At 65.0% G+C, this 57,671-nt stretch carries 45 protein-coding genes, 1 tRNA gene and 1 pseudogene (1 of these 47 running past the window's edge); 25 read left to right on the top strand and 22 right to left on the bottom strand.

Going from position 1 to position 57,671, the window contains the following annotated elements:
* A protein-coding gene (locus tag R4P47_RS14385; RefSeq protein WP_269594993.1) for a YibE/F family protein crosses the window boundary here: on the bottom strand, nt 1–619 show its start. Its footprint begins 743 nt before the window's first position; 619 of the gene's 1,362 nt are visible here — the first part of the coding sequence; the start codon lies at nt 617–619; its stop codon lies off the left edge, out of view.
* Nucleotides 620–844: 225 nt separating this feature from the next.
* Nucleotides 845–2,095, bottom strand: coding sequence for a pyridoxal phosphate-dependent aminotransferase (locus R4P47_RS14380; protein WP_094686906.1), 1,251 nt, complete (start codon nt 2,093–2,095; stop codon nt 845–847).
* An 87-nt stretch (nt 2,096–2,182) separates the two neighbouring features.
* Here R4P47_RS14380 and R4P47_RS14375 point away from each other — a divergent pair, with 87 nt between their 5' ends.
* On the top strand, nt 2,183–2,887 hold the full coding sequence (locus tag R4P47_RS14375) for an SOS response-associated peptidase (protein ID WP_269594992.1): 705 nt from the start codon (nt 2,183–2,185) through the stop codon (nt 2,885–2,887).
* 4 nt (nt 2,888–2,891) lie between these two features.
* Here the strand turns inward: R4P47_RS14375 and R4P47_RS14370 are convergent, their stop codons facing one another.
* Entirely contained in the window at nt 2,892–3,119 is a 228-nt protein-coding gene (locus tag R4P47_RS14370; RefSeq protein ID WP_149407371.1) for a DUF3263 domain-containing protein, read from the bottom strand.
* A gap of 100 nt (nt 3,120–3,219) precedes the next feature.
* Between R4P47_RS14370 and R4P47_RS14365 the strand changes: the two genes are divergently transcribed.
* On the top strand, nt 3,220–5,133 hold the full coding sequence (locus R4P47_RS14365; RefSeq protein WP_283347419.1) for a prolyl oligopeptidase family serine peptidase: 1,914 nt from the start codon (nt 3,220–3,222) through the stop codon (nt 5,131–5,133).
* Here the strand turns inward: R4P47_RS14365 and R4P47_RS14360 are convergent.
* From R4P47_RS14360 to R4P47_RS14350, 3 genes are all read right to left on the bottom strand, one after another.
* On the bottom strand, nt 5,126–5,395 hold the full coding sequence (locus tag R4P47_RS14360; protein ID WP_068055411.1) for a hypothetical protein: 270 nt from the start codon (nt 5,393–5,395) through the stop codon (nt 5,126–5,128). The genes R4P47_RS14365 and R4P47_RS14360 overlap by 8 nt on opposite strands.
* Nucleotides 5,396–5,484: 89 nt before the next feature.
* On the bottom strand, nt 5,485–6,477 hold the full coding sequence (locus tag R4P47_RS14355; protein WP_269594990.1) for a hypothetical protein: 993 nt from the start codon (nt 6,475–6,477) through the stop codon (nt 5,485–5,487).
* Nucleotides 6,478–6,883: 406 nt separating this feature from the next.
* Nucleotides 6,884–10,180, bottom strand: a complete 3,297-nt coding sequence (locus R4P47_RS14350) for a heterodisulfide reductase-related iron-sulfur binding cluster (RefSeq protein ID WP_317785077.1) — start codon at nt 10,178–10,180, stop codon at nt 6,884–6,886.
* Nucleotides 10,181–10,767: 587 nt separating this feature from the next.
* Between R4P47_RS14350 and R4P47_RS14345 the strand changes: the two genes are divergently transcribed.
* Entirely contained in the window at nt 10,768–11,430 is a 663-nt protein-coding gene (locus tag R4P47_RS14345) for an ammonium transporter (protein ID WP_269594988.1), read from the top strand.
* Between the two features lie 170 nt (nt 11,431–11,600).
* Entirely contained in the window at nt 11,601–12,719 is a 1,119-nt protein-coding gene (locus R4P47_RS14340; RefSeq protein ID WP_317785076.1) for a GNAT family N-acetyltransferase, read from the top strand.
* Here the strand turns inward: R4P47_RS14340 and R4P47_RS14335 are convergent.
* From R4P47_RS14335 to R4P47_RS14310, 6 genes are all read right to left on the bottom strand, one after another.
* The gene (locus R4P47_RS14335; protein ID WP_317785075.1) at nt 12,716–13,837 is read right to left on the bottom strand and encodes a S1 family peptidase; all 1,122 of its coding nucleotides are present in this window, start codon (nt 13,835–13,837) and stop codon (nt 12,716–12,718) included. The genes R4P47_RS14340 and R4P47_RS14335 overlap by 4 nt on opposite strands.
* A gap of 87 nt (nt 13,838–13,924) precedes the next feature.
* The gene (locus R4P47_RS14330) at nt 13,925–15,223 is read right to left on the bottom strand and encodes a S1 family peptidase (RefSeq protein ID WP_317785074.1); all 1,299 of its coding nucleotides are present in this window, start codon (nt 15,221–15,223) and stop codon (nt 13,925–13,927) included.
* A 75-nt stretch (nt 15,224–15,298) separates the two neighbouring features.
* Nucleotides 15,299–16,939: an Hsp70 family protein gene (locus tag R4P47_RS14325; RefSeq protein ID WP_317785073.1), complete on the bottom strand. Its 1,641-nt coding sequence runs from the start codon at nt 16,937–16,939 to the stop codon at nt 15,299–15,301.
* Nucleotides 16,936–18,075: a hypothetical protein gene (locus R4P47_RS14320; RefSeq protein WP_269594984.1), complete on the bottom strand. Its 1,140-nt coding sequence runs from the start codon at nt 18,073–18,075 to the stop codon at nt 16,936–16,938. Before R4P47_RS14320 ends, R4P47_RS14325 begins: the two co-directional genes overlap by 4 nt.
* 42 nt (nt 18,076–18,117) lie before the next feature.
* Nucleotides 18,118–20,628: a helix-turn-helix domain-containing protein gene (locus R4P47_RS14315; protein ID WP_269594983.1), complete on the bottom strand. Its 2,511-nt coding sequence runs from the start codon at nt 20,626–20,628 to the stop codon at nt 18,118–18,120.
* A gap of 7 nt (nt 20,629–20,635) precedes the next feature.
* On the bottom strand, nt 20,636–22,483 hold the full coding sequence (locus R4P47_RS14310; RefSeq protein ID WP_317785072.1) for an Hsp70 family protein: 1,848 nt from the start codon (nt 22,481–22,483) through the stop codon (nt 20,636–20,638).
* A 210-nt stretch (nt 22,484–22,693) separates the two neighbouring features.
* Here R4P47_RS14310 and R4P47_RS14305 point away from each other — a divergent pair, with 210 nt between their 5' ends.
* The 3 genes from R4P47_RS14305 to R4P47_RS14295 all read left to right on the top strand — a co-directional run bounded on the left by R4P47_RS14305 (nt 22,694) and on the right by R4P47_RS14295 (nt 28,542).
* Nucleotides 22,694–25,111, top strand: coding sequence for an IniB N-terminal domain-containing protein (locus R4P47_RS14305; protein WP_149407362.1), 2,418 nt, complete (start codon nt 22,694–22,696; stop codon nt 25,109–25,111).
* A gap of 165 nt (nt 25,112–25,276) precedes the next feature.
* Nucleotides 25,277–27,085, top strand: a complete 1,809-nt coding sequence (locus R4P47_RS14300; protein WP_149407361.1) for a dynamin family protein — start codon at nt 25,277–25,279, stop codon at nt 27,083–27,085.
* Nucleotides 27,082–28,542, top strand: a complete 1,461-nt coding sequence (locus R4P47_RS14295) for a dynamin family protein (protein ID WP_149407360.1) — start codon at nt 27,082–27,084, stop codon at nt 28,540–28,542. The genes R4P47_RS14300 and R4P47_RS14295 overlap by 4 nt, the downstream gene beginning before the upstream one ends.
* On the opposite strand, the gene R4P47_RS14290 is transcribed toward R4P47_RS14295, so the two are convergent.
* Together R4P47_RS14290 and treS are read right to left on the bottom strand one after the other, a co-directional pair.
* Nucleotides 28,531–29,091, bottom strand: coding sequence for a hypothetical protein (locus R4P47_RS14290; protein WP_149407359.1), 561 nt, complete (start codon nt 29,089–29,091; stop codon nt 28,531–28,533). The genes R4P47_RS14295 and R4P47_RS14290 overlap by 12 nt on opposite strands.
* 39 nt (nt 29,092–29,130) lie before the next feature.
* Nucleotides 29,131–31,311, bottom strand: coding sequence for a maltose alpha-D-glucosyltransferase (gene treS, locus R4P47_RS14285; protein WP_149407358.1), 2,181 nt, complete (start codon nt 31,309–31,311; stop codon nt 29,131–29,133).
* A gap of 297 nt (nt 31,312–31,608) precedes the next feature.
* Here treS and R4P47_RS14280 point away from each other — a divergent pair, with 297 nt between their 5' ends.
* The 8 genes from R4P47_RS14280 (at nt 31,609) to R4P47_RS14245 (ending at nt 39,194) form a co-directional block, all read left to right on the top strand.
* Entirely contained in the window at nt 31,609–32,112 is a 504-nt protein-coding gene (locus tag R4P47_RS14280; protein WP_149407357.1) for a Pro-kumamolisin, activation domain family protein, read from the top strand.
* A gap of 298 nt (nt 32,113–32,410) precedes the next feature.
* Nucleotides 32,411–34,255, top strand: coding sequence for a molecular chaperone DnaK (gene dnaK / locus R4P47_RS14275; RefSeq protein ID WP_149407356.1), 1,845 nt, complete (start codon nt 32,411–32,413; stop codon nt 34,253–34,255).
* Nucleotides 34,252–34,884 (top strand): nucleotide exchange factor GrpE, encoded by a 633-nt coding sequence (grpE, locus tag R4P47_RS14270; RefSeq protein ID WP_149407355.1) that lies wholly within the window; start codon nt 34,252–34,254, stop codon nt 34,882–34,884. Before dnaK ends, grpE begins: the two co-directional genes overlap by 4 nt.
* Nucleotides 34,885–34,913: 29 nt before the next feature.
* Complete coding sequence (gene dnaJ / locus R4P47_RS14265; RefSeq protein ID WP_068055903.1) at nt 34,914–36,086, top strand: molecular chaperone DnaJ; 1,173 nt, start codon at nt 34,914–34,916, stop codon at nt 36,084–36,086.
* Nucleotides 36,086–36,502, top strand: a complete 417-nt coding sequence (locus tag R4P47_RS14260; RefSeq protein ID WP_045196872.1) for a heat shock protein transcriptional repressor HspR — start codon at nt 36,086–36,088, stop codon at nt 36,500–36,502. Before dnaJ ends, R4P47_RS14260 begins: the two co-directional genes overlap by 1 nt.
* 104 nt (nt 36,503–36,606) lie before the next feature.
* On the top strand, nt 36,607–37,011 hold the full coding sequence (locus R4P47_RS14255; protein ID WP_317785071.1) for a hypothetical protein: 405 nt from the start codon (nt 36,607–36,609) through the stop codon (nt 37,009–37,011).
* A gap of 47 nt (nt 37,012–37,058) precedes the next feature.
* Nucleotides 37,059–38,024, top strand: coding sequence for a DDE-type integrase/transposase/recombinase (locus R4P47_RS14250; protein WP_317785070.1), 966 nt, complete (start codon nt 37,059–37,061; stop codon nt 38,022–38,024).
* A gap of 423 nt (nt 38,025–38,447) precedes the next feature.
* A complete protein-coding gene (locus R4P47_RS14245) occupies nt 38,448–39,194 on the top strand; it encodes an FAD-binding oxidoreductase (protein WP_317785069.1) in 747 nt (248 codons plus the stop codon).
* 17 nt (nt 39,195–39,211) lie between these two features.
* On the opposite strand, the gene R4P47_RS14240 is transcribed toward R4P47_RS14245, so the two are convergent.
* The gene (locus R4P47_RS14240) at nt 39,212–39,616 is read right to left on the bottom strand and encodes a MarR family winged helix-turn-helix transcriptional regulator (RefSeq protein ID WP_068055912.1); all 405 of its coding nucleotides are present in this window, start codon (nt 39,614–39,616) and stop codon (nt 39,212–39,214) included.
* Nucleotides 39,613–41,028 carry an MFS transporter gene (locus R4P47_RS14235; protein ID WP_269596699.1) on the bottom strand — a complete coding sequence of 472 codons (1,416 nt, stop codon included), beginning with the start codon at nt 41,026–41,028 and terminating at the stop codon, nt 39,613–39,615. The genes R4P47_RS14240 and R4P47_RS14235 overlap by 4 nt, the downstream gene beginning before the upstream one ends.
* Before the next feature lie 159 nt (nt 41,029–41,187).
* Here R4P47_RS14235 and R4P47_RS14230 point away from each other — a divergent pair, with 159 nt between their 5' ends.
* Entirely contained in the window at nt 41,188–41,418 is a 231-nt protein-coding gene (locus R4P47_RS14230) for a hypothetical protein (RefSeq protein ID WP_094686891.1), read from the top strand.
* A 1-nt stretch (nt 41,419) separates the two neighbouring features.
* Here R4P47_RS14230 and rsgA read toward each other — a convergent pair whose 3' ends face one another.
* The 3 genes from rsgA to R4P47_RS14215 all read right to left on the bottom strand — a co-directional run bounded on the left by rsgA (nt 41,420) and on the right by R4P47_RS14215 (nt 44,251).
* Nucleotides 41,420–42,430 (bottom strand): ribosome small subunit-dependent GTPase A, encoded by a 1,011-nt coding sequence (gene rsgA / locus R4P47_RS14225; protein ID WP_269596698.1) that lies wholly within the window; start codon nt 42,428–42,430, stop codon nt 41,420–41,422.
* Between the two features lie 141 nt (nt 42,431–42,571).
* On the bottom strand, nt 42,572–44,020 hold the full coding sequence (locus R4P47_RS14220; RefSeq protein WP_094686889.1) for a trehalose-6-phosphate synthase: 1,449 nt from the start codon (nt 44,018–44,020) through the stop codon (nt 42,572–42,574).
* 51 nt (nt 44,021–44,071) lie between these two features.
* On the bottom strand, nt 44,072–44,251 hold the full coding sequence (locus R4P47_RS14215) for a hypothetical protein (protein WP_068055931.1): 180 nt from the start codon (nt 44,249–44,251) through the stop codon (nt 44,072–44,074).
* 105 nt (nt 44,252–44,356) lie between these two features.
* Here R4P47_RS14215 and R4P47_RS14210 point away from each other — a divergent pair, with 105 nt between their 5' ends.
* The 4 genes from R4P47_RS14210 to R4P47_RS14195 all read left to right on the top strand — a co-directional run bounded on the left by R4P47_RS14210 (nt 44,357) and on the right by R4P47_RS14195 (nt 48,976).
* On the top strand, nt 44,357–46,105 hold the full coding sequence (locus tag R4P47_RS14210) for an ABC transporter ATP-binding protein (protein WP_269596697.1): 1,749 nt from the start codon (nt 44,357–44,359) through the stop codon (nt 46,103–46,105).
* Nucleotides 46,102–47,850, top strand: coding sequence for an ABC transporter ATP-binding protein (locus R4P47_RS14205; protein ID WP_317785068.1), 1,749 nt, complete (start codon nt 46,102–46,104; stop codon nt 47,848–47,850). Before R4P47_RS14210 ends, R4P47_RS14205 begins: the two co-directional genes overlap by 4 nt.
* A 69-nt stretch (nt 47,851–47,919) precedes the next feature.
* A complete protein-coding gene (locus tag R4P47_RS14200; RefSeq protein ID WP_068055939.1) occupies nt 47,920–48,486 on the top strand; it encodes a TetR/AcrR family transcriptional regulator in 567 nt (188 codons plus the stop codon).
* Between the two features lies 1 nt (nt 48,487).
* Entirely contained in the window at nt 48,488–48,976 is a 489-nt protein-coding gene (locus R4P47_RS14195; protein WP_269596695.1) for an FBP domain-containing protein, read from the top strand.
* Nucleotides 48,977–49,110: 134 nt separating this feature from the next.
* On the opposite strand, the gene R4P47_RS14190 is transcribed toward R4P47_RS14195, so the two are convergent.
* Together R4P47_RS14190 and R4P47_RS14185 are read right to left on the bottom strand one after the other, a co-directional pair.
* Nucleotides 49,111–49,764, bottom strand: coding sequence for a hypothetical protein (locus tag R4P47_RS14190; protein WP_317785067.1), 654 nt, complete (start codon nt 49,762–49,764; stop codon nt 49,111–49,113).
* A gap of 30 nt (nt 49,765–49,794) precedes the next feature.
* On the bottom strand, nt 49,795–50,322 hold the full coding sequence (locus R4P47_RS14185) for a general stress protein CsbD (RefSeq protein ID WP_269596694.1): 528 nt from the start codon (nt 50,320–50,322) through the stop codon (nt 49,795–49,797).
* Between the two features lie 92 nt (nt 50,323–50,414).
* Here R4P47_RS14185 and R4P47_RS14180 point away from each other — a divergent pair, with 92 nt between their 5' ends.
* On the top strand, nt 50,415–51,224 hold the full coding sequence (locus R4P47_RS14180; protein WP_317785066.1) for an alpha/beta hydrolase: 810 nt from the start codon (nt 50,415–50,417) through the stop codon (nt 51,222–51,224).
* Nucleotides 51,225–51,314: 90 nt separating this feature from the next.
* Nucleotides 51,315–51,575 carry an MbtH family protein gene (locus R4P47_RS14175; protein ID WP_008710007.1) on the top strand — a complete coding sequence of 87 codons (261 nt, stop codon included), beginning with the start codon at nt 51,315–51,317 and terminating at the stop codon, nt 51,573–51,575.
* A gap of 10 nt (nt 51,576–51,585) precedes the next feature.
* On the opposite strand, the gene R4P47_RS14170 is transcribed toward R4P47_RS14175, so the two are convergent.
* Nucleotides 51,586–53,049, bottom strand: a complete 1,464-nt coding sequence (locus R4P47_RS14170) for a threonine/serine exporter ThrE family protein (protein WP_094640838.1) — start codon at nt 53,047–53,049, stop codon at nt 51,586–51,588.
* Between the two features lie 92 nt (nt 53,050–53,141).
* Between R4P47_RS14170 and R4P47_RS14165 the strand changes: the two genes are divergently transcribed.
* The 3 genes and pseudogenes from R4P47_RS14165 to R4P47_RS25120 all read left to right on the top strand — a co-directional run bounded on the left by R4P47_RS14165 (nt 53,142) and on the right by R4P47_RS25120 (nt 57,586).
* A tRNA-Thr gene (locus tag R4P47_RS14165) sits at nt 53,142–53,216 on the top strand.
* 324 nt (nt 53,217–53,540) lie between these two features.
* Nucleotides 53,541–54,224: a type IV toxin-antitoxin system AbiEi family antitoxin gene (locus R4P47_RS14160; RefSeq protein ID WP_317785065.1), complete on the top strand. Its 684-nt coding sequence runs from the start codon at nt 53,541–53,543 to the stop codon at nt 54,222–54,224.
* Nucleotides 54,225–54,555: 331 nt separating this feature from the next.
* Nucleotides 54,556–57,586: pseudogene (locus tag R4P47_RS25120) on the top strand (TrlF family AAA-like ATPase).
* Nucleotides 57,587–57,671 lie beyond the last annotated feature (85 nt).

Below are 57,671 nucleotides of genomic sequence, written 5' to 3'. Positions count from 1 at the left end.
GGCCGACCAGTGCGCGGAATCCCCGCCAGCGGGCGACGACGCAGATGACCACGGCGAACACGCCTACGATCAGCGCCAACGGTAGCCCGCGGGAATAGTCGTTGAAGGAGTAGCGGACTCCACCGGCAGGGTCGGTCTGCACGACCAACCGGATGTCCTCGCCGGCACTCAGAGTCGGTTGCCCGGGCCCCGGAGCGATCTCGAGTACCGTGCGCTTGCCCGCGTCCTCGCCCGTGGTGATGTCGACGATGCTGCGCTGGCATTCGTAGGAGTCGTTCACCGCGGGGGTCGGGTCACCGGTGAACGGTCTTCCGGCGTCGGGACTTCCGCAGGGCCCGATGCTCTGCGAGGTGATGGTGCCCGCCTCGGTGGACACTGCGCCACCGCCGGAGGTCTGGAACGGCAACGGGATGTCGACGCTCTGCTGGCTCGGCCACAGAGCGATCGCACCACCGATCACGGCGATGGCAATGGCGACCAACAGTCCGACGACCACCTTGGCCGCCACCGGTCCCAACGGAACCGGAGTATCGCTGTGGCCGTGCCCGTGCCCGTGGCCAGCGTAGGAGTCGAGGCTCGGCTTGGTGCCGTCGGGAGGATTGCCGTGTGGTTCCACCATGCAAGGCTAGTACGGGGCCAGGTTGGTGACAGATGCGAGGAGCTCGGTGGCGGGGAGCAGGGGGGCGTCCCCCGCCACCACCTGACCGACCCGGGGGGGAGGGGACGACCAGGGCTCGCGGGCACCGAAGTGCCGTCCGCCAATGTACAGATCATTCGTCGCCGAGGCGGGATCACGCCGATGTTTTGTGCATCACTTTCAACTACTTTCGAGTAACTTCCGGCGTCACTGCTTGTACGACGCGAGGAAGTTACCGAACCTCTCGATCGCCACCGCCAGGTCTCGCGCCCACGGCAGAGTCACGATGCGGATGTGATCGTGGCCGGGCCAGTTGAATCCGGTGCCTTGAACCACGAGGATTTTCTCCTGCAGCAACAGGTCCTGGACCAGCTTTTCGTCGTCGTAGATTTCGTGTACTTCGGGGTCGAGTCGCGGAAACGCGTACAGCGCACCCCGCGGTTTGACGCACGAGACGCCGTGAATCGCGTTGAGTTTCTCCCATGCGACGTCGCGCTGCTCGAGCAGACGGCCGCCGGGCAGGATCAGATCCTCGATGCTCTGATAGCCACCGAGTGCGACCTGAATGGCATGTTGCGCAGGCACATTGGGGCACAGTCGCGTCGACGCGAGAAGGTCGATACCTTCGATGAATCCTGCGGCGTGCTTCTTCGGTCCGGTGATCGCGAGCCAGCCGGCGCGGTAACCGGCCACTCGATACGCCTTGGACAGTCCGTTGTACGTCAGGCAGAGCAGGTCGGGAGCCAGACTCGCCAGCGAGGTGTGCTGGGCGTCGTCGTAGAGGATCCGGTCGTAGATCTCGTCCGCCAGCAACAGCAGCTGATGCTTGCGCGCCAGATCGACGATGCCCTGCAGCACCTCCTTCGAGTACACCGCGCCCGTCGGGTTGTTGGGGTTGATCACCAGCAGGGCGACGGTCTTCGGGGTGATCTTGGACTCGATGTCGGCCAGATCGGGGTTCCACCCGTTCTCCTCGTCGCACATGTAGTGCACGGCCTTGCCGCCGGACAGTGTCGTCATCGCCGTCCACAGCGGATAGTCCGGGGCCGGGATCAGTACCTCGTCACCGTCGTCGAGCAAGGCCTGCATCGTCATCGTGATGAGCTCGGAGACTCCGTTGCCGAGATAGATGTCGTCGACGTCGAGCTCGGGGAAACCCGGTTCGAGCTCGTATCGGGTGACGATGGCGCGCCGAGCGGACAGAATGCCCTTCGATTCCGAGTATCCCTGTGCCACCGGCAGCGCCGCGATCATGTCCCGCACGATCACATCGGGGGCCTCGAACCCGAACGGGGCAGGGTTACCGATGTTGAGCTTGAGGATGCGGTGCCCCTCCGCCTCGAGCCGGGCGGCATGGGCGTGTACCGGTCCGCGGATCTCGTACAGCACGTTCTGCAGCTTGGTCGACTGCTGCAACGTGCGGTAACGCGGCTGGGAGTGGATCTGCGGAGTGGTCACCCGTCACATCGTGCCAGGTGGGTGCCACGTAATTCCACGAGGTTGTTTCGTCCGACATGTCGGTGGCGGGTGGAACAATCTCGTTCCATGTGCGGACGGTATGCCAGTACCCGGAGTGACAGTGACCTGCAGGCGGTTTTCGACATCGCCGAGACCGTCGGTGCGGAGGTGCCGCCGTCGTACAACGTGGCCCCCACCCAGACGGTCCGGACGGTGATCGAGCGCGCGCCGAAGGACGAACCCGAGGCCGACGCCGTGCGACAACTGCGGTCGGTGCGCTGGGGCCTGATCCCCTCGTGGGCGAAAGACGCCAAAATCGGTTCTCGACTGATCAACGCCAGGTCGGAGACCATCACCGAGAAGCCGTCGTTCAAGAAGGCGGCGAGCCGTCGACGATGCATCGTGCCCGCCGACGGCTACTACGAATGGGAGAAGCGCGACGGCGGCAAAGTGCCGTACTTCCTGCATACGGAAGGCGTGCTCGCGATGGCCGGCCTGTACGAGCTGTGGCGAGACCCCACCAAGGCCGAGGACGACGAGGATCGGTGGGTCTGGTCGGTCACCGTGCTCACCTCGCCTGCAGCCGATGCGCTCGGGCACATTCACGATCGCTCGCCGGTGGTGCTTCCGCCGGAGCTGCGCTCGAGCTGGCTCGACCCCACTGTGACCGATCTCGGCGACGTGCAGGATCTGTTGGCGGCCATCCCCGAGCCGCGGCTCGAGCCCTACGAGGTGAGCACCGCCGTCAACAGCGTGAAGAACAACAGTCCCGAACTGTTGGTGCCGGTGTAGCTGCTCAGCCGAGGCGCAATCGGCAGATGTCGGCGATCGCGGACCGCTCGTCCGGGGACAGGTCCTCGGCGACCGGCGAATCCAGGATGCGACGCAATCGCTGGAAGTAGGTACGCGCGTCGATGCCGAATGCCACGTAGATGTCCTCGTCGCTGCCACCGCCGTATCCCCGCCAGGTTCGGCCGAAGGTCAGAATTTCGTGGTCCACCGAATGGGTAGTGGTCCGGCGCATGGTGTCCCCCTAGTGCTACTCGACTCCCATCATCCGGGTCATGATTGAAGGGCCGGTGAACAACGCGTTACGTGCACGTCAGTTCACTAGGGTGGACGGCGTGACTGCTCTCGCCTTCGGATCCTGGCCCTCGCCCATCACCGCAGCAGATCTGTCGTCGGCGGGCCACCCCGTCGAGGGCGGGCGCTTCGTCGGCAGTGAGATCTGGTGGTCGGAACTGCGGCCCGCCGAACAAGGCCGAACGGCCATCTGCCGGTATGTCGACGGAGAAGTGAAGCCGGTTCTGCCCGCACCGTTCAACGCCCGCACCCGCGTCCACGAATACGGCGGGGGAGCCTGGACTGCGACGGCAGACGGCGACCTGGTGTTCGCCGAGTTCTCCGATCAACGCGTCTACCGACTCACCCCCGGCGGCGCACCCGTGCCGCTGACTCCGAAACCGGCTGTGGCGTCGAGCATTCGGTACGCGGACCTCTCGGTGGTCGGCACCGACGTGATCGCAGTTCGCGAGATGCACGACGCAGGCGCGGTGTCCCGAGACATCGTGGCCATCGATCTCGGCGGCGGCGGGGTGCGCTCGCTGGTGGCGGGTTCGGACTTCCTTGCGTTCCCGAGACTGTCACCCGACGGCACCCGCATCGCCTGGATCGCGTGGAACCACCCGCAGATGCCATGGGACGGAACCGAACTGCGCGTTGCCTCGCTGGCCGATCCGTCGTCCTGGACGGTTCTACTCGGCTCGACAGAGGAATCTGTGCTGCAGCCCGAATGGATCGACGACGAGTCGCTGTACGCCATCGGTGACCGAAGCGGTTGGTGGAACCTGTATTCGGTCACGCTCGACGGGTCGGTCACGCCGCTGCTGACGCTGGACGCGGACTTCGGTGCTCCGCTGTGGCGGTTGGGATCGAGTTGGTACGAGGTACTGGACGACGGGACACTGCTCACCGTGCGGACCGTCGGCACCGACACCCTTGCGGTGCTCGACCCTGCGTCCGGAGTGCTGGACGACATCGCGCTCGACGGTATGACCTCGGTGGGGCTCGGTGGGCGCTCCGGCTCGACCGTGCTGATCAAGGGTGGCGGAGCACACGTGGCAAGCGCGCTGTTCGCACTCAACCTCGAATCTCGTGAACTGACTTCTGTGCGTTCGGGTTTCGAGTCCGTACCCGACAGTGCATACCTGCCCGAGGGGCGTCAGGTGACGTTCCAGGGGCCGAACCGTGAGGTGCACGCCATCGCTTATGCGCCGCGCAACCCCGACTACGAAGGGCTGGACGGTGAACTGCCGCCGTACGTAGCCTTCGTCCACGGCGGCCCCACGGCGCACGTGGCACCCGCTCTGAATCCGTTGTTCGCCTACTTCACCAGCCGCGGCATCGGCGTCGTCGATGTGAACTACGGCGGTTCCAGTGGGTACGGCCGCGAATACCGCAACCGGCTGCGCGGGCAGTGGGGAGTGGTCGACGTCGAAGACACCATCGCCGCGGTGCAGGGGCTGGCCGACAGTGGACTCGCCGACCCGAATCGCTTGGCGATCGAAGGTGGCTCCGCGGGCGGGTGGACGGTCTTGGCTGCGCTGACGTCGTCCGATGTGTTCGCTTGCGGCGCATCGTACTTCGGAGTGGCGGAGCTCGAGCTGTTCGTCGCCGAGACCCACGACTTCGAGTCGCGCTACATCGACGGGCTCATCGGACCGTTGCCGGAGGCCATCGATCTGTACCGAACCCGGGCACCGGTGAACAACGTCGACGGACTCTCTTGCCCAGTGCTGTTGTTGCAGGGGCTCGACGATCCGATCGTGCCGCCGTCGCAGGCCGAACGATTCCGAGATGCCATGGTGAGCAAGGGGATACCGCACGCCTACCTGGCTTATGCGGGCGAGTCACACGGGTTCCGCAAACTGGAAACGCAGGTGAACGCACGCGAATCCGAACTGTCCTTCTACGGCCAGGTCATGGGGTTCACGCCGCCCGGAATCCCCGAGCTGCAGCTGTGGCGTCCCTCTAGCTGAGTGGTGGGTGCGCGCGCTTCGCTTCCAGAAACTCGAGGAGTGCACTGGGGATCGCGCAGTACTTGCTGTTGCCCTCGGACAACTTGCTGCCCACCTCGAACGCTGCCTTCGACGGACCGTCGTTCTCGAGGATGAGTGCACATAGGCGCTCGTCGGTGCGGCCGGATTCGCAACACTGCTCGACGTGCGCTCGGTCGTCCGGCGACAGAGCCGTCCACCACTCGTCGTAGCGGCGAAAGAGCTTGTCCGCGTCGTCGGTCATGCCTGCTCCCTACTTGTCGGTACGCCTTCGCGTCCGACCATACTCACGATGTCCGATTCGGCTACTTCCGAGGGGGGTTCGCGGGAACCTCACACCGCTTGTGCAGGGTGCGCGCCTGCATTTCGATGCGAGGACGGGCGCGCGGTCGGTAGAAAGGTCGCTCGGTGGCGTCGGCCGGCTCTGTCGGCAGCATCGCGGATCATCCGGTCGACGAGCTCGGGACGATCGAGATCCGACCAGGCAATTCGCACCACCTGACGGCCGGTTGCGCGAATGCGATCCTCGCGGCGCTTCTCTTCCCACAACACATCGGCCGCAGATTTACCCTCGGGCACGTAGCGCCCGTACTTCACCTTGCCGTCGAATTCGAGAACAGTCTCGATGTCGGGCAGATCGAAATCCACGCGCCCGACGAAGCCCCGGGAATCCGTGATCGGTACCTGCAGCTGTGGGGTGTAGCCGAGATGATGCAGCACCACACGGGCGCGTGATTCCCCGACACTCTCGGACCGGCCGTCCATGAACTCCGCAACCCGACGCGCCAGCCGATTGCCCGGATGGTTCGGGCACGAATCTAGTGCCGCGACAAAATCTTCGGCAGCGAGTCCGCGTGCTCTCGCCGCGAAGTCCGCGATACAGACAGCCGTCTCGAACGGAAGTGAGCGAGCGCAATCGGCAACTGTGCGCGCCAGAGCGGTGACCCGAACGCCGTCGAAATCCACGACTTCCTCGTCGGTGTACGGCGAGGTGTGCACTGCGCGAACGGCACTGCTCCGACCTCCGCCCCGGGCGCGATTGCGCGTGATGTGCACCCGGCTCAGGTCGGCATTCCACACATCGAGACCGTGGAAGACAGCCGCACTCACATGGCTGACAACGGCATCGGGGGCGATGGTCGCGTCGAACACGGCCTCGGCGATCACTCGATGCTTGTCTTCCCTGGGCAGGGCGTCGAATTCGTCTCTGCTGACGAACCGTCCGGGACGGAGTCGACGCCATGCTCGCGTTCGGCAGTAGCGCTGCAACTCTGCGTCGGAAATTCCGCGGGAGAGTGCGTCGGATCGCGAGACGATGCGGGTCATGAAGAAATGCTTTCGGGCGCAATCGCATTCGACAAGCCCCCAGTGGCCGATTGTGGATAACTCGCTGCCTGTGGATAACTCGTGGGAGTGGACCTCACACCCCTACTGACGAGTGCGCGCCCCTGCTCGGCAGTGAGCAAGGGCGCGCAGTCGGTAAAAGGGGTGTGAGGTTACTTCCGGCGACCCGGAACCTTGGCACCCGGAGCGAATCCGAGTCCACCGGCCTTCGGCTTGGGTGGCGTGCGATCGTCGGCTTCACCCGCAGTGTCCGACGCCTCGGCTGGTGCCTCGGTGGTCGACGCCTCAGCTGGTGCTTCGTGGGAGTGGACCTCACACCCCTACTGACGAGTGCGCGCCCCTGCTCGGCAGTGAGCAAGGGCGCGCGGTCGGTAAAAAGGGTGTGAGGTTACTTCCGGCGACCCGGAACCTTGGCTCCCGGGGCGAATCCGAGTCCACCGGCCTTCGGCTTGGGTGGCGTGCGGTCGTCGGCTTCACTCGCAGTGTCCGACGCCTCAGCAGGTGCCTCGGTGGTCGACGCCTCTGCCGGAGCCTCTGCTGGTGCTTCGGCCGCGGATGCCTCGGCGGGTGCCTCGGTGGTGTCCGACGCCTCGGCGGATGTTGACGCTGCTGCGCCGGGCGTCCGTGCACCCGGCTTCTTGAATCCGGACTTCACGGCCAGGCCCTTGGGCTTGACGGTCGGCTTGGATTCTGCGACAGCCTCGGCGGCGGGTGCTTCCGACGCCGTAGCGTCGGCAACCGGTGCCTCAGCAGCAGGTGCCTCAGCAGCAGGTGCCTCGGCAGCAGGTGCTTCGGCAGCAGGTGCTTCGGAGACCGGAGCCTCGGCAGCAGGCTTACCCGGTGCCTTGGCGCCCGGCTTCTTGAATCCGGACTTCACGGCCAGGCCCTTCGGCTGGACGGTCGGCTTGGATTCGGTTGCAGCAGAGGCTGATTCCACAGGTGCGTCAGAGGTCGACGGCTCCGTGGCGGGAGTCGCAGTGGCCTCGGCGGGCTTGCCCGGTGCCTTGGCTCCCGGCTTCTTGAAGCCCGACTTCACGGCCAGACCCTTGGGCTTGACGGACGGAGTCGATTCCGAGGCCTCGGTGGACGGAGCTTCGGCTGCAGTGTCGGCAGGTGCAGCCGCCTTCGCGCCGGGTGCCTTGCCCTTCATCTGCAGACCCTTGCCGCCGGGTGCCTTGCCACCGGGTGCCTTGCCGCCTGCCAATCCGAGACCCTTGGGCTTGGCCGCGGGTGCAGCCTCCTCCGTAGGCTCTTCGGTCTTGGTGGCAGAACCGGGTGCCTTCGCTCCCGGAGCCTTGGCCAGGCCCTTCATCTTCAGACCGCCGCCGGCCTTGGGTGCCGGAGCTGCCGGAGCGGACTTCGCCTCGGCCGGCTCCTCGACGGGGGCGATGCGTTCGGCCTCTTCGACCTCCATCGCCTTTTCGGTCGCGAGCTTCTCCTCCGGAGTGCGCTCGCGGGGGATGACCTTGATGTTCTCGCCCAGTACCGAGGACTCGACGCGGGTGATCGACTCGAGCATCAGCTGCGCGACGTCGACGACCTCGACGCCCTCGTGTGCGCCGCCTTCCTGACGTGCGGTGACACCGTCGGTGAGCATGACGCGGCAGAACGGGCAACCGGTGGCGATCTTCTTCGGGTTGGTCGCCAGTGCCTCGTCGACCCGGTCGATGTTGATGCGCTTGCCGATGTTCTCTTCCATCCACATGCGAGCGCCACCGGCACCACAGCACATGGACCGCTCACCGTGGCGCGGCATCTCCTTGAGATTGGAGCCCGACGCGGCCATGAGCTCACGCGGAGCGTCGTACACCTTGTTGTGACGGCCGAGGTAGCACGGGTCGTGGTAGGTGATGTCCTGGCTGACCGAGGCCACCGGGATCAGCTTCTTCTGGCGCACGAGGCGGTTGAGCAGCTGCGTATGGTGCACCACCTCGTAGTCACCGCCGACCTGCGGGTACTCGTTGCCGAGCGCGTTGAAGCAGTGCGCGCAGGTGACGACGATCTTGCGCTTGCTCTGCTCGACACCGTCGAACACGCTGTTCAGCGTCTCGATGTTCTGCATGGCGAGCTGCTGGAACAGGAACTCGTTGCCCGCGCGGCGAGCGGAGTCGCCGGTGCAGGTCTCGTCCGCGCCGAGCACCATGAACTTCACGCCTGCGGTGGCGAGCAGCTCGGCGACGGCCTTGGTGGTCTTCTTGGCGCGATCCTCGTAGGCACCGGCACAGCCGACCCAGAAGAGGTACTCGTAGTCCTGGAACGAATCGGCGTCCTGGCCGAAGACCGGGATGTCGAAGTCCATCTCGTTGATCCAGTTGAGGCGGTCCTTGGAGTTCTGGCCCCACGGGTTGCCCTTGTTCTCGAGGTTCTTGAACAGGCCTGCGAGCTCGGACGGGAACTCCGACTCGATGAGGACCTGATAGCGACGCATGTCGATGATGTGGTCGACGTGCTCGATGTCCACCGGGCACTGCTCGACGCAGGCACCGCACGTGGTGCAGCTCCACAGCACCTCGGGATCGATGATGCCGCCCTCGATGGCGTCGGCGACGAGCTTGCGATCGGCCTCGTCCCGAGCGTTCTGCGGGATGGCGTCGAGCGCCTTCTGGTCGACGTTGCCCTCGGAGTCGACCAGTCCGACCTCGTCGCCTGCCATGTCCTTCTTGCCGCCTGCCAGCAGGTACGGGGCCTTGGCGTGGCTGTGGTCGCGCAGCGACATGATCAGCAGCTTGGGGGACAGGGGCTTGCCGGTGTTCCAGGCGGGGCACTGCGACTGGCAGCGTCCGCACTCGGTGCAGGTGGTGAAGTCGAGCCAGCCCTTCCAGCTGAAGTCCTCGATCTTGCCTGCGCCGAACGCATCGACGTCGGGGTCGGCCTCTTCCATCTCGAGGACCTTGCCGCCGGACATCATCGGCTTGGCCGGGCCGAGGGCGACGGTACCGTCGTCCATGCGCTTGAAGTAGATGTTGGGGAACGCGGTGAAGCGGTGCCACGCGATACCCCAGTTGATGCGTGAACCGACGATGTAGAGCCAGATCATGCCGGACATCAGCTTGATGAACGCGAACACCGCGACCATGTTCGAGTTGGCGGGCAGCAGCTCGGCCAAGCGGATCGTGAAGAAGTCCGTGTACGGGTTCCCATGCCCGTAGGTGGCGATCTTGCCTGCCTTGACGAACACCATGCCGAGGCCCTCGATGAGCACGACGGCCTCGACGAAGTAGGCGGCTTTGAACCCGGAGCCGGCGAAGCGCGACTGACGCTCGGGCTTACGCGGGTGGTTGAGCTGGCGAATGATGATCAGCGTGGTGATGCCGATGACCGTGCCGAGTCCGAGCAGCTCGTCGATGAGGTGGTAGGCCGCGGTGTCACCGATGATGGGCCAGTGGAACTCGGGGTTGAACGTCTGGCCGTATGCCTCGAACCAGACGATGGCACCGAGCATGAAGCCGATCATGACCAGCCAGTGCGCCCAGCCGACGGTGCGGAACTTGACCATCTTGGTGTGCAGCAGGAACTCGACGACCATCTGCTTGAAGCGAGGGACTATCGGTCGCCAGCGGTCGGGTGCCGGCTGGCCGAGTCGCACGATGTTGAACATCCGCAGAGCCCCGCGAATGAAGACGTACCAACACACGAGGCTGAGCAGAGCACCGACTGTGCCCAACGTGATCGTCAGGGCGTTCATGTCGCGGCCTTTCGTTCAGGTGGCAGCTGGGGGCTACCGCGGGTTCAGCCCGTCGAGCCGGCTGACGGACTATGTTACTCGCCAGTAGCAGTTTCGCCGTACTGACGGGTAACTTAGCACCACCGAGTGAAGCGGTGCTGGTGGGTGGCGAAGTGAGGCCGTCCGACGCGTGGGCTGAACTCGTCAGTAGGTTGTCTCGCAGATCACCGTATGCGTAGGCCGTCGAGGTGCTGTCGAGAAGGCAGTCCTTACCTACTCCGTTCGTGTGGCGGAATGTCGCCGACGGGCCGCCTGGGGCCGGTGGGATCACGCGCTCGGTCTTCCTCGATCGGTCGAACGATCGACATCTCCGATCCCAGCATGACGTGACTCGAGCCGCTGTGCTGCGAATATCCAAAATGTTTGTGACAGTGGGTAACTGACAGGTGGAGAACCTGTCACAAAAGGACAACGACCGGTCCGATTCTTACGCTACAATTCGGGCGCACCAAAAGTCGCAAAAGAGTCATCGGGGTGACTTTGCGCTTGACGGCTGCCTAGCGGTACTGCCAAGCACTCAACGCCACAGAAACGGAACTGAACTCCACATGAAACTCAGCAAACTGGTCGTCACGTCGGCCCTCGTCGCAGTCGCGATGGGCCTGGCCAGCGGAACCGCTTACGCACAGCCCGCCGATGAAACGGCCCCCGGTGACACCAACTACACCGTCGATCTCGAAGATCGCACGATCGTCACCACCATCGACGCAGGCGTCTTCAAGGTCGCCGACGACGGCAAGACGGTCGACGTCCTCGACGCCGCCGACAACACCCTCGTGACTCTCCCGCTGTCGTTCAACCTCGGCGGACTCAACTTCCCGTACGAGCAGAACGTCGACGACAACGGCAAGACCCTGCGTCTGATCCCGAACCTCGACTTCACGAAGGCTTCGGCCAACTCGCGCAGCATCGGCGCAACGACCGTCGCCTCGCCCGAGGAGAACCTCAGGGCGCAGCAGAACTTCTCCTCGCAACTCGGCATCGCGACCGCGATCGGTGGATTTACCGGAACTGCCATCGGTGTAGGCGTCGGCTTCTTGCTCGGTCTCCCCCTGGCGGGTGTCGGCGGGGTTGTAACCATTCCCATCGCCGCCACTGTCGGAGGCATCCTCGGCACCATCGCTGCCGGCGGACCCACCCTCGTTGTTGCAGGCATCGACTTGATCAACACGTTGAATGCGGCACCGGGCACCACGGTCTGGGCCAAGTAAGCGAGTCGTCACCGAAAACCCGCACTCTCGTCGAGGGTGCGGGTTTTCTGCGTTCTTGGTGGGTCGGCGTCGAGTTCCGGCCACCGCCGCACCCGTACGAGCACCGACGGAACGAGGACAACGAAGAAGTGCTTTCACACGCTTATTAAACTTTCCGTAAAGTAAATAGCATGGAAACCGACTACGAACCCATTATCGGAGCCGTGGACAGAACGCTGTCCGACGAACTCCGCGAGGAGTGGGACGCACTGGCCGAGCGAGTCGGAACGGTCTTCTCATCTCGCCGCAGTTATGCGTTGAATGCACCGCGACCTGCGGGCAGTGAGCTGGTCTTCGTGCACGTGCGTCGCGGTACGCGTCTGGTGGCTCTGGCACCGATGTTCGTGACGCGACTCGGTCCGTTGAAGGTGGCGAAGATTCTCGGGGCCGGGCAGGGCGTTCCGACGGAACTGCTCAGCGAGGACGACGCGTCGTCTCGTGTCCTGTGGGATGCCGTCGACCGCTGCGGTCTGATCTTCTACGCAGACTCCATGGCCGACAATCAGATCGCACTCGCGGTGCTCGATGCGCACCCGCGGTGGCGTTCGGAGTCGATCGTGCGGGAGCGAGTTCCGGTGATCGAGGTGCCGGAGGGGAGCACCGCTCGGGATGTGCGAGGGCGCAATTCACTGAAGCGGCTCGGAAAGTACAGGCGTCAGGCCGAGCGGGCCGGGAGTCCCCTCACGATGGAGACCATCCGGGATGCGAAGCACTTCGAACGACGCTGGACAGACATATCCCGCTTGGCTGCCGCGTCGACGCTCCACAGCGATCGCACCGACTACCTTGCGGAGGAATCGCCCGCCGACCCGTCGGCGTCGGCCAAGGACTTCCTGGCTCGCGAAGCAGCGGCCGGGAGATTGACCCTCTCCGGGGTGAGTGTCGAGGGGCGATGGCGTGCTCATCAGATCTGTGTTCGTACCGGAGCTCGACTCGAAGCCTGGTTGACGCATTACGATCCCGAGGTTGCGAAGTATCAACCCGGGCATCAGATGATGGAATGGTTCGTCCAGAGCCACGACGAGCTCGAAGTGACCGTGCTGGACCTGGGCGTCGGTGTCAACGACATAAAGAGGTCCTGGTCGACCTCGGGCTACGACGTGCTGGCCGTGGTGGGCGTCCCCACACGCATGGTCGGGTCTCGGATTCTGGTCGGCTTGGTGCGTCGATGGGAGCTGTCGCCCGGGTTCGCGCATGCGCGAAGAGTCGGCTACGCGGCGCTGTCACGTCTGCGACCGTCCACGCACTAGGACGTTCGGATCGTCAGGCCCGGGTTCTCCGCGAGTACGTCGTTGATGGGGGTGGCGAACAGCTCGGGCCGCTGACCCTGCAGCATGCTGACGACGGTCGCGACCTCGCAGGAGGGCTGATCGCCAACGTTCGATGCACTGGCGATGCCGACCGCGAGGGTGCCGCTGACGACAGGGCCACCACTGTCTCCGCGTAGCGCGCAGATGGAGGTGGAGAAGCCGCGGTCCAGAACGTTGTCGCCCAGTGCGACCTGCTGGCCCGTGGAAAGTATTGTGCCGCAACTGAATCCGGTTCCGGATCCGGATTTGCAGACCGGTGCTCCCACGATCGGGTCCACCGTCCCGGTGACGTGCAGTGGGCCTGCTCCGGGGACTCGCACGGCGTTGCTCTCGAATTCGGCGGCATTGGCGTCGTCGATGTCGATCAACGCGTAATCGTTGCGCGACTGGCTGGTTCGATAGAACGTTCCGAATTTCGAGCCCACGAGACTGCCGTACATCGGATACGCGCCCGTCAGTGCCGCGGAACCGGTGTCGGTGGTGTTCGGATTGCAGTGGCCCGCAGTGACGTTGACCGATCCGCGCGTCGGGTCGACGGCGTTGAATCCGAGGGAGCACCGCTGACCGAGGCCGGCCGGTGTACCCGCGAGAAAGCTGTCACCGCCGAGATACGAACTCGCACGGATCGGGCCTGCCGTCGGTGACGGATCGAACGGGAGCAGGTCCAACAGCGGCTGGACGGCATCGACAATTGCCGGCGGGAGCTCGATGGGCGACGCGTCGATCCCGAAACCGTTGTCCGACGCGGCATCTGCCACGTAGGCGTGGGCCGGTCCGTCCGCCACCGCGACGACGGGACGTCCGTCCTCGTCCAGCCATGCCCTCGCTACGCCGTCGGAACCGACGGTGTCGGTGAACTCGGCCAGTCGGCGGGCTGTGTCCGCTCGGTCGAGAAATTGCTGCGGAGACAGCCCGAGGTCGCGGGCAACCGCGTCGGCCAACGCCTCAGGCAGCATCGTGTCGGCAACCGGATCCGCCCCAGCGGTGGGCGCGAACACGGCCGCCGTCACCACGAGCGGCACAGCGAACATCGACAGCCGGAACGCTCGGCGACGCATAGAAACCTCTCCCCCCGGGCATCTGCAGATGTGATGCCGTTCACCCGTCGTACGACTATAGGCGGTGGAGGGCTCCCGCCGTACCCACTACTCGGTGCGCAGTGTGCTTTCGGTCGCGCGCGTGACCTGATCGATGGGAATGCCCAGGCTTGCCGTGCCACCGTATTGCGCCAGAGCGAGGTTGGCCTCGTTGCAATCGGGTGCGCCGCCGCTGTTGGATCCGCTGGTGATTCCCAACGCGAGGGTTCCGGTCACGATGGCACCGCCACTGTCACCTGCGAGAGTGCAGGCGGTGCTGGCGAATCCGCGAACGGTGCGGGACGTGCCGTCCTCCATGTAGAGCTGTGTCTCGACGCGATCGGCCGCAACCACTCCACAGGTGAACGACGACGACTGCCCGGACTTGCAGACCGGCGCTCCGATGACCGGCGATGCGGTTCCGGTGACGGTGACGGTGCTGCCGTTCGCTCCACGGACGGTGGGGCGGTCGAGTCCCGACGCGATGCCGGTGTCGTTCAGGGCGATGACCGACCAGTCGAGGCCGTCCTCTGCGCCCAGGCTGGACCGGTCGAACGACCCGATCTGCGTGCTGCGCGAGATGTCGGCCGGATCGGGCAGGTAGACCGGTGCGCCGCCGGATCCGGTGGCCTTGGCGGGGTTGCAGTGGCCTGCGCTGAGATTGACGGCCGAACCGGAGGAGTCGACGGCGTTGAAGCCGAACGAGCAGATGCTGATGTCGGTGGCCGGAGCGTCGGCGATGGGTCCCGAGGTGGTGACGTAGGTGTCGCCGCCCATCGGAGTCGGGTCGACCGGCTTGTTTCCGCCGGGGGAGAGGATGACCTTGATGTTCGCCAGCAGGGTGGGCAGATTCAGCGCGCTACCGATCGGGCTGTTCACCAGATCGATGACGATCTGGTTGTCGATGAAGTCGATGGCAGTTCCGTTGATCTGCTCGGAGATCTCGCGGGGAAGGCCGGCAATCCAACTGTTGAGGTCTGCCAGCGACTTCTCGAGTCCGTCTGCCGACACCGGCGACTGCGCGGTGGCGTATCCGTCCTTGGCGACGGCCTGCGCCGCAGCAGGTGAGGTGACGGCGACGACGGCATTGCCGTCGGGTCCGATCCAGGCACCGGCGAAATCTGCCGGACGGCTGGCCCGGAAATCCGATGCGTACGCGGACAGTTCCTGCGCGCGGGCAGCACGATCGAGATACTCCTGCGGAGAGATCTTGAGATCTCGCTGCACGGCTTCGACGAGCTCGCGGGGAAGCTGATCGGCGGGTGACTGGACGACGGGTTCTGCTGCTGCTGTCCCGGAGAACGAAGCAAGAAGTACGAAAGCCGTCGAACACAGCACTGCGGCACGCAGCGCCCCGGTGTTACGCATGAAATCCCTTCATCGGGTGCTTGTCATCAGCGCCCCACCCTAGGGCATCGGGCTCGGAATCCATGTTCGCGCAGCTCAGGGTTCTTCGAGCTCTTCGGATGGGGTGGTGGCGGTATCCGCGGTCGTGGTGGTCTCAGCCGGAGTCGTCGTCTCGACCGGGGTGGTGGTCACCGGAATCGTGGTGACCTCAGGCGTCGTGGTGGGCACCACGGGCGCGGGGGCGGGCACCGGCGCGGGCGCGGGAGCAGGCAGGGGAGCAGGTTCGGGTGCCACGTACGGCTCTTCCGGCTGTTCGACGACCTCGGGTACGAAGACGGGCTCGACGGAGGTGGCGGTGGTGGTCGAGGGTGCGCGCGTCGAGGTGACGATCGGCGAGCCGGCATCGGTGACGGTCGGGGGTGTCGCGGCGGGAGCGTCGCCGAACACTCCGCTCAGTGCTGCGATCGCGAGGACGATGACCACGCCTGCTGCTGCACCGGCAACGATGGTGGCGATCGTCCGCGAACGCTCGCTGCGTTCCTTCTTCGCCGCTACCGGCGCCGCGGCGACGGCCGGAGAGTGATCGGTGGTCGAGGTGTTCTCGTCGACCGGAACGATCGGCTCGGACCGAAATTCCGAGGGAGCGAACACCGGAGCGACCGCAGGGATCGCCTCGGAGAACGCGAGGGACGGTGCGGGCGCGACGACCGGGATGGCGTCGGTGTCGAGGGACTCCGTGCCGTCGTTTCGGGTGACGACCGGCGCGGCGCCGGTCACCATGGAGTTGCCGTCGACATCCTCGACCTCGGCCAGCAGCAGGGCACCGCGGGTGGCAGCGAGCGGCTCGACGAGCACCGGGCCCGACGAGCGTTCGGTGATGTCGCTTGCCACCGACGGAAGTGCGGCGCTGCCGCCGGCGAGGATCACAGTGCCCGTCCCCGGAACGTCGAGCCGGCGGAGCAAAGGCGCGACGAGATCTGCGAACTCGGCTCGGGTCACCGTCGTGGACTGCGAGACACCGGGGAGTTCGACCGAGATCGTGGCGACGTCGGCCGTGCTCAAGGTCTGTTTGGCGGCCTCGCACGAGGCGACGACGCCGGCAAGGGCTGCCAGGACGGCCGCGTCGGACAGGTCGATGTGCTCGCGATCGGTCACCACGTGATCGAAGAGGGCGTCGGTGAACGCGTCTCCGCCGACGGCGGTGGTGCGGACCGTTCCACCTCCGGGGAAGGTGGAGATGTCGGTGCCGGTGGCCCCCATGTCGACCACGGTGACCGCTGCTCCCGGGCTCGGCTGCGCGAATGCGCTGGCGGCTTTCGCGTCGGGAACCAGGGCGACATCGGTGAGGCCGGTGTGATCGAGGGCGTCACGAAGCAGTGCGACGGCGGCTCGGGTCCACCGCGTCGGGTACGTCATGGTCGTGACGGGCATGTCGCTGGGCACGCCGGCCTTCGCGGACACCATCGTGACGAGGCAGTTGGCGGCGTTGGCCATCAGGTCCTCGGCGCGGTAGGCGTCGGCGTCGGGCTCGAGATCCTCCTGCTGACCGACCAGATCGACGAACCGAGTGAACGGTGCCGTCTCGGCGGGTTCACCGAGGTGGGCGCGGCCGTCCTCGTCGAATCTCAGTGTCGTCGGCAGGACGACGATCGTCGGTTCGTCCTCGGCCGATGCGCGATAGGCCGCGACGGACCTGGTGTTGCCCACGGTTATTCCGAGATGGCCGGCATCGCTCATGGGGTCTCCGCCGATCGGTCGTTCGGTGCGATCTGTTCGGTTATGGACTGCCCGTCTTCCGGGTCGGTGTCGGGGGCATCAGGGGTGTCGGGGGTCTCGTCGGTTGGTTCGTCCGGAAGTTCCGGATCGACCGGTTCGACGACGATGGGAGGCTTCTCCCGGTCGTCGTCCTCGGGTGCCTCGAGCGCCGGGCGCGTCTCGATCTCGATCCCGGGTTCGATCTCGGTCGGTTCGCTCCGCGGGAGGTCGGAGGTTTCGGTGGGGGTCGTCTCTTCCGTGGTGGTGGTCGCCGTCGACGGGGGGACAGGAACGATCTCGGCGGCCGGTTCGGCGACGACGGTGGGGAAGTCGATCGGGCCACCCGACCCGGTGCCGCTCGACGACGTGCGCGGCACCAGCTGGGCGTTGTCGATGGTGGGGACGTCGGTGTCGGTGGGCGTCCCGAGTTGCAGCGCGAAGAGCGCGGCACCGACGGTCAACGCGGCGGCGAACGCTGCCGCAGCGAACAGTGGTCGCCGGTCGGATCTCGCCTGGCTCACCACCGCGAACTGCTCGGTGACGGCGTCGACGGGGAACTGCGCTGCCAGAATCGCAGCACCGCGGGCCGCGGCGATTGCGGTGTCCTTCTTCTGCAGGGTCGGCAGGAGCGATGCGTTCCACGCGGCGAGCGCTTCTTCCTCGGCGACCAGCGCGACGTGTGCGAGCCCGTGCCCGTTCATGGCCGAACGCAGCGCGAACACCTGCTCGGCCGTCCACTGGGCGGGATAGGTCGCCGCCGCGGCAAGATCACCCGGCCGCAGACCGATGGACGACGCCACCTCGGTGAGCAGGCACAGCAGGGCCATCGACGTCAGTTGCTCGGCAGGAAAGACCGTGCCCTTGCTGCCGATGACACCCACGCCGTCGGCGAGGGAGTCGAGAAAGTGTGTGTAGGCCTCGGAGTCGTCGTCGGTCGCATCTCCGAGCGAGACGGTGCCGTCGGGATGGGTGTTGAGCACGGTCGGGTGCAGTGACGCCAGGTGCAGCGACGGTCCGGGCGCGATCGGATGGGACACGGCGGCGACTGCGCGCTCGTCGTCCAGGTAGAGGCCGACGTCCGGTGTGCTCACACTCGCACTGCCGGGCTGCTCGGTCATGGGGCTGCTACCTGTTCTCGATCGGGGAGTGGTGCTCGGCCGTTATGTCGCTCCCGGTCCCCGCACAGTTACAGTGTCCACACTTGTGCTGGTCGAGGCCCCGTATCCCATGGCGCGCAGCATCGAGATCAGCTCCGAGCGCGACTGCGCCCCGAGCCTGCGCCGAATACGAGCCACATGGTGCTCGACGGTCTTCGGGGAGATGTAGAGCCGACTGCCGACCTCGCGATACGTGACGCCCAGTACCAGCAGTTCGGCGACCTCGGCTTCGCGTTCGCTCAACGAGCCCGTCGGCTGCGGGGTCGATCTCGGACTGTCGCGCCCCGTCGAGCTGGGTTGGCGCAACGATCTGGCGATGTGCAGCAGCGAGGTTGCCGTCGCAGTATCGGTGACGGTCAGGGCGGCCTCGCTCGCCAAGCGGGCACCGTCCCACGGCAGTCCGAAGGCGGTGAGCGTGCGTGCCGAATTCTCCACCTCGGTCGCGTCGGGCCTGCCCTGCAACACGCCGAGCCACGCGCGACCGGCAGCGGCGAGTGCGGCGCTGTACGGATGGGTCGGAGCGGCGGCGGCCAGAGCCTTGGCGTGCGGGACCAACGCGTCGGGAGTCTGCGCCACGATGGCCGCCTGAACCTGGTACCAATGCAGCGCCGACGCCCACACGGGTGGATCGCCGAGCGCTGCGAGCAGGTCGGTGGCCTGCGCCACCAGATGCTCGACGCGGTCCACCTGGCCGAGTCGAGTTGCGGCCAAGAGCAATTCGCCCAGGGGCAGCAGCGCGAACAGGTCGGTGGAGTATTCGGCGATCACGTTCTGGGCCTGGGTCCATGCCGTGATCAGTGACCCTGCGTCACCGGACCTGCGAGCCAGGCCCACTCGAATCGCGTGCAGGAACAGTTGATTGCGCACGTGTGACACCGGAATCCGTAGAGCCTCGATCGCGATGCCTGCTTCGGCGGTATCCCCTCGCAGCATCGACGCCCAGGCCCCGACGAGGCTCAGTCTGGTGTGCGCCTCCGATCCCGGACGGTGTTCGGGGAGTGCTCGCGCCACGATGGAATCGACACGGGGTAGGTCGCCGCAGTGCACCGCGTGCAGCGCCGAGACGGCAGCGGCAGTATCCGGGGTGCACGAACGATCGGAAGTAGTGCCCGTCAACGTCATTGCCCGCATCAGTGCGTTGGCAGCGGCACTCGACGCTGCTGCGCTCCGCGAATCGATCGACCCGATCACCCCGGTGACGAGCAGACTGCCCGACGCGATACTCGACGTCGGTGCGAGGGCAGTCACGGCAGCCATCGAACGGTCGGCGGCGCTGCGATCACCGGCCGCCGCGGCCGAGAGGGCAGCCCACACGGCGTCGGGTCCGAGCCGATCTTCGCCGAGCCACGCGAACAACTGCGCACTGCGCGAGGCCATTCCACGTTGCGCGGCAATCGACGCCGACACCCGCACCGCCGTCCGCAGATCCGTCGCATCGCACCCGACAGCGCCGTCGAGGACCACATCGGCGAATCCCGCCGCCTCGTCCGGATTCCCGGTGGCAGCCGCTACCTCGGACCGCCTCGCAGCCAACGCCGCCGAGTCGAATCCCGCGTCGACCGCCGCGTCGTACAGGGCACCTGCGACATCGACAGCAGCCGAATCCGCCTGCTGCACAAGGAAATCTGCGAGACCCGGATGGACGACGCCTCGCTCTGCCAACGCACGTGCCGCGGTGGCGTCGAGCAGGCGGGATCGGGTGGCGATGTCGGTGACGGACGAGAGCAGGGCTCGGCAGCGCGCCTCTCCGATCATCTCGATCAGCGGTGCCTCCGCAGACGGAATCAACGTGCCCGTGGTGTCGAGCAGGCCGGAGCTGCAGGCCAGGTCGACGATCGACTCGACATCGGTCGCGCGTGCCACGATCTGCGCGGCCGACGCAGGATCGGGTGTGATGCCGAATCGGGCTGCGAGCAGCAGTGCCCGCGTGTCGTCGGTGGTCTCGATCAGCATCCGACGGTGTTGTTCGGCAACGGATTCGGCGACCGCGCGCAGTGGAGCCGGATCGGAACGGTCGCCGCCGAGTGCGCCGAGGGCCGCATCGACGGCGGCGAGAATTCCGCCGGTCGCCTTGGCGACGGCACCGGCGAGTGACGCCGAGATCGGTCGAACGGTCGCTGCTGCCCGCGCCGCGATGGCCACCTTGTCCAGCGGAACCAGAGTCAACCGGTTGGAACCGGCGGAGGCGACGAGCTTCTCGATGCGGGAATCGAAGCTCCGCGGCGCGGTGGCGACGATCAGGGTGATGTCCGATCGTGTTGCAGCCGCTGCGATCTCGTCGAGACGCTGCTCCGACAGCAGGTGCGCGTCGTCGACGAGAACCGTCGAGCCGGACGGCGCGTCGGCGATGGTGCCCGTGTGCACGTCCACCGTCGACGCCACGGAATCGAGAACTGCGGATCGACCGGAGCCGTCGACCCCGACGACGACATGGAATCCGTTGGCGACGAGCGCATCACGGACGAAGCGATCGGCGCGCTCGATGCCGACGAGCGATGATCGAGTGCTGGTCACCGTCGACCTATCGGCCGGTCAAGCCGCCGAGGGCTCCGCCGAGCCCGTCACCCACGCCGCCGACGACACCGCCGAGCCCGTCACCGACGCCGCCGACGACACCGCCGAGCCCGTCACCGACGCCGCCGACCACTCCGCCGAGTCCGTCACCGACACCCTGTCCGACATCGCCGAGGGTGGGACCCTGGTAGCTGGGAACCTGCACGCTCGGTGCTTGCGGAACCTGCACCGCCGGAGGCTGGTAGTTGGGAACGGTCGGAGCGGCGACCGACGGGATGGTCGGCACCGTGGCCGCGCCGTTGTCGGCCGGGGCAGGCGATCCCGCGACCGGAGCACCGGTGGCCGGATCGATCTGCGTCACCGTTCCGTCGGCGTCGACCACCGTGGTCGGCGCACCCTCGGAACCGGGTGCGGCAACACCGTTCTCACCGGTCGCCGGCGTCGTCGTCGCGGCATCGGCCACCGCAGCGCTGGTTCCCGGTGTCTCGGTGCTCGAGATCGAGGTTTCCGCGTTCGATTCGGCCGGAGTGGTGTTGTCGGAGGTCAATGCCGTGCCCACCGACAATCCTCCGCCGGCGAGAAGCGCGAGAGCGAGGACGGATCCGGCCACGACACCGGCTTTCTTGCGACCGGACATTCCTGCGTCGGAGTCGACGGCGGTGGGCGTCGGTGCGGGCCGGGGAGTGGGGCGAGGCATCGGGGCGGCCGCCGCAGCGGACGCCACGGCCGTGGTGGGTGCCGCAGCCAGTGCTGCGGCGTTGTCGGAGGCGGTCGCGTCGGCGATGTCGCTGCCGAGTATCGCGGCACCGACTGCGACGGTCAGTTCGGGTCGCGGTCCGGCCACCACGGGTGCTCGCAGCTCGGACGACATGAGCTCGGCGACCAGTGGGATGGCCGAACTGCCACCGACGAGTACCACCTGGTCGATGTCGGAGACGTCGAGGCCCGCGGCCGTGACGGCGTCGCGTACCACCCCGATCGACGCCAGCAGTGATGCGCGCACCAGTTCTTCGACCTCGGAGCGCACCAGGCGTACCTCGGTGTGCAGGCCCGGGAGGTCGACCGTCAGTGACGTGGACGTGTCGTAGGACAGCTGTTCCTTCGCCTCGCCGCAGCGGGCCCGCAGTTCCACGAGTGCGCCGACGGTATCGGGGTCGAAGGGATCGAACTCGAAGGATTGGCTTCCCGAGACGGTGTCGAGGACGTACTGCATGATCGCGTGATCGAACTGCGCTCCGCCGAACTCCTCCGAATGCACTCCGGTTCCGACGGTGCCTGCCTCGGAGCCGGTGCGCATCAGCGTGACGTCGAGTGCGGTCGCGCCCAGGTCGTAGACCACGGCCAGGCCGTCGGTCTGTGGGCCGCGTGTCACTTCGAGCCACCGCATCGTGGCGACGGACTCCGGTACCAGCGTGACGTCGGTGAGTCCCGCGCGCTCGAGCGCTTCACCGAGAACCTCGGCGGTGTACGCCGTCCAGCGAGTGGGGTGGGTGACGACGACGGTAGGAGCGGCATCGGTCCCGGCGGAGACCTCGGCGACGAGTGCGCGAGCAGCGGTGGCGTACAGGTCCTCGGCTCGGTGACTGCGGCCGTCGTCGTCGATCAGTTCCACCGGATCGCCCACCCGGTCGGCAAATCCGCTGATCAGATTGCGCGTCGAACGGTCCCAGAGCTCTGCCAGACGCGGGGCCTCGCCCGGACGGAGGTCGAGTGCCGAACGCTTGACCACCGAGGTGACGGGTTCGGTGTCCAGAGCAGCCACAGCCGTCACCGAACCGATACGTATGCCGAGCCCTGCGTTCATCGTGGTGTCGCCGCCTTCGTCTCGCACTGCCGTCAGTACTACTGCCGTCACACGCACTGTCGGCAGTGGCCGATTATTCGTTACGTCTCACAGCAGGTTAGAGCGCACAACGAGTGAAATCCCCTAAAGCGCCGAGATCCCCTAACCGAAGTCCCCTGGCAACCCCCGGGGGAGTGGGGGGATCCGCCCCGTTGGGCGGGGGCTCTTCGGTGCCTAGCGTTGTGATCAACCACGAAGCACCACTCGTCAAGGAGACCCACGATGGCTACCAACGCCGTACTCGATTTCATTCTCGGCCTGCTGCGCGACGACCAGGCTGCAGCCGCCTACTGCGCCAACCCCGAGATGACGCTGGCCGCCGCGGGACTCGGCGACGTCACCCACGCCGACATCGTCGCCGTGGCACCCCTGGTCGCCGAGTCGGGACTGTTCGCCGGCGCAGGCAGCCAGCTCTCGGCCATCCTGGGCGCAGGCGGATCCGCCGGCCTCGACGGTGCACTCGCCGGCGGCGCGAGCCTCGGCGGCGGATTGTCGGCCGGGCTCGGACTTGCAGCAGGCGCAGTGGCGGGCGGCGGACTCGCAGCAGGTGGCAGCCTGACCGGCGGAATCGATGTCGCGGGTGAGATCGAGGCATCCCTGCAGGCAGCACTGGCCGCAGCATTGGCTGTCGGAGGCCAGATCGGTCTCGAGCTCGGAACCGCGTTCGGCGGCGCATTCGACGCCCTGCTCGGCGCAGGCGCAGGTATCGGTGGCGGTCTGGATCTGGACCTCGACGGTCTGCTCGGCGGAACCGTCGGGCTCGGCGCTGCACTCACTGGACTGATCGGAGCAGGCGCAGGCATCGGCGGCGAGATCAGTGGAGACATCGCCGCACAGCTGCAGGCAGCACTCGACGCCGCCATCGGCGCGACCGGTGCCGTCGACCTCGGCGCACTGGCCGATATCCAGGGCGGCCTGGCCGGCGCTCTCGGTGCGGCCTTCGGAGTCGGCGGAAGCGTCGGAGCCGATCTCGGTGCCGCTCTCGGCGGAGTCTTCGACGCGGTACTCGGTGCCGGAGCCGGACTGGACATCGCAGGTGACCTCGGTGCCGCTCTGACCGCGGGAATCGGCGGCGCCCTCGGCGGACTCGGAACCATCGGAGCCGATCTGACCACCGACATCGGAGCTGCACTGGACGGCGCACTGGGAGCCGGTGGCTCGTTGGTCGGCGACATCGCCGGTGGAGTCGGCGCGAGCCTCGGCGGCCTCTTAGCGGCAGACGGTGCCATCGCAGGCTCGATCGGTAGCGCACTCGGAGCCGTCCTCGACGCCGGAGTCCTCGCCGACCTCGACGTCGACGCCCTGCTTGCCGCAGGCGGCAGCGTCGGCGCAGTGGTCGGCGGCGCACTGGGAACCGCGCTCGACCTCGACACCAGCGCAGTCGGCAGCCTCACCGCCGCTCTCGACGCAGCACTCGACGGCACCGTCGGAGCAGCAGCAGGCATCGGCGGCGAACTGGCCGGCGGACTCGAAGGCGGAGTGGCAGGCGGCCTCGAAGGCGTCCTCGGTACGGCATTCGGCGTCGGCGGCGCAGCCGGAGCTCAGCTCGGAACCGCACTCGAATCGGTACTCGACACCAGCGCCGCACTCGACCTCGGAGCCGCACTCGGAGCCGGAGCAGATGTCAGCGCAGGCCTCGTCGGCGCGATCGACACAGCGGTCGCAGCCGGAGCAGACCTCTCGGGAACCGTCGAAGCAGCACTCGCCGGAGTCGGCGGAGTGGGCGCAGACCTGTCGGGCGGCCCGGCCGGACTCGGCGGAGTGGGCGCGGGCCTCACCGGAGGACTCGCAGGCCTCGGAAACGTCGGTGCTGATCTGACCGGTGGCCTGGCGGCCGTCGGAAACGCTGGTGCTGATCTGACCGGTGGCCTGGCGGCCGTCGGAAACGCGGGTGCAGATGTGGCCGGCGGACTCGCCGGTGTGGGTGACGCCGGTGCAGGCCTGACCGGTGGTCTGGCCGGACTCGGCAGCCTCGGCGGCGGAATCGCAGGCGGAGTTGCGGGCGGCGTGGATGCTGCGGCTTCGGCCGGTGCAGGCCTCGAAGGAGCCGTCTCCGGTGGCATCAGCACCGGGCTCGACGCAGCAGCATCCGCAGGTGCGGGCCTCGAAGGTGCCGCGGGAGCTGCAGGCTCGGTTGCCGGTGGCCTCGAAGGTGCCGCGGGCGGAGTCGTCGACGCCGGCACCTCGGTGGGCGGCGAGATCGCATCGAACGTCGGAGCGGGACTCGACACCGGTGCCTCGATCGGAGGCGACTTCGCGTCCACTGTGGGTGCGGGTTTGGATGCTGGTGCGGACGCTGCGGCTTCCGCGGGCGGCGGGTTTGATTCCGCTGCCGACATCGGTGGCCAGGCCGCGGGCAGCCTCACCGGTGGCCTGCAGTCGGGTGTCGAGGGACTGGCAGACGCCGGCGGCAGCCTCTCCTCGGCGGCGTCGGGATCGTTCGATTCCTCCAGCTCGTTCGATTCCTCGGCTACCGCGACCGGCACCGGCTGGTCGAGCGTCGACTCGGACGTCTTCGGACAGGGTGAGACCGAGTCGAGCTTGTTCAGCGAGTCCGGCCTGCACGGTTCGGTGGATTCGGCAGCCGACTCTCTGGGACATGTGACCGTCGATCACGACATCGACCCGATGCAGCCCTGATCGTTCGCCTGCGGGTAGACAACGACATGACTCGGCCCCGAGTGTTCGCCAGCACTCGGGGCCGAGTCGTCGCTAGAGTTCGTTCGGGGCGCGCAGGAGTTTTTCGAGCCTGCGGCGTGACCTGGTACTGCGGAAGTCGACGAGAACGGTTGTGAACACGAGCGTATGGACGGGCAATCTACGGAGCTGGCCGAGCTACTGAGCCGTACCGCGGCGGTGGCGACATCGGCGGGACGATCCGACCTGGTGGATCGAGTCCAGGCGGCGCGCTCCAGAGTGTTGGATCCACGTCGACGCATCATCGTGGTCGGACCGCTCAAGCAGGGCAAGAGCCAGTTCGTGAACTCACTGCTCAACCTGACGGTGTGCTCGGTCGGAGACGACGAGACCACCGCCATCCCGACGGTGGTGTCCAACGCCGAGAGCCTTTCCGCGCAGCTCGTACTCGCCGATCCCGGCAACGAACCGATCCGAGTGGACGTTCCGCCCGAGGAGATCACGACGGTCACCCCGGCCAGTCCGCTGGCCCAGGGCCGGGAAGTGTTGCGTCTGGACATCGGGGTGGCGAGCCCACTGCTCGCCGACGGTCTGGTGCTGGTCGACACCCCCGGAGTCGGTGGTCACGGAAATCCGCACGCTGCAGGAACATTGGGGCTCATTCCGTCGTCCGACGCGGTGCTCGTCGTGTCCGACGCCTCCCGCGAATTCACCGAGCCGGAACTGTCGTTTCTGCGTCAGGTACAGGGGCTGTGCCCGGCCGTGGCGGTGCTGATCACCAAGATCGATCTCTATCCGCACTGGCGGCAGATCGTCGAGGCCAATCGTGGACACCTGGACCGGGCGGGCATCGACGTGCAGATGCTGCCGGTGTCGTCTCTGTTGCGTTCGCACGCACTGCGTTTGAACGACGAGGAGCTCAACGCCGAGTCGGGCTTCCAGCAGCTCTACGCGTTCCTGCGTGACGACGTGGTGGCCCGGGCGGATGTGCTGGCACGCTCGTCGGTCTCGCTCGACGTCCGTTCGGTCACCGAGCATCTGACGCTGTCGTTCGGCAGTGAGCTTGCGGCACTGAAGGATCCGGAGCGCGCCGCCGCGGCCGTCGCGGGGCTGCAGCGCGCCAAGGCCGCCGCCGAGGAGCTGCACAAGCGCTCGTCGCAGTGGCAGCAGACACTCGGGGACGGTATCGCCGATCTTGCCTCCGACATCGATCACGACCTGCGCGACCGGTTGCGACGCGTCACCAGGGAAGCCGAGGAAACCGTCGACGAGGGGGACCCGGGCAAGGACTGGCCGCAGCTCGGCGAGTGGCTCGAGGAACAGATCGCTGCGTCGGTGGGCGACAACTTCGTCTGGGCTCACGAACGGGCACTGTGGCTTTCGGAGTTGGTGGCCGAACACTTCGCGTCCTCCGGGGCGGCAGCACTACCCGATCTCGACGTCGGCGATCTGGACAACGTCCTCGATCCCGTCTCGTCCCTGGCCGATCTGGAATCCGGTCGTATCGGAATCACGCAGAAGGTTCTGGTGGGAATGCGCGGATCCTACGGCGGTGTGCTGATGTTCGGCCTGATCACCACGTTCGTCGGGTTGAGTCTGCTCAATCCGATCTCCATCGGCGCGGGTGTGCTGCTCGGCACCAAGGCGTACAAGGAGGACAAGGAGAACCGCGTCAAACAACGGCGTTCCGAGGCCAAGATCGCGATCCGACGTTTCACCGACGACGTCAGCTTCCAGGTGGGCAAGGAGTCCAAGGACCGACTGCGGCAGATTCAGCGAGTCCTGCGTGATCACTTCACGTCCATCGCCGAGCAGACGCTGCGGTCGCTCAACGAGTCGCTGCGCTCGGCGCAGGAAGCCGCCGCCGCCGACAACACCGACCGCGCTGCTCGCATTGCTGCGCTGGAGAACGAAATGCGCGTGGTGGCCGAACTGAATGCTCGGGCAGTGGGACTCGTCAAGGACGTCGCGGTATGAGCGTGGCGGCTCTGGCCAGGGCACGCGACCTCATCTCGGCGGCGCGATCGACGTACTCCGGTGATGCCGAGGCATCCTGGATGCTCGACGAATGCCTGTACCGTTTGGACGAGCCGCTGCGGGTGGCACTCGCAGGATCGCTCAAGGCCGGTAAGTCCACACTGCTCAATTCTCTTGTCGGACAGGACATTGCTCCCACCGACGCAACGGAGTGCACGAAGGTCGTCACGTGGTACCGCAACGGCGTCGCTCCCGCCGTCACGGCCTGGTACGACGGTGACCGGGCTGCGAACGTCCCGGTGCAACGGCGGGACGGACGATTGACCTTCGATCTCGGGTCGTTGACGGCCGCGCAGGTCGACCGACTGGACGTCGAATGGCCTGCAAGTGCTCTGGCGCAGACGACGATCATCGACACCCCCGGTACCTCGTCGCTCTCGCGCGACGTGTCGGCGCGCACGTTGGCGATGCTCACGCCCGAGAACTCGTCCTCGGGTGCCGACGCGGTCGTCTATCTGCTGCGCACGCTCAATGCGACCGACGTGTCGTTTCTCGGGCAGATCGGTGCGCACGTGGGCGGTGATTCGGGGCCGCTCGGTGTGATCGGTGTCGTCTCGCGCGCCGACGAGGTGGGGTCGGGGCGGATGGACGCGATGATGTCGGCCAAGGAAGTCGCTGCGCGATTCGCGTCCGAACTCGAGGCCACCGGCCTGTGCCAGGCGGTGGTTCCGGTCGCCGGTCTGCTGGCGCTCGGTGCGGAAACGTTGCGGCAGAACGAGTTCTCGGCATTCGAGATGTTGGCCACGGTGCCGACCGAGGATCTGCAGTTGGCGATGCTCTCGGCCGATCGATTCGTCCGTGCAGAAAGCACGCTACCGGTCGACGCGGCCCTGCGAGCCAGCATCGTCGACCGTTTCGGGCTGTTCGGTATTCGGATGGCCGTGACGTTGATTCGGCTCGGGGTACGCGATTCACCCACGCTCGCGGCCGATCTGGTCGAGCGCAGCGGGCTGACCGAACTCCGGTCGGTGATCGACGTGCAATTCGGCCAACGCGCCGACCAACTGAAGCTGCACTCGGCTCTGGTTGCCCTGCAACGGATTCTGGAGTTCCGTCCGGAATCGCATGCACTGCGCACCGAGGCCGGGCGAATGCTCGCCGATGTGCACGGCTTCGCCGAATTGCGTCTGCTCGGCCGATTGCGCTCCACCACACCGAAACTGCCCGACGGCGGTCTGCTCGAGCTGCAGCGCATCATGGGCGGCTTCGGCATCGCCGCCACCGAACGCCTCGACCTGCCTCCCGATGCCGGTCACGCGCAACAGCGAGACACCGCGCTGGCGGCGGTACACAAGTGGCGAGCACTGTCCTCGCATCCACTGTTGGACCGATTCACCTCGACCTCGTGTGCCACGGCGGCCCGCAGCGCGGAAGGAATACTCGCCTCACTTGCGTGAGGATCCCCGGGGCAGGAGGGCCACGATCGTCGCAGCGACAGCCGTGCCCGCCACGACGAACGGCCCCCACTGCAGAACGCCGCCGAGCAGCGCGGAGGCGTCGGACACGAAGGTCGAGAACGTGACTGCCGCTCCGATGGTCAGGATCCCGACCGCTCCCATCAGGACCTTCGACGACGTCGCCGCGTTGCGCAGCAGATTGAGTGCGACGAATCCCAGCAACACGAGCACCGCTGCTGCGGCACCGCTGGACAGCAGCGTGGCCGAGGCGGTGTTGCGGACGTCGGCGGCGCTTGCCGTCGAATCCTGCTGGGACACCGCAGATTCGACGCCGGAGAGCACGGACTCCCAATTCAGCGCGATTGAGGCGGCCAACGCGAGGATCAGTGCCGCTGTCAGAGTCCACAGCACGGTCGCGACCTTGGGTAGGACCGACCGAGATGGCTCCTGCCGTGGCCGCAGCGGTTCGACGGCAACATCGGGCCGCGGTGGTTGCGGACGGGGAGGCATGGGCCTCCGCGATGTCGGGTCGTTCTGTTCTTCGGCCACGGGCAGGAGTCTATCCGTCGGTGGGGGAGCCCTGCGGTCTCAGCGCAGCACCACCGGCACACCCTCGTACGGGCGCAGCGTCATCGGGAAACTGTTCAGTTCGTCCACCGTGGCGATCTCGTTGTCGTCCGATACGTCGACGGCCGTGGTGCCGGGCACCAGGTGCTTCGACTGGATGGTCGCGCTGATCTCCTCGGACGAGAAGTTGAGCACCGTCGCCTGGATGGTTCCCTGCCCGAGTTCGTGCACCATCACCAGTAGACCCTTGTGCGAGACGGTCGGGATGTCGATCTGCTGGGCGGTAGCGATACCGAACTTCTTGCGCAACTCGATGATTCGCGCCAACTGGCGGGCGAACGACTGCGGATCCGCCAGCTGCTCCGGGAGCGAGCCGTACAGGCTGCGCCCGCGGGGGATGCCGGATTCGGAGCGCACGGCCTCGGGGAAGTACCCCATCAGATCGTGCGCGCCGCGGTTGATCCAGCGGGTGTCGCCTTCGCGGATGAGGTCGTCGACCTCCGCGGCATCGATCGGCAGGATGCCCAGTAGATCCCAGCCTGACAGTGCGAACACGCCCGGTTGCAACGCGTTGTACATCGCGAGCAGCAAGTGGGCCCGCTTGACCGTCTCGATGTCTCGCTCGTCCATCCGGTCCAGATCGCGGATCCCGAGCGATGCGGTGATCACACTTGCTGTGGTGCAAGCGATTCCGTTGGTGGTGAACGTCCGGTTGTACGGTGCCCAGCGTCCGGTGAGTCGATCGGTCAGCTCACCGCGGATCCGGTCGCCCAGATCGCTGCCCTTGACCGCCTCGCCGCCGTAGGTGAATTCGTCCTCGGCGTGCAGGGTGGCGAAGTGGATGAGCTCGAACGTCATCTCGTCGTGGTTCTGCAACGCGTGCACCAGAGACGCCGTGTCGACGCCGTGATCGCGCGCCAGAGTCATGGTGAGCCTGAGGAACTCGGTGTTTCCCATGACGAGCGCATGCTGATAGGCCGGGCGATTGATGAAGTCGTACGACAGGTCGGCACCGTTCTCACCCATGGCCTTGATGTCGTCGATCGTCAGGTTCAACTCCTGGAAGGTGAACCCGCCCATCTTGCGCACCACGCTGGCGATCAGGTGGTTCGCCGCCTCGGACAAGGGGTGGCCCTCGGACCAGCCCGGGCCTTCGGCTCGACGCTCCACACCGAGAAAGCCGTTGGCGTCCAACCGCAATGCGCCTGCACCCAAATCGGCGATGGAATGGCACGCGTCACCGATCACCAGTCGCATGCCGGCGAAAGAGGGATCGAGCCAGTTGATCGACGGCTGACCGGCCTTGAAGTAGTGCAGGTACACCCAGCGACGCTCGACGCCGTCGATGCCGACGACGGGAGGTGTTGCGCTCCAGTTTGTTTCCTTCACACCGAGCTCGTAGAAGATCACGCGCTGCAGCTGGCCGATGATGTATCCGGCGCGGGCGAGATTGGCCTCGGCCTCGGCGTCGATGTTCTGCGAATCGGCTCCGGCTCGCACTCGGGGCAACAGATGCCAGTCCTGCGGTTCGATCTCGACCATGTGGTAGATGCCGGGGTAGTCCGCGACGGCCATCTCGGCGAGCCGGAAGTCCGCACCTTTACCGGTGTGTCCGGGCACGATGTCGTCGATCACGATGCCGTCGTACGCCGACGCCACCACGCAGAGGCGTCGGAACTCTTCTTCCGATCCGAACGCCGGGTCGATCTGCATGCCGATGCGGTCGAAGTGGCCGTCGACCGACGGGGTGGGACGCCAACCGTGGATGCCGCCGGCCACCTTCACCGGGCCGGTATGCACTGCGGTGACACCGATTTCGGAAAAGGCCTGCCACAGCTTCTCGTCGCCGAGTGTGCTCAGGAAGCTCGTCTGCGGGGCGTTGATCACCGAGATGGGATACGCGGTGAACCACACCGGTGCGCGCTCGACGGCGGCGCGAGGATCGGGGTCGGCGTACGGGTTCTGCCACATGCTGCCCTTGCCCGAGAGTTGCTCGGCAATGAGCTTGGCGTCGCGCAGCATCGACTGTTCGGTGAGCCAGTCCACGTACTCGGGATTCGAGGCCACCGGTTCGCTGTCGGGTGTGGGGCTGCTGCTCCTGTTGGCGCGACGCACCGAGGGTCGAAGTGGTTTCGGCCGAGCCGGATAGAACTTCTCGTCGTAGGTGATCTCGCTCGGTTCGTGCTGCACTTCGGGATCCATGTGCCTCCGTAGCCTCGCTTTTCCTCAACCCTACGTAGGGCGCGGCCGATCCGCAGGGTTGTGGTTCCCCTGATCGGCGACCGGTGAAACCTGGCTCACCGACCGGTGAAACGTACTCCGAACTACATCGATGTGATTCTTCAGGGGCGTTTTCCTTCGATATGCGAACGTCATCGAATCGAGACCGCTTGGTGTGGAATGTCGGATTCCGATAGGACATAGTGAGTTGAGTACCAACTGACCCATCTGTCACATCAGACTCATGAGTCACATCCCCTTCAGCTACAGGAGTTGTTCATGCGACGTCTTGCCCGCACATCGATCCTGGCCTCGACGGCCGCTCTGGCCGCCGCCATCGGTGCGGTTGCCCTCGCACCGGCCGCATCGGCCGAACCTGCCCCCGAACCCGTCGGCCCGCTCGGCTCGGTGGTTCTCGAAAGCCCCGACCTGGTGGTGACCATGGCCGCCGTCTGCGACACCACGGTCGAGGACGCACCCGAGGGCGGCGTCGTCGCACTCCAGGTCAAGGTGGACAACGTCGGTGCGGACGACGCGTCGAACGTCAACGTCAACTACGGCGCACTGCCGGGCGTGCAGGGTCAGAACACCGAGACGACCATCAAGGCAGGCGAAGCCGCCACGTACACCGTGCCGTCGGTCGATCGTGAATGGATGGCCCGCCCCGCCGGTGCCGCGGCCTTCGCCAGCGCACTCGACGCGAACTTCCTCGACAACATCACCGGTGGACTGCTCACCCACAGCTGCATCCCCGCCCCGCCCGCCGAAGATGCAGGCGAGTAGCCCGCACTGACTTTCTCCCCGCTGCGCCGCGACGATCCCCGTGATCGTCGCGGCGTACTGCTGTGGAGGGGCTTCGCCCCACGTGCGCGAAACCTCGTAGCAGGGGTCGAGTTTTCGCGCACATGCGGCGCAGCCGCTCCCCGGGGAACAAATTCGCCACACCCTCCGTTGTGCAGGTCAGCAGCCTTGAGTGGATGAGGCTCAAGTTGGAAGTTGACGCGACAAGACGCGTTGTGCAAACTTGAGCGGAATTCGCTCACCCAGGGACTGAACCCCAGCACTAACAGGAGGAAACATTATGGCTCGTGCGGTCGGTATCGACCTCGGGACCACCAACTCGGTCGTGTCCGTCCTCGAGGGCGGCGAACCGGTTGTCGTCGCCAACTCCGAGGGATCACGCACCACCCCGTCGATCGTCGCTTTCGCCAAGAACGGTGAAGTGCTGGTCGGCCAGCCCGCGAAGAACCAGGCGGTCACCAACGTCGACCGCACGATTCGCTCCGTGAAGCGCCACGTCGGCACGGACTGGACCGTGGAGATCGACGGCAAGAAGTACACCCCGCAGGAGATCTCCGCGCGCACGCTGCAGAAGCTCAAGCGCGACGCCGAGGCCTACCTGGGCGAGGAAATCACCGACGCGGTCATCACCGTTCCCGCGTACTTCGAGGACGCACAGCGCCAGGCCACGAAGGAAGCCGGCCAGATCGCCGGCCTCAACGTCCTGCGCATCGTCAACGAGCCCACCGCGGCAGCTCTCGCATACGGCCTGGACAAGGGCGACAGCGAGCAGACCATCCTCGTGTTCGACCTCGGCGGCGGCACGTTCGACGTCTCGCTGCTGGAAATCGGCGACGGCGTGGTTGAGGTCCGCGCGACGTCCGGCGACAACCACCTCGGTGGCGACGACTGGGACGAGCGCATCGTGACCTGGCTCGTCGACAAGTTCAAGGCTCAGAACGGCATCGATCTGACCAAGGACAAGATGGCGCTGCAGCGTCTGCGTGAGGCTGCCGAAAAGGCGAAGATCGAACTGTCCTCCGGGCAGAGCACCTCGATCAACCTCCCGTACATCACGGTCGACGGCGACAAGAACCCGCTGTTCCTCGACGAGCAGCTCAGCCGCTCGGAGTTCCAGAAGATCACCTCCGACCTGCTCGATCGCACCCGTGCGCCGTTCCAGGCAGTGGTCAAGGACTCCGGCATCGCCGTCAAGGACATCGACCACGTCGTGCTCGTCGGTGGTTCGACGCGTATGCCCGCAGTCTCCGATCTGGTCAAGGAGCTCTCCGGTGGACGCGAGCCCAACAAGGGCGTCAACCCGGACGAGGTCGTGGCCGTCGGTGCTGCACTGCAGGCCGGCGTCCTCAAGGGTGAGGTCAAGGACGTACTGCTCCTCGACGTCACGCCGCTGTCCCTCGGCATCGAGACCAAGGGTGGCGTGATGACCAAGCTCATCGAGCGCAACACCACCATCCCGACGAAGCGATCCGAGACCTTCACCACCGCTGACGACAATCAGCCCTCGGTGCAGATCCAGGTCTTCCAGGGTGAGCGCGAGATCGCCTCGCACAACAAGCTCCTCGGCTCCTTCGAGCTGACCGAGCTGCCCCCGGCTCCTCGCGGAGTCCCGCAGATCGAGGTCACCTTCGACATCGACGCCAACGGCATCGTGCACGTCACGGCCAAGGACAAGGGCACCGGCAAGGAGAACACGATCAAGATCCAGGACGGCTCCGGTCTGTCCAAGGAAGAGATCGACCGCATGGTCGCCGACGCGGAAGCTCACGCAGACGAGGACAAGGCTCGTCGCGAAGAGGCCGAGGTCCGCAACCAGGCCGAGTCCCTCGTCCACCAGACGGAGAAGTTCGTCAAGGACAACGAGGACAAGGTCGACGCCGAGCTCAAGGGACGCGTCGAAACCGCCATCGCCGACGCCAAGTCGGCTCTCGCAGGCAGCGACATCTCGGCAGTCAAGACCGCCGTGGAGAAGCTCTCGACGGAGTCGCAGGCTCTCGGCACCGCCATCTACGAGGCTCAGGCCAAGGAGCAGGGCGGCGCAGAGGGTGGCGCGCAGGCCGCTGACGACGGTGTCGTCGACGCAGAGGTTGTCGACGAGCCCGCCGACGACACGGACAAGAAGTGACGTCGGACAACACCGAGCAGGAACCGGTCACTTTCGTGGACAAGCGAAAGATCGATCCCGAGACCGGTGAAGTACGGGAAGGTGACGCAGTTCCGGAGCCCCTGGTGGGCACCGGGGCTGCGCCCCAGCCCGACTCGGTGGACGAAGGGACCGTCGACGGCGACGTAGTGGAAGACCCGCGTGACACGCAGGTTGCAGAGCTCACCGCAGATCTGCAACGCGTCTCGGCGGAGTACGCCAACTACCGGCGTCGCACCGATCGTGAGAAGCAGACCGGAGCGGAGAACGCGAAGGCGTCCGTCGTCTCGCAGCTTCTTCCGGTTCTGGACGACCTCGAGCGAGCCCGCCAGCACGGCGACCTCGAAACCGGACCGCTCAAGGCAGTGGCAGACAAGTTGGCAGTGGTGTTCTCGAACATCGGCCTGACCACTTTCGGAGCCGAGGGCGACGCCTTCGACCCGGCCATCCACGAGGCTGTCTCCCATGAGGGCGACGGCAGCAGTCCGGTCGTCGGAACGCTGATGCGTCCGGGCTACAAGCTCGGCGAGCGCGTCCTGCGGACCGCGATGGTCGGCGTCGTGGACAGTGCAACACAAGAATCGGATGCACCCGCGTCCGACGAGCAGTAGAGAAATAGCGCGAGAGGAGGAAACGCCCGGTGAGCCAGCGGGAGTGGATCGAGAAGGACTTCTACAAGGAGCTGGGCGTTTCCTCCAGCGCGACTGCAGAAGAGATCAAGAAGGCGTACCGAAAGTTGGCCCGGGACAACCATCCCGACGCCAACCCCGGCAACGCCTCGGCCGAGAACAAGTTCAAGGCGGTCAGCGAGGCGCATGCCGTCCTCGCCGACCCGGCCAAGCGCAAGGAATACGACGAAGCACGAAAGCTGTTCGCCTCCGGTGGTTTCGGTAACCGTGGCGGAGGTGGATTCTCTCCCGGCGCAGGCGGATTCGGCGGCGGTGGACAGACCTTCGACGTCGGCGACATCTTCGGCCAGGGCGGCGGCGACGGCGGAATCGGTGACCTGTTCGGTGGCCTGTTCAACCGCGGCGCGCAGCAGCGGCCTCAGAACAATCGACCCCGACGCGGCAGTGATGTCGAAACCGAGACCTCGCTGCAGTTCCGTGAAGCGGCACAGGGCGTTACGGTTCCCCTGCGGTTGACCAGCCCGTCCTCGTGCACCACCTGCCACGGCAGCGGCGCGAAGCCCGGAACCAGCCCGCGGGTGTGCCCCAAATGCAACGGCCAAGGCGTCGTCAACAGAAACCAAGGCGCGTTCGGCTTCAGTGAGCCGTGCGACGACTGCCGCGGTACCGGATCCATCATCGACGACCCGTGCGTCGACTGCCGCGGCACCGGAGTGCAGAACCGCACCCGCACCATCACCGTGCGCGTCCCGGCCGGCATCAGCGACGGCCAGAAGGTTCGGCTCGCCGGTCAGGGTGAAGCCGGCTTGCGCGGAGCGCCGTCCGGCGACCTGTTCGTGACCGTTCGGGTCAAGCCCGACAAGGTGTTCGGCCGAACAGGCGACGACCTGACGGTGACCGTTCCGGTGAGCTACGGAGAACTGGTGCTCGGCACCACGCTGTCGGTGCCCACCCTCGAGGGGCGCGTCGGAGTGAAGGTGCCACCGGGCACCGTCGACGGCCGAGTGTTGCGCGTGCGTGGACGCGGTATCCCGAAGAAGTCCGGCACCGGCGACCTGATGGTGACCGTCAAAGTTGCCGTCCCGCAGAAACTCGACGATGCTGCTACCGACGCTCTGAAGAACTATCTGGAAGCCGAGAAGGCCAGCGGATTCGACCCGCGGGCCGGGTGGGCAGGTGTGTGATGTCGGTCCCTCCCGAGGGCGGATCTGCGAAAGCCGGTGGCGGGCAAGCTGATCCCGACGCCCAGGTTTTCGTGATCTCCGTCGCGGCACAGTTGGCGGGCATGCATGCGCAGACGCTGCGTACCTACGACCGGCTCGGGCTCGTCACCCCTCATCGCACCACCGGCGGCGGTCGACGCTACTCACCGCGTGACGTCGCACTACTTCGCGAAGTGCAGCGACTCTCCCAGGACGAGGGCGTCAACCTCGCCGGCATCAAGCGCATCATCGAGCTGACCAATCAGGTCGAGGCACTGCAGGCCCGGGTCTCCGAGTTGGCTCAGGATCTGGCCAACGTGCACGCCAGCTATCGCCGCGACCTGGTGCCGATTCAACGCAACGCCCTGGTGGTCTGGAAACCGCGCCACCAGCGCTGAATTCGAGGGTTCACCCTTCACCGTTCGCCCTTCACTGTTCGCCCTTCACTCCCTCTTTGCCAAGCTTCTGGTGAGTCATTCGAGAAGCTATGGAGGGTTATCGCATGTTGAGTGCTGAGTTCACAGGGGAGCAGATTCGGGAGATGGTGTTCGAGTACTGCCGGTTGCCGTATGGCCAGCATGGGCCATGGATGGCGGCGCATCCGTCCGTCTCGAGAGGAATGATGACGCGGTGGCGGACGGCGGTGTTCGACGGCGACGTGGACCGCGGGCTGGTTCCGCGTCAGACTGAACCGATGAACTCGCAACCGAAGGGCCGGCAGGGAATGGTCGAACGGCGAGCCATCGAGACGGCGCGCCACGCCGAGGAACTCGCCCGACGTGACGCTCAGATCCGTGAGCTCAAGGAGACCAACGAGCTGCTGGGAAAAGCTATCGGGCTCTTGCACACACTGAACGTGCCCGAGCCCGACGACACCCCGACGAGAACCGATCCCACCGATTCCTGAGCACCGAGAACACCCTCGTCGACGAACTGGCCCCACTGACCGGATCGGTGCGTCGAGCATTGACGTTGGTCGGGTTGTCCCGCTCGACGTGGCACTACCGCCACAACCCCAGGGTCAAGACCGAACACCCTGTGCACCAACGAGATCGGAAGTATCCGAGCAGGATCGACACCACCGATCGCACCCGGGTCGAAGCGTTGATCGACACCGGATGGCAGGCCGGGAACTCGGTCGATCACTCCTTCGCCACCGCGTGGGACAACGGGTCGATGATGGCATCCCGTCGCTCGTGGTGGCGTATCGCAGCAGCGGTCCTCGACCAACGCAACCGCCCGAAGACACCGACCAAGAAGAGCACCCGAACCCCGCGCCCGATGCCCGTGCACACCGCTACCGCGCCCGGTCAGGTGTGGAGTTGGGACATCACCGATCTGCACTCCCCGTGGCGCGGTGCCTCGTTCAAGGCGTACTCGATCATCGACATCCACTCCCGCCTGATCGCGGGGTGGCGTGTGGAGGAACGAGAGAGCGACCACCTCGCCGCCGAGATGTTCGAGACAGCCATACAGCGTTACGGCGCACCATCATTCGTTCACGCCGACTCCGGTGCAGCGATGCGCTCGAACACCCTCAAGAACTGTTTGACCGCGCACGGAGTCGAGCTCACCCACAACCGGCCTTACGTCAGTAACGACAATCCGTTCTCCGAGTCCGAGTTCCGGACCATGAAATACCGGCCGAACTACCCGGGCATGTTCTCCGACATCGATGCCGCCCGCGGGCACCTCACCGACTACGTCGACTGGTACAACACCGACCACAAACATTCCGGCATCGCCCTGTTCTCACCAGCGGACGTCCATTCCGGGAACTGGCGAAACCTGTGGACCGACCGAGACCGAGCTCACCAGGCCTATTACGACCGACACCCCGAACGGTTCCGCCGCCGCCCCTGCACACCGCAACCGCCCGCAACCGTCGGAATCAACAACAACCGACTCCAGACAGCTTGACATTGAGCGACTGTTCGCAAACGCGTGCGCGTTCGTCAGGTGCGCGCGGATTCGCTGGCGATCGGTCGCTATTCCGCGCGCGTTCGGCAAACGCGCGCGCTTTTGCGGACTCGACCGGGGGGCGACGGCGGTGGCGAACCGGGCGTCGACTGGGCAGCTGAGGTCGGGTCGATCCGCGGGTGTTGAGCCCGCGTCTTTGCGGCGCAGCTCCTCGCAAACGCGCGCGCGTTCGTCAGGTGCGCGCGGATTCGTCGGCGATCGGTCGCTATTTCGCGCGCGTTCGGCAAACGCGCGCGCTTTGCGGCGGCGACCGGGGCGTCGGCGGCGTACCTCGCGCACCTCGACTGGCCTCGACCGGGGCGACGGCATCGAACCCCGCGCGCGTGTGCGAGGCATTTCGCGTCGGCCCCTATCCTGGTTCACATGCAGGCGTGGAGTTCGACGGTTGTTCAGTATCATCGCCTTCGGAACGATCTTGCGGTGATCAGACTCGAAGGCGATGCTGTGCCGTTTCAGGCAGGCCAGTCGGTGTCGGTCACGGTTCCCCAGAACGCTGCTCTGACGCGGCGATACTCACCGGCGCTGCCGCCTTCGCGAGACGGGAAGCTGGAATTCCATGTTCGAGCCGTTCCGGCCGGTTGGGTGAGCGGTTCGATCGTTAACGAGACGCGGCCCGGTCATGTGTGGCAGATCAGCGATCCGCAGGGCAGTCTGCATGTCGACGATTCGGGGCGCGACGTCGTGATGATCGCGGGCGGCACCGGCCTCGCTCCGTTGCGCGTGATTCTGCTCGACCTCACTCGCCGCCTACAGCCGCCGAACGTGACGCTGTTCGTCGGCGGCAAGTCGCCACGTGATCTGTATGCCGGCGACATGCTGTGGTTGATGGCGGCGGAGTTGCGGTGGTTGACGGTGGTACCTGTCGTCGACCAACTGCACGAGCCGTGGGCGTCGGATCGATGGAACGACCGCATTCATGCCGAGATCGGTTCCAGCGCAAAGTTTTTCGAGCCCGAGCATTGTTGGGAGGGCAGTGTGGCCGACGTCGTCGCCACGCAGGGGCCGTTCCCGGATCGCCAGATTCTGGTCTGTGGCTCGCCGGGAATGGAAGCGGCGACCGTGCGCGCGCTCGTCGAGATCGGCACACCACTCGACGCCATCCGCCGCTGAAGCGGGAAGCCCAGCAATCAGGGCAGCTGCAGAATCCGTCGTAGATGCGCCAGGTCTTCGGCGGATACCGTCGTGAATTCCGGCGGCGGGGCGTCGGCGATCGCTCGGGCCTTCGCGGCGAGCCGGCGTCCGGCATCGGTGAGTCCGATGATGCGGCGTCGGCGATCGTCGGGATCCTCGGTGCGCATCACCAAGTCGCGTTTCTCCAGCTCGCGAACGTTGAGGGATATGTACGGCGCATCGGACGCAAGAATCTCGGCCAACTCGGTCACCGTCCGATCGCCCGTGAGCAACTTGGTGAGCAGCTTGGCTCGCAGGAAGCTCATCCCGGTGGCGTCGGCGACGGCTCGGCGGGTGTCGTGCTTCTCGAGCATCAGCGCGCGCATCTCGCGCCAGACGAGGGCTGCCTCCGAGTCGGTCATACGAGCACCGGTTGGTCGATTCGATCGGCGGTCGAGCGGGCCCACCTGCCGGTGGTGACCACGGCGAGCACGGTGACGACCACGCCCGCACCCGCGATGACGAACCACGCCGGAACTGCTGCGGCGGTGAAGCCGTCGGAGATCTCGCCGACGATGCTCGCCGTGACGATGGATCCGACGACGGCCACGCCGAGTGATTGACCCACCTGCCTGCTCGTCGACGCGATGGCGGATGCCACTCCGGCCTGACTGCGCGGCATTCCGGACACCGCGGTGTTGGTGATCGGGGCGTTGACCATGCCGAAGGATATTCCGAAAATCACGTACGCCACCGCAAGCCACGCGAACGACGTCGTCGGAGTCAGTCGGGTGAGCATCAGCGCCGAGGCCACGAAGCCGATTCCGGCGATGAGCAGCGGGATACGCGCTCCGAGGGTGCCGACGATGCGACCGGAGATCGGCGCGAAGATCAGCGTCATCAACGCCATCGGCAGCGTGTACAGACCGGCGTGCAGTGGTGAGTACCCGCGCACGTCCTGCAGGTAGAGGGTGTTGAGGAACAGGAATCCGCCGAGAGAAGCGAACGCGCACACCGCGATCACCGTCGCTCCGCTGAACGGCGCGCTCCGGAAGAACTTCAGTTGGATGAGCGGTTCCTCGATTCGCGACTCGACCACCAGCAGCCCGACGAGAGAGCCGACGGCGACGGCACCGGTGAACACGATCAGCGGCGATCCCCACCCCTTCGCGGGACCTTCGATGATGGTGAACACCAGGGACACGAGGAACGCGAAGATGAGGAATTGGCCGGCCGGATCGAACTTGCGTGAGTGCTCGGCCTTCGATTCCGGGACGAATTTCAGTGTCATCGCCAGAGCGAAGATCCCGACGGGGACGTTGATCCAGAAGATGGACTGCCAGCCGGCACCGGTGACGAGGATGCCGCCCAGCGCCGGGCCCGCCGACATCGAGATTCCGACGACGGCACCCCACATTCCGATGGCTCCGGCACGTTCTTTCGGATCGGTGAAGGTGTTGGTGATGATCGACATCGCGACAGGATTCATCATCGAGCCGCCGACGGCCTGCAGCATGCGGAAGGCGATGAGCCAACCGAGCGACGGTGCGACGCTGCACAGCAGGGAGCCGAGGACGAACGTTCCGGTGCCGATCAGAAAGAAGCGCTTGCGGCCGTACTTGTCGGCCATCGAGCCGCCGAGCATCAGCAGTGATGCCACGACCAGCGTGTATGCGTCGATGATCCACTGCAGACCCGATACCGATGCATTCAGATCTGCGCGCATCGACGGCAGCGCGACGTTGACGATCGTGTTGTCGGTGCTGACGAGAAACAGACTCAAGCAGCAGATGCCGAGCACGAGATACCGGTGTCGTCGAGTCAACTCGGCCACGTTCACCTCCGCGATAATGCTTGTACTTCTATAACTATTACATGAGTACTCCTAAATTGTTCGACGAGCAAGTGAGATGCGGGCAGGGCGCGCCCGATAGGGTGTGTGTCACAGACTTGCTCGACTCCGAATTGCTTGCTCGGTGAATGGAGAACAACAGTGGCTTCCGAGATCGCACCAGGCGACCTGGTTCAGGCGTCCGGGCATGCAGGCCCGTGGAAGGTGCTCGAGATCCGTCAGGGTCTGGCGTTGCTCGAGCATCACGACGGTCATCGGTTGTCGGTACGTACCACCACGGTCGAGGTGGTGCGGAAGGCGTCGAACAGTGAGAGTTCGGCCCGGCAGGCCGAGGCAGAGGCCGACAGTCCCTCACTGTTCGACGAGAGCTGACCTACCGCTTTCTGCCGTCGATGGCGTACTTGACGCGCAGCGACTTCGAGATCTGCTTGTACTCCCGCAACTTCTGGCTGCGAGCACGGGCGTCCTGCCTCGACATCGCCCAGGCATTCTCGCGCAACAGTTTTCGGTAGTTGCCCAGTCGTCGTTCGGTGAGCTCACCCGCGTCGACGGCGGCAAGCACCGCACAGCCGGGTTCGTGTTCGTGCGCGCAGTCACCGAACCGGCACAGTGCGGCGAGTTCGTCGACGTCGGAGAAGGCGCTCGCCACAGCGTCTTCCGATCCTTGCACGCCCACCGAACGCAAGCCCGGGGTGTCCAGCAGCACCAGGGCAGAGGACGGGATCGGCACCAATTCTCGACGCACCGTCGTGTGCCTGCCTTTGCCGTCGGCCGACCGAGTGGCACCGGTTTCCAGAACCGAACCACCCAGCAGCGCGTTACCGAGCGTCGACTTTCCGGATCCCGACGGCCCGATCAACGCGACCGTTCCGCGCAGATGTGCTGTCAGTGAGTCGATTCCGCTGCCGTCGACCGCGCTGGTGGTGCACACCTCCACACCCGGCGCGGCGGCCAGCACCAACTCCTCGGCGACGCTACCGCTGTCGGTCTTGGTGATCGCGACCACGGGAACGGCGCCGCTGCCCCAGACCAGGGTGATGTAGCGCTCGACGCGACCGAGATCGAGGGCGGTGTCCGACGCCACCGTGACGACGACGGTGTCGACGTTGGCTCCGAGAACCTGTGTGTCGGAGGTGGATCCGGCGGAGGCGCGTTCGATGGCTGTGCGGCGAGGGAGGGTAGCGGCGAGCCTGAACGAGTCCAGTGTCACCCAATCTCCGGTGCAGATACCGGTGCCGGTGCAGCGGACGATGCCGCTGTCGGTGACGGCGTCGAATTCACCTCGGTCGACGCGAACGACGCGGGCGAGAGTTGTTTTCTGGGAGAGCTTTTCGAATTCGGTCAGCCAGTGCTGATCGAGGCCGTAGTGGTCGAGTGGAGACATGCGAGGTCCTTGGGGGAGGAGGAACGGGGGCTCGGGTCCGTCGATGTCCGGGTGGCCACGATGCCACCTCCTCACTGTCTCGATGCACGAAAAAACCGTCGACGGCAAAGTAGCAGCCGTCGACGGTATCGGGAAAGCGATTTATCGGCTGAGGTTGGTGCCCTCCGCCGGCGCTGCGAGTGCGGTCAGGAAGGAGCGGGCCCAGCGATCGACGTCGTGCGCGAGCACCTGCCTGCGCATGGCACGCATGTGGCGTTTGCCTGCCTCGGGTTCCTGCTCCAGTGCGCCGATGATCGCGTCCTTCACGCTGTCCAGGTCGTGTGGGTTGCACAGGTACGCCTGGCGCAGTTCTGCTGCGGCACCGGTGAATTCGCTGAGCACCAGCGCGCCACCGAGGTCGCTGCGGCAGGCCACGTACTCCTTGGCGACGAGGTTCATGCCGTCACGCAGCGGAGTGACCAGCATGACGTCGGCAGCGACGAAGTAGGCCAGCAGGTCGTCGCGGGGGATCGGCCGGTGCAGATAGTGCACCACGGGATGACCCACCTGGCCGTACTCGCCGTTGATCCGGCCCACTTGCTGCTCGATTTCGCCGCGCATGGCGACGTAGCTCTCGACGCGTTCCCGGCTGGGTGTCGCCAACTGCACGATGACGTTCTCGGCGGGATCGACGCGGCCCTCTTCGAGCAGTTCGCGAAACGCGTTGAGCCGAACGTCGATTCCCTTGGTGTAATCGAGTCGATCGACGCCGAGCATGATGCGCTTCGGGTTGCCCAGATCCTTGCGCAGTTGCTTCGCGCGATCACGGACGGCCTTGGAGCGAGACTTGGTGTCGAGATCACCGGAATCGATGGAGATCGGGAACGCGCCGACCCGCACGGTTCGGAAGCCGACCTGCACGACGCCCAACTTGGACCGCACTCCCACGGTTCCGCGGGACGTGGTTCCCCCGGCGAGGCGTCGGGCGAGGTAGAGGAAGTTCTGCGCGCCGCCGGACAGATGGAAACCGATGAGGTCGGCACCGAGCAGTCCTTCGACGATCTCGGTGCGCCACGGCATCTGCATGAACAGCTCGATCGGCGGGAACGGGATGTGCAGGAAGAACCCGATAGTCAGGTCGGGGCGTAGCATCCGCAGCATCTTCGGAACGAGCTGGAGCTGGTAGTCCTGGATCCACACCGTCGCGCCCTGTGCTGCAGCCTCGGAGGTCTTCTCGGCGAAGCGGCGGTTGACTTCGACGTAGGCGTTCCACCAGTCGCGGTCGTACTCCGGCTTGACGATCACGTCGTGATAGAGCGGCCACAGCGTCGCGTTGGAGAAGCCCTCGTAGTACTGGGTGTATTCCTTCTCGCTGATCGTGACCGGACGCAGTTGCAGGCCGTCCTCGACGAACGGCTCGACGTCGACGTCCGAGACACCGACCCACCCCACCCAGGCACCCTTGTTGGCGCGCAGGATCGGTTCGAGAGCGGTGACCAACCCGCCGGGGCTTCGCTTCCATCGGGTGCTTCCGTCCGGAAGCTTTTCCAGATCGACCGGCAACCGGTTGGCTACGACGACAAAATCCGAACCCTGCGAGGCGTCAGCCACAACTGTCCAATCCGCTTGTAGATCTCTGGGGGAGCCAGTCCTGCGAAGGTGCTACTCGCTTTCGCCCTTCACAACAGGATCTATACCCAACATCGACAGCAACATGCGGCATTCGTCGGCATCGGTTGCGTAGGCCGCGACGACGCGCTGAGCCTGGCTGGCCGTCTCGTACTCGAGTGGGACGATGTCTTCGTCGGCGATGTCGTTGTCGGTCGAAGTCTTGGCAGGCATGGTGTTCTCCGTACTCTCTGCTGGGCTTACACGGTGTTCGTTGGTCCCGACTCTATGTAAATGTGGCGTCCCATCGCCACTTGCCGATGCCATAGGCTGCAGCAAATGACCGATTCTGTGCCGCTCCGCCATGCTCGGACAGTGGTGGAGGAGCCTTCTCCGGCCACCGGCTCCGCGATTCTGCGACGCACCGTCCGACGCCATCGCACCCGACTGATCGTCTCGTCGCTGCTGTTCGGAGTGCATCAACTGTGCGAAACGATGGTCCCGGTGGCGATCGGACTCATCGTCTCGCGGGCCATCGACACCGGTGATGTGACGGCGATGATCGTCTCGCTGGTCGGTCTGGCGGCCTTGTTCGTCACCCTGTCGTATGCGTGGCGGATCGGTGCCCGCATCATCGTCGTCGCCATCGAGCGGGAGGCGCATCTGGTGCGCGTGGAGGTCGCCGGTCGTGTCCTCGATCCGCGGGGTGTACGTACCGAGCTGTCGGCGGGGGAGTTGCTGACGGTCTCGACGTCCGACGCCGAGAAGGAGTCGTGGATCCTCGATCTGATCGCCCGGGTCTTCGCGTCGGCCGTCGCGGTCGTCGCATCGGCTGTGGCGTTGTTGATCATCGACGTTCCCCTGGGCCTTGCCGTCGTGATCGGGACCCCGGTCATCTTGATCGCGCTGCAGCGCCTCGCTCCACTGCTCACCCGCGCAGCCACCGCCCAGCAGGCCCGGATCGCCGGTGTGTCGGGTATGGCCACCGATCTGGTCAGCGGTGTCCGGCCGCTGCGTGGCATCGGTGCCGAGAATGCCGCGACCGAGCGATTCGTGACGTCGAGCAGAACGGCATTGGCGGCGACTCTGAAGCTGGCTCGCGCGAACAACGTCTATCAGGGCTTGTCGGCAACGGTCAACGCGTTGCTGGCAGTCGGGATCGCCGGTACCGCCGGCTGGTTCGCGCTACAGGGCCGAATTTCGGTCGGTGAGTTGATCACTGTCATCGGCCTTGCGCAGTTCGTCATCGAACCCCTGACCGGATTGGCGAGGATTCCCGGTGTGGTGGCGATGGTGCGCGGATCGGCCGACCGACTGGCCCTGGTGCTCGGTGCGGAACACGTTCTGCCGCAGTCGGAATCCGCGGTGCCCGCGGCGACCGATCTCGGCGTCGACAGCGTTCGGTTCCGATCGCTCGACGGCCTCACCTTCCGGGCAGAACCGGGCGAGATGCTCGGCGTGGTCGCCTACCGGCCGCAGGACGGGGAGGCGCTCGCTGCATTGCTGTCCGGCCAGATCTCCGACGCCGACTACACCGGATCTGTTCGCGTCGGCGGCATTCCGGCGGGAGAGATCGATCTTCGACGCGCCCGCGAGACCGTTCTCGTCGAGCCGCACCTCACCGACCTGTTCGCCGGAACCGTCCGCAGCAACGTCACCGCCGGGCGGGAGCGGCCCGACGCCGAACTCGACCGAGTGCTCCAGGCATCCGCGGCCACCGACGTCGTCGAATTGCACGATGCCGGACTCGATCACGCTGTCACCGACCGCGGAGCCAGCCTGTCCGGCGGCCAACGCCAGCGTGTGGCGTTGGCGCGAGCGCTGTCGGTCGACGCCCCGGTCCTGGTACTGCACGACCCCACCACCGCCGTCGACGCCGTCACCGAGCACGCCATCGCCCGCGGTATCGCCGAGCTTCGGCACACCGAAAGAACATCGCAGACAACGATCCTCATCACCACCAGCCCCGCGCTGCTGTCGGTGACCCATCGCGTTCTCGTCGTCGACGACGGCCGCGTCGTCGCCGAGGGAACGCACCACGATCTCGCGTCCTCGGACGCGCAGTACAAGGACGCGGTGCTGCGATGACCACCCCCGAACTTCTTCCGATCGCCACCGGAGCCCGATCCGGTCGGTGGTTGCTGGAACAGCTGAAACTACGACGGGCGCGCACGGCGGTCACGCTGCTTCTCGGCGCACTTGCAGCGGCGATGTCGCTGGTGCCGGTCTATGTCTTCGGGGTCTTGGTCGACCGCGTCCGCGACGGGGCCGACTCGTCGACGATCGTCGGGGTCGTCGTCGTCATCTCGGTGGCCGCGGTTGTCGGCGGCATCGTCACCGGTTTCAGCGGCTATCTCATCAGCACGTTGGGTGAGGGCATTCTGGCGTCGCTGCGCGAGGCCGTCGTGCGCAGCGCGCTGCATCTGCCGGTGGCCACGCTCGAGCGAGTGGGCAAGGGCGACTTGCTCTCCCGGGTGGGCGACGACGTCGCGGTGATGGCCAAGTCGATCGGTGAGGTGATCCCGCAGCTCGTCGGTGCGTTCCTGCTCGTATGCCTGAGCATGATCACGATGCTCGGCATCGACTGGCGGCTCGGCCTGGCGGGGCTCGTCGCGCTGCCGATGTACGTCCTCGCGCTGCGCTGGTATCTGCCGCGCTCGGCACCGAAGTACGCGGCCGAGCGCGTGGCGATGGGCGAGCGAGCGCAGTCGTTCGTCAGCAGCATGCAGGGCGCGAAAACCGTTCGTGCGTACGGACTCGAGTCGGCACACCTGAGCGAGATCGACAGAGCATCCGCGAAGGCCCGCGACATCGGCGTCGACGTGTTCCGCTTGTTCACCCGATTCGGATCTCGAAGCAATCGCGCCGAATGCGTCGGACTGTCGGTGATCCTGTTGGCCGGATTCTTGCTGGTGCGAGGCGATAACGTCACCGTCGGTGAGACGACCGCTGCGGCGCTGCTGTTCCACCGACTGTTCAATCCGATCGGCACCCTGCTGTTCACGTTCGACGACATCCAGTCTGCGGGAGCCTCGTTGGCCCGGCTCGTCGGCGTCATCGACATCCCCGACGAGCGACCCGTCGGCGACGGTTCCGTGCCGTCCGATGCCACCTTGGACGTCACCGATCTGCGGCACGAGTACGAGTCCGGCCACGAGGTTCTGCACGGAGTGAACCTGCGGGTCCGCGCAGGGGAGACCGTCGCGCTCGTCGGATCCACCGGCGCAGGCAAATCCACGATTGCAGCTATTGCGGCAGGCTCGATGGCGTCGACGTCGGGGACGGTACGGGTCGGCGGCGCATCACTCGATGCGCTGGGCAGTGAGGGCCTGCGACGACACGTCGCGATAGTCAGCCAGGAAGTGCACGTGTTCGCCGGCCGATTGATCGACGACGTGTTGCTTGCCGCCCCGGATGCCGGTCGTGACGACGTCGAAGCCGCACTACGCACCGTCGGAGCGTGGGCGTGGGTCGAGGCGCTCGAGAACGGCCTCGACACCGCCGTCGGCGAGGGTGGACACCAGTTGACCGCGGCACAGTCGCAGCAATTGGCCTTGGCGCGTTTGGTTCTCGCCGACCCGGCCGTCGCAGTGTTGGACGAGGCCACCGCAGAGGCCGGCAGTTCCGGTGCGCGAGATCTCGAAGCTGCGGCCGAGGCAGCGACCAGGGGGCGCAGCACGTTGATCGTCGCGCATCGGCTGACGCAGGCCGCTGCCGCCGACCGCGTGGTGGTCCTCGAACACGGGAAGATTCTGGAACAGGGCCCGCACGAGGAGCTGGTCGCGGCCGGTGGACGATACGCACAGCTGTGGGAGGCGTGGCAGGGTCGCTGATTGCTTTAGCAATTTGCCTATAGCTATTAGGTTTGGATACGGTGTCCTCGAAAGAACGAGGAGGCCGTTATGGCACGCGCAGGATTGACCGCGCAGCGCATCGTGGCAGCAGGAGCGGATCTGGCCGATGAGGTCGGCTTCGATCGCGTCACCGCCAGTGAGCTGGCCAGACGCTTCGACGTCAAAGTGGCGAGCCTGTATTCGCACCTGAAGAACGCGCACGAGTTGAACGTCGGGATCGCGTTGCTGGCGTTGGAGGAACTGGCCGATCGGGTGTCCGAGGCGCTGGCAGGCCGAGCGGGCAAGGACGCGTTGGTGGCCGTCGCCAACGCGTATCTCGACTATTCGCGGGAGCACCCCGGTCGCTATGCGGCGACGCAGTTTCCACTCGATCACGAGACTGCTCTTGCGAGTGCGGGAGTGCGTCACTCGGCAATGATGAAAGCGATCCTCCGGGGGTACGACCTCGGTGAAGAGGATCAGGTGCACGCAGTTCGATTGCTCGGCAGTGTGTTTCACGGCTATGCCAGCCTCGATGCGTCGGGCTCGTTCGGTCACAGTGCGCCCGACTCGCAGCAGTCCTGGGCTCGCATCCTCGACGGAATCGACACACTCTTACAGCACTGGAGGCAGTGACATGGAACCGATCTCCGAGCGCGACATCAGGTCGTCGTTCGTCAACTCGTCCAAGGGGGACGCTGGAAGGCTCTCCCTTCCCGAGATGTTCGACGCTGTGCCGTGGAGTGATCTCGACTTCTTCGGTTGGGTCGATCCCAAGCTTGCCGGGAGGAGTTACATCGTCGTTCCTTCCGCGGATCGACTGTGTGGAATCTCGTTGCGCTACAAAGTCGGTGGGCCACGCACAGCGCAGATGTGCAGCATCTGCCTCACCACACACGCGAATGGTGGGGTCTCGCTGATGGCTGCCGCGAAAGCAGGCGAATCCGGCAGGCGCGGCAACACGGTGGGTACCTACATCTGCTCGGACCTCGCGTGCTCGCTCTACGCGCGAAAGAAGAAGACTCCCGCGTTGGGCCGTCAATTCAAGGAAGACTTCGATGTCGAGACCCGCACCGCGGCAGTCGAAGACAACATTACTGCGTTTCTCGCCCGCGTCCTCGATTGATCAAGTGGTGGGCGGGGAGCGCGCGCCCCAATTGACGACTGCGCGCCCATGCTCTGATGCGAGTAGGGGCGCGCAGTCGGCAAAAAGGGTGTGAGGTCCTGCCGGAGATCGGTAATTCGCCGACAGTACCGAAGTCAGTCCTTGTTCTTCTCTGCGATGAACAGCTTCTCGATGCGCTCCGCCTCGTCCTTCTTGGCGGCGGCCTCGTCGGAACGCTCGGCGGCCTCGGCCAGTTCGGCCTCGGACGGCGCGGCGGCCAGCTTCTCCTGCTTGTCGACCTGAGCCTGCTGCGCCTTCTTGCGATCCTCTGCGGCCTTCGCGGTGGCAGCGGCCTGCTCGTCGGCCTTCTTCTTCTTGGCGGCGGCTTCACGCTCGGCATCCTGAGCGGCCTCGCGCTTGCGCTGCTCGGCCTCCTGGCGGGCGTCACGTGCGGCTTCCTGGGCGGCGGCGTCGGCTGCGCGGCGATCCTTCTCGGCGGTCTCGCGAGCCACCTTCAGTTCATCGTTGGCTGCGGCCTTCTTGGCGCGAGCTTCGGCGTCGAGGCGCGCTGCCTCGGCACGGTTCTCGGTGCTGTCGACCAGGGTTTCGCCGCGATCGGCGAGTCCCTTGTCTCCCAACAGGTTTCCGACGGCACGGTCCAGTGAACCGAGCGTGTGCTCGTACAGCAGGCGCGCGGGTGATTCCGCATTCATCTTCTCGACCACGTTGGTCTCGATGAGCTGCAACGGAATTCGAGCGATCTTGTACTGGATGCGAAGAATGGTCATCGGTATGGCTAGGACACTCATGAAACGAAACTCCTGTTTTGCAGTAGTGGTTCAGGCCTGGTTGCGGAGCTCTTCGGCCTTCTTGCGATCGGCCTCGGCCTGACGAAGCGCCTCCTGGTGCTTCTGTGCGGCCACCATTTCGTCGGAGTCCGCAGCAGCCTGCTCGATGCGCCGGTCCTCTTCGGCCTCGATCTGCTCGGCGGTCGCGTCGACCTCAGCGGCAGCGCGCTCCTGCGCTATGGTCTCGCGCTTGTTCTGCTCGGCCGCGACCACCTGCGTCTCACGCACCCGATCTGCCTGCGCCTCGGTGACCGCGGCGTTCGCCTCTGCGGCCTCTCGGCGGCTTTCGGCTGACGTGCGAACGTCGGCCAGTTCCTCGGCGGCTTCGGTGGCCTGCGCTTCGGCGACCCGCTCCGTGGCCTGGGCCTCCTTGTGTTCACGAGCCTGAGCAGCCTGTAATTGGCCCTCGGCCGTCAACGAGTCGTTGCCGGTCACCGCGCCCACGACCTCTTTGGCCTTGCCCTTGATTCCGTCGAGCAATCCCTTGCGTGCTTCGCCCGCTACGTTCTCGTCAGTCATGTAACACCAGGTACCCACTGGCTGTTCGAGTAACCCCGTGTCGGTGTCGGACGATACGATCCCCGACGGACGAATCAGCAGTAAGGAGACGTATGCCTATCGCCAAGATCAACGGCATCGACCTGAACTACCAGGTCAAGGGCAGTGGAGACCTGGTAGTTCTGATCATGGGCACCGGTAGCCCGGGCCGTGTGTGGGAGCTGCATCAGGTGCCCGCTCTCACAGCAGCGGGATACCGGGTGTGCACTTTCGACAATCGCGGCATTGCGCCGTCGTCGGAGAGCACGCACGGCATCACCATGGAGGACATGGTCGCCGATACCGCCGGCCTGATCGAACTTGTTCGCAACGGCGACGAGAAGGCCTACGTCGTCGGAACCTCGATGGGCTCACGCGTCGCGCAGGAGCTCGCTCTGAGTAGGCCCGACCTGATTCGTAAAGCGGTCTTCCTCGCCGGCCACGCCCGAGTCGACGAATTTCAGAAGACTCTCGCCAACGGCGAGCGAGCCTTGTACGACAAGCGCGTCGAGCTCCCGGGAACCTATTCGGCTGCGGTGACAGCGGTGATGAACCTGTCGCCTGCGACGTTGCGTGATTCTCGCGGGGCACGCGACTGGCTCGACCTGTTCGAGTTCTCCGCCTCCTCGCCGTCCGCCGGCGTGCGCGCTCAGCTGGGCATGGAGGACGATTTCGATCGAACTGCGGCTTACCGCGGCGTGTCGGTGCCGTGCCTGTCGGTCGGATTCGCCGACGATCGGATGATCCCGCCGTACTTGGGCAAGGAACTGGCCGACGCCATTCCAGGTGCTCGGTACGTCGAGATAGCGGACGCCGGGCACTACGGATATCTCGAGCGCCCCAAGGCCGTCAATGCGGAACTGCTCGGCTTCTTGAAGGCCTGACGGCACCACGGCTCGACCTGCGTTGCTAGGGTCGTGTGGCACCTCACGGTGCAGACTTACCAACCAAACGTTCGCGACGAGTGAGGCGAGATGAGTACCAACCCGTTCGATGACGAAGACGGACGCTTCTTCGTGCTGGTCAACGACGAAGACCAGCATTCGCTGTGGCCGACGTTCTCCGAGGTCCCTCAGGGATGGCGTGTCGTCTTCGGTGAAGACACCCGCGCCGCGTGCTTGGAGTACGTCGAGAAGAACTGGACCGACATGCGTCCGCGCAGCCTGCGTGAGGCCATGGAGGCCGACGCTGCTGCACGCGCATCCGCTGAGGGAACCCCCAGCACAGAGGCCTGAGTTCCGCCTCTTACGAAGGACTCGTACCGCGCCGCCGACGAACAGTCGGTCGGCGCGGTTCTTCTGTGCGGCGAAGCGTCGGGCGTAGTAGTTCTTCCGTGCGCGCGATGATGCGTGGTCGACGCAGGGTGCGGGCACCCCACTCACCCAGTGTCACACCGGCGGCCAGGCCGCAGCCGACGCCGAACGCCGCGAACAACGAGCTGATGCCGAGCAGTAGCTGGTCGTTGAGGATCGCGTACAGACCTCGATACAGCGCCAGGCCGGGGAGCAGGGGAGTGATGCCCGCGACGGCGACGATCAACGGCGGAATCAGCGCACGACGAGCCAACAGACCACCCGCGAATCCGACGACGGTGGCAGCGATGGCCGAGGCGATGATCGGTCCCACATTGAGCGTCTGCGAGAGCAGATACACCAGCGATCCCGCGAAGCCGCCCATGAAGGCAGCCGTCAACGCGCGACGCTCGGCGTAGCAGGCCAGTGCATAGAACAGTGACGCTGCTGCGCCGGCGATCACCTTGGTGGGGACCTGCAGGATGTCCGGTGGGGCCAGGTTGCTGATCTGCGGCAGATCGCTGCCGATCAGCGCGGCCAACCGCAGAGATGTCGCGACGCCGGCGATGATGCCGCCCGTCATCATCAACACTTCGAAGAATCTCGACACCGCCGTGATCGGGGCACCGGTGATCGCGTCCTGCACCGAGCCGACGAGCGAGAGCCCCGAGAGCAGCACGATCACCCCGGCCGCGATGATCTGCGACGGCGAAATGCTGATGTTCAGCTGGTCCTGGAAGTTGTAGAGCGTGATCGCCGGTGTCGCCGCCACGAAGCCGCCGACAACCTGCTGGAAGAAGAACGGCAGGCCCGCACGGTTGAGGACGCGTCCGATGCGGTCGATCACCATCGTCGTCAGGAAGCTGACCACAGCCACCAACGCGCCACCGCCGAGCAACACACTGATGGCCGCGGCCATGCCCGACCACGCCAGCGTCGCAATCCACCGGTTGTACGGGTGCGGAGCCTTGGTGATCTCGTCGAGCCGCTCGAGCGCCGCGCTCGGCGGCACCATCTTCACGCGCACAGCGCGGATGAGACGGTCGACCTCGGCCAGCCGCGTGAAGTCCATCGAGCGGTAATGCACGATGCGCATCGTCGACGCCGGAGGACGCGTCGGGCCCCGGTGAGCACTGAGGGTGATCGAGTTGTACGTGACATCGACATCGCATCGCGCGAGGCCGTACGTCGCGGCGATGTACTGCACCTGAGTCGCCGTATCCATCGCTGCCGTGCCCGAGGCCAACAGCACTTCGCCGACGCGAACCGCGAGGTCCAGCACCTCCGCAACCGACGCATCGTCGGTCAGATCGATCGGACGAAGGGGCGACGGTGCTGCGGTCGGCGTATCGATGGTGGCCCGACGCTCACCGGTGAGACGGCTCAGCGAAGCCGTCAGGTCTTGCAGGAAAGTCATGACCGTCTTTACACGTTGCTGGGGTGATCCACGGACAAGGTACCTGTTGTTACTGAGCGTCCGATGAACGGATATGCTGGCTTCGCTTCACTGCCTCCTTAGCTCAGCGGTAGAGCACTCGCCTTGTAAGCGAGCGGTCAACGGTTCAATCCCGTTAGGAGGCTCCACGAGAGGGCCCTGACCAGCGAAAACGGTTGGGGCCGTCTCTTTTTGGGCTGTTTCGGCCGCTCGTTTCTTGTGCGAGCCCGGTTCGTCCATCTGGGTTTATATGTCGCTTGTGACCTGGGGATTTGCCGGTTCGGCGGCTCGATTCGGCGTTCGGTGTCACAGAATGTCACAACTCGTTGCTAACTCATCGGTGAGCATTCGTGTGGATGTAGATGGATCTTTGCGGACCGGGCGGGAGTGACCAAGCCTGGATTGCGATGTTGGAATCAGTGTCGGTTCTGTAGTCTTGGAGCCTACATATTCGACACTCTATGGAGGTGACTGTGACGACTAGCGATGTGCGACGCCGTCAGACCGGGTTACCTCCCGAGTTCGCGCGGCTTCCGATGCGGATGGTGCGGGCCGCGACAGCGGCTGACGTCTACGCACACCCGCGGGCCGAGCTCGCGCGCCTGACGGACTTGGGTCTGCTGCATCGGGTGGCGACGGGCTTCTATGTGGCGGTGCCAGACGATCAGGTGGGTGGCGGTTGGATGCCTGGCCTGGAGGCAGCGGCGGCCGGTATCGCGGTTGCGGCCTACGGCGTCGATGACGCTGTCGTGATGGGGGTCAGCGCGGCTCGGTTGCACGGGGCGATTCCGCGGGCGTTGGCGACGGCTGTGTTGGCTGTGCCGACGCGACATGATCCGATTCGGTTGGTCGACCGGCAGGCAGTAGTCCGGTTCGTTGTGCGCGATACAGCGCGTCTGGATGCGGAGCGGATCGATACCGAGTTGGGTCCGGTATTGGCGACTACTGCGGAGCAGGCAGTGTTGGATCTGGTGAAGCGCCCGGGGCTCGGCGACGCCCAGGGGGAGGTGTGGCCGGCGGTGGAGCAGTTGTATCGGAAGTGCGATCTGAAGGTTTTAGCCGAGATCGCCGAGGCTCAAGAGATGCGAACGACGTTGACGCGGCTGCAGGATCGGTTGGGGAGCGAGGCTGAACTGAGGCGCGCCTTCGAGGGCTGACTCGCGAACTAATGAAGGTCCCAGGCTCCTGGCCGAGTCGGATAAACCTGGCGAGAAAAATCATCTGTAGATCGCGGTTCACTGTTCGGAAATTCCGGTGCGCTTATTTCATATTGGCCGGTGGGTCGCATGCGGCAGTTGAAACTAGTACTTTTCGCGCTAATACGAATCGGGTAAAGGAGGGATAATTTGGAGAACTCTCAACTTTACGATCTTGTGTTCGGCGCGCGAGTCGAACCCCGTTGAAAGTCGGGCCCCTGGCCGCCGGGTAAGATTCCCTGGGGTTGTGGCAATTATCGGCTGGCCAACGGAACGACGACTGAGGGGCAACATGCCAGTACCTGCCGTAAGGCGTGCAAGCGGAACGGAGTGGCGTATCTGGGATCTGCATATACACACCCCTGCGTCGATCGTGAACGGCTACGGCGGGAACTCCGAAGATGTGTGGGCGCGATTCATTGACGAACTGGAGTCGCTGCCCGCTGATGTTGGAGTCGTAGGGATCAACGATTACTGGTTTCTAGACGGTTATGAGCGTGTCCTTGAAGCTCGTAAAGCGGGCCGCCTCGCGAACTTGGATGCCGTTTTTCCAGTCGTCGAATTGCGGCTCGACCAGTTCGGGGGCACCGATGGCGACTTGTCGCGCGTAAATCTGCACGTAATCTTTGATCCTGCAATATCGCCTGAAGTCATTCGTGCACAGTTTCTTTACGCGCTCCAGTCTAAAGCCAAGCTGTCGCTGGATGCAGCCGTGCCAACATGGCAAGGCGTAATTACGCGCGAATCTCTGCAAGACCTAGGTAAAAGCATTAAGAAAACAGTTCCAGATCATCGTCTGGGCGACTATGGATCCGATCTTATAGAGGGATTCAATAATATAAACGTGTCGTTTGATGCTGTTCAAGTTGCGCTGGATACGAGTTACTTTCGAGGTCGGACATTGCTGGGAATTGGCAAGACGGAATGGGCTGACATAAAATGGAATGACCAATCAATTGCTGCTAAGAAGAACGTTATAAACTCAGCCGATTTAATCTTTACTGCGTTTAAGAATATCTCCGATTGGGCGCCAAATGTGGCGAAGCTTCGAAGTGATAACGTGAACCATCGACTTCTTGATTGCAGTGATGCTCATAACTTCTCAGACTCCAAAGAGAGTATGCGGCTGGGGGCGTGTTTGACGTGGATGAACACGTCACCGACATTTGCAGGATTGTCCTATGCTCTAAAGGAGTTCGATCGCCGGGTGTTTGTAGGTCTCGAACCTGCCTCCCTTTCTAGGGTTCGAAAGAATCCGGAGCGGTTCATCTCGTCGTTCGCGGTCAAGTCGGACGATCCCGATCAGCAAATCTTCAGTCACGACATCGACCTAAATAGCGGGTTCGTGGCAGTAGTCGGGAATAAGGGTCAAGGAAAATCTGCGTTGTTGGACTGTATTGCTCTAGCTGGCAACTCATCGCGTTCGAATGAGTTTGCGTTCCTGAATTCTTCACGCTTTCTCAGCTCGAAAAATTTGAAAATTGCTCAGTCCTACTATGCGCAGGTGCAATGGGCGACAACGGTGAAGCGGCGTGTTGGTTTAGCCGAGGGGTGTGACCGTTCGGCTCCGATTTCTGTCGAGTACTTGCCGCAGGCCTTTGTCGAACGAGTTTGCAATGCGGGTCCAACCGCAGGCGAGTCTGACGAGTTTGAAGACGAACTTCGTACGATTCTCTTCACTCATATTTGGAGAGGATGAACGTGCCGGCGAAAAGACCTTTAGCGAGTTACTTCAGCAGAAGACCCGCACCTCACAAGAGGATATTGACCGGTTGCGCTCTGGGCTTCGCGAGCATGTCGGAACGTACGCGAATTTGGCGAGATTCCGCTCTTCTCATGAATTGTCCGATTTGGAGAGTCGCATCGCGCTGAAGGAAGGCGAGGTTATGGCCGCGCGGGAAACTGTGGCCTCCGATCAAAAGGCTTTGACGGCTATGGATTCGACGCGTGGCGAGGACAATAAGGTTGAGCAACTGAGGGCACACGCGGTAGAGATCGAGCAAACGCGGTCCAGGCTCGTGCAAAGGCTCAATGAGAACGAGCAACGGCAGGCGGCATTGCGAAATAGCTTGTCGTCCATGGAGACTGTGAGCCGACAAGCACGAAACCTGGTATCTGACACCGCGCGCCTAAATGTCGAAGCGGAATCAGTTATGGGGAACAGCGTCGCCCGTCCTTACGTCCAAGTCGTGGTGGATGATTCCCTATACGAAGAATGGCGTGATGCGGAATCAAATAGCCTTCAAGGAGTCCAGGCTGAGCACGAAGATCTAGCAGCCGAAATAGTAGAGAATGACCGACAGCGATCAGTAAACGCCGGCGATCTCGCGTCAGCTGACAGCGCACGCGAGCGAGCTCGTCAGCGGATCTTGCAGTCAGAAGAGCGCCTACAAGCACTTCTAGGCTCGGAAATTGACCAGGATTCTCTGTACGGGCTTCAAGCGCTGAGGAATCGGATCGCTGACGCGCCCAGCCAGATGGTTGAAGCGCGAGAAAAGTTGATCGAGCAATCCAAGTTGATTCACGAATCGCTGGTTGACCAACTGCTTGGGGTTGAGGGAATGTATGCGCCAGCTTCAAGATTTATTAGGGAGTCTGAAATTGTCAGAAATGTAGGACTGGAGTTCCAGGCCGAGCTTCGAGTGCTTCCGTCGTGGTATGAAATGTCGAGTTCTCTAGATGGCCGACGAAATGGCGACTATCCGGATTGGCTGAATGCACTGCCGCAGCGCATCGAAGATACTGGCTGGGCTCAGATTTCGTTTCAACTCCCGGAAATTCTTGACCGTCTTGAGGCGGAGCGTGGGGAGGCGTCGGCCACGTTCAGGCATCCAGAGTCTGCGCTGAGATCAAACGTTGAGCTAGAGGACTTTCTGATAAGCATATTCGACTTGGCATGGTTAGAGGTGCGGTTCGGGCTGACAGGGGATGGTGTTCCGTTGTCTCAGCTATCGCCTGGACAGCGCGGCCTTCTTCTCGCACTGTTTTATCTGGTTGTCGATCAAAGATCTACGCCTCTTTTGTTGGATCAGCCTGAAGAAAACCTCGATAACGCCACAATCGCGTCCAAGCTTGTACCGGCGATACATGAAGCCGCGGGCCGAAGGCAGACAATTGTAGTTACCCATAATGCAAACCTGGCGATAGTTGGAGATGCCGATCAAATTATTCTCTGCGAAGCGGAGAACGGAAAATTCACGATAAGCAGTGGGAGTATCGCCGAGCTAGATGTTGCCCGGTTTGCACTAGACGTCCTAGAGGGCACTAAGACCGCATTCGACAACCGTCGTCATAAGTATGAGGCTTTTCCTGAACTTGTTTAAATGTGAATCTGGCAGGTCCCCGATAGTCGGACCACCGTGTTCTAGAGCCACGGTGTGATTGATTTCAGTCGATCTCGCAACCCTC

Source organism: Rhodococcus sp. IEGM 1370 (assembly GCF_033142325.1).
Lineage (GTDB): Bacteria > Actinomycetota > Actinomycetes > Mycobacteriales > Mycobacteriaceae > Rhodococcoides.
The sequence above is the reverse complement of the archived record's forward strand: the minus strand, read 5'-3'. Positions and strand labels throughout refer to the sequence as shown.

Coding starts and splice junctions, on each gene's coding strand:
- R4P47_RS14260 (WP_045196872.1), top strand. CDS start 36,086: ATGTCGGTCCCTCCCGAGGGCGGATCTGCGAAAGCCGGTGGCGGGCAA.
- R4P47_RS14210 (WP_269596697.1), top strand. CDS start 44,357: ATGACCGATTCTGTGCCGCTCCGCCATGCTCGGACAGTGGTGGAGGAG.
- R4P47_RS14375 (WP_269594992.1), top strand. CDS start 2,183: ATGTGCGGACGGTATGCCAGTACCCGGAGTGACAGTGACCTGCAGGCG.
- R4P47_RS14170 (WP_094640838.1), bottom strand. CDS start 53,049: ATGACTTTCCTGCAAGACCTGACGGCTTCGCTGAGCCGTCTCACCGGT.
- R4P47_RS14370 (WP_149407371.1), bottom strand. CDS start 3,119: ATGCGCCGGACCACTACCCATTCGGTGGACCACGAAATTCTGACCTTC.
- R4P47_RS14175 (WP_008710007.1), top strand. CDS start 51,315: ATGAGTACCAACCCGTTCGATGACGAAGACGGACGCTTCTTCGTGCTG.
- R4P47_RS14195 (WP_269596695.1), top strand. CDS start 48,488: ATGGAACCGATCTCCGAGCGCGACATCAGGTCGTCGTTCGTCAACTCG.
- R4P47_RS14180 (WP_317785066.1), top strand. CDS start 50,415: ATGCCTATCGCCAAGATCAACGGCATCGACCTGAACTACCAGGTCAAG.
- R4P47_RS14200 (WP_068055939.1), top strand. CDS start 47,920: ATGGCACGCGCAGGATTGACCGCGCAGCGCATCGTGGCAGCAGGAGCG.
- dnaK (WP_149407356.1), top strand. CDS start 32,411: ATGGCTCGTGCGGTCGGTATCGACCTCGGGACCACCAACTCGGTCGTG.
- R4P47_RS14240 (WP_068055912.1), bottom strand. CDS start 39,616: ATGACCGACTCGGAGGCAGCCCTCGTCTGGCGCGAGATGCGCGCGCTG.
- R4P47_RS14185 (WP_269596694.1), bottom strand. CDS start 50,322: ATGACTGACGAGAACGTAGCGGGCGAAGCACGCAAGGGATTGCTCGAC.
- R4P47_RS14360 (WP_068055411.1), bottom strand. CDS start 5,395: ATGACCGACGACGCGGACAAGCTCTTTCGCCGCTACGACGAGTGGTGG.
- treS (WP_149407358.1), bottom strand. CDS start 31,311: ATGGATCCCGAAGTGCAGCACGAACCGAGCGAGATCACCTACGACGAG.
- rsgA (WP_269596698.1), bottom strand. CDS start 42,430: ATGTCTCCACTCGACCACTACGGCCTCGATCAGCACTGGCTGACCGAA.
- R4P47_RS14320 (WP_269594984.1), bottom strand. CDS start 18,075: ATGACCGAGCAGCCCGGCAGTGCGAGTGTGAGCACACCGGACGTCGGC.
- R4P47_RS14340 (WP_317785076.1), top strand. CDS start 11,601: ATGGAAACCGACTACGAACCCATTATCGGAGCCGTGGACAGAACGCTG.
- R4P47_RS14330 (WP_317785074.1), bottom strand. CDS start 15,223: ATGCGTAACACCGGGGCGCTGCGTGCCGCAGTGCTGTGTTCGACGGCT.
- R4P47_RS14205 (WP_317785068.1), top strand. CDS start 46,102: ATGACCACCCCCGAACTTCTTCCGATCGCCACCGGAGCCCGATCCGGT.
- R4P47_RS14355 (WP_269594990.1), bottom strand. CDS start 6,477: ATGACCCGCATCGTCTCGCGATCCGACGCACTCTCCCGCGGAATTTCC.
- R4P47_RS14345 (WP_269594988.1), top strand. CDS start 10,768: ATGAAACTCAGCAAACTGGTCGTCACGTCGGCCCTCGTCGCAGTCGCG.
- R4P47_RS14245 (WP_317785069.1), top strand. CDS start 38,448: ATGCAGGCGTGGAGTTCGACGGTTGTTCAGTATCATCGCCTTCGGAAC.
- R4P47_RS14280 (WP_149407357.1), top strand. CDS start 31,609: ATGCGACGTCTTGCCCGCACATCGATCCTGGCCTCGACGGCCGCTCTG.
- R4P47_RS14350 (WP_317785077.1), bottom strand. CDS start 10,180: ATGAACGCCCTGACGATCACGTTGGGCACAGTCGGTGCTCTGCTCAGC.
- R4P47_RS14305 (WP_149407362.1), top strand. CDS start 22,694: ATGGCTACCAACGCCGTACTCGATTTCATTCTCGGCCTGCTGCGCGAC.
- R4P47_RS14255 (WP_317785071.1), top strand. CDS start 36,607: ATGTTGAGTGCTGAGTTCACAGGGGAGCAGATTCGGGAGATGGTGTTC.
- R4P47_RS14300 (WP_149407361.1), top strand. CDS start 25,277: ATGGACGGGCAATCTACGGAGCTGGCCGAGCTACTGAGCCGTACCGCG.
- R4P47_RS14335 (WP_317785075.1), bottom strand. CDS start 13,837: ATGCGTCGCCGAGCGTTCCGGCTGTCGATGTTCGCTGTGCCGCTCGTG.
- R4P47_RS14295 (WP_149407360.1), top strand. CDS start 27,082: ATGAGCGTGGCGGCTCTGGCCAGGGCACGCGACCTCATCTCGGCGGCG.
- R4P47_RS14215 (WP_068055931.1), bottom strand. CDS start 44,251: ATGCCTGCCAAGACTTCGACCGACAACGACATCGCCGACGAAGACATC.
- R4P47_RS14190 (WP_317785067.1), bottom strand. CDS start 49,764: ATGAGTGTCCTAGCCATACCGATGACCATTCTTCGCATCCAGTACAAG.
- R4P47_RS14325 (WP_317785073.1), bottom strand. CDS start 16,939: ATGAGCGATGCCGGCCATCTCGGAATAACCGTGGGCAACACCAGGTCC.